Origin of the sequence: Exiguobacterium sp. s168, assembly GCF_018619035.1 — a bacterium.
Taxonomy (GTDB): Bacteria; Bacillota; Bacilli; order Exiguobacteriales; family Exiguobacteriaceae; genus Exiguobacterium_A; species Exiguobacterium_A acetylicum.
Genome location: NZ_JACSNE010000027.1, coordinates 1 through 41,650, shown reverse-complemented (window position 1 = coordinate 41,650; position 41,650 = coordinate 1). Strand labels below are relative to the sequence as shown.

The following is a 41,650-nucleotide window of genomic DNA, read 5'->3' as shown; positions in this document are numbered from 1 at the left end:
AAATAACGATAGATATTGGTGACGAAAAATATTTTTTCGGGCACTTGAGATGGTGAAAACCATTGATATATCAACATTTATAGAGGGAGTGATGATGATGACGAATATCCACATGCACGTTGGATATGATAAGGAGGAAGCTGGATTTATCCGATATAATTTGGTCAGGCACAATAAATCGAAAGTCCCTTACAATGATGAGGAGAAAATAAACTTTGTATTAAAGGATGAAAAGGGCGAAATCGTCGGAGGGTTAGTCGGTCATATAGACTGGGAATGCTTTTTTGTAGATATCCTGTGGGTGGACGATTCACTGCGCGGTATGGGAAAAGGCCAAGAGCTAATGGAAACAGCTGAAGCATATGCGCGAGCTCAACAATGCCGGTTGTTAAGATTGGATACCTTCAGCTTTCAAGCGCCTGTTTTTTATAAGAAATTAGGATTCGAGGTTTTTGGAGAATTAAAAGATTTCCCAAAGGGGTTCACGCATTACTATTTATACAAAAAAATTTAAAATAATATCGTTTTTAGTAGTTCTTAATCTAGTTCATGTATTCTGACTATAGTGGGAACTTACATAAAAGAAAGAGCAAGAAAGTTGGTTAAACATAACTTTTCTTGTTCTTTCTTTTGATTCCTTTTAGGGGAAAGTATATTTGAAAAAAGAGGATTTTTTCGAGAACAAATTTGCATACGCTCAATTCAACTTTCTTAGGCCGGCCCCTGTCATCAATGATTACGATTCGATGAAAAACAACTCGCAGTTTATTAACGCGGCAATATAAAGAACTGGCGCGCATTATGTACGAAAATAGTATGTGTTGACCATGAGCTGTTTGAAGAAGAGTCATCTATTGCGATTGCCCTATGAAGACTTCTCTTTCTTCAAAGTAAAAGTGTTCGTGGTGAACAAGTACGGCGAAATAATAATCGTTAAGAAAACTAAAGTCTTGATCCATTCTAGAGCTCGTATCTCGTCATCGGGTTCATGCGTTTGATGAGCGCGAGGGCATCATAGCAGATGATCACCGTGCGAAGGTGAAAGACAAAACGTTGATTGTTCAGTATAAAGATTCTGCATTTTGAAGCGAGAACACGATGGCCGAAAGTTATACTTTGGATTCGATTCGTTTATTGGAGGACCTCTATAAGAACAAGAACTTCGATTTATTCGCCTTTGAACGATCTACGGTCGTGACAGACGACAATGGCAACGAAGAACTCGAACCGGTCCTGAAATCGTATTACACTCGACAGACACTTGACCAGATGAATCTCGATAACTTCTCGGACATGGTCTTAGTCAATCGGGAGCGCTATTTCCAGAAGGCAGACGGTTACTGGATCCATCTCGGTATTTTCCGTAGCCTCAAGAAGAGCTTGAGCGACAAGATCAATGCGCCGATCAATTTCGAAAACATGGATGAGTCCCGTTACGACATGCACCCGGACGCGACGAATGATGTAGTCAAAAACCAGAGTCGATTGAAAAAGAAGAACCGATCTTCGCGGAGCCGGTAACGAAAGAGAGTAATACTAATTCTCAAACGGAAATAGCTTACTATACAGCTACAATTTTATCCAGTATCTACAACGTTTCACAAATGTACGACCAGCTCTCCTTCAAAATTGATGAGCTGAATCAAATGGTCGGAACAAACGGCAATAAGGTGACTGCTCCAGTTTCTTCATTGCTGTTCTCACTCAAAGAAATGATCGATCTCCTATCAGTGCAGAACTCGCCACGCTTCAAAAAATGAGCGCACCCGATGACGTGACGGCTACTACGCAACGGTTAGCTGCTAACCAGGATGAGATGAACCGGATTTACGAACAACTTCAGACGCAGTTTTATAGCGTCGACAAACAAGATTATTCTGACGCTATTCAACTATCACAAGAAATCAAAAAGAATTTCAGTACGATGAAACAACTCGTTCAAGCTGATATTTCCGCCTACAGTACGTTTTTGATGAAATACGCCGATGAAGAAGCATCTTGAACTTAGTACAGTTAAGGGCACTCAGATTCCTTTTCTTTTAGATTTAAAAAGAACATATTTATTAAGAGCAATTCACAACATGATCCTATCAATCAGTTCCAGGCATTATTAGACCTCAAAAAAAACCGCGCAACCGAGCGGCTCATGATATTTTTGCGAAAAAATAAAAAAGTGAGAAGTCAGTGGGAACTGACGCCCACTCACCTCTCACAAATCGCTTAAGCCTGCGGACGTTTCCGACGCAAACCATAATACTGATAAAACTGAACTTCAATATTCCCGTTGTACAGCTTCCGGCGCTTCGTCGCTGGACGACCGTACGCTTTTTCGAACTCGACATACGACGTGATCATGTAGACACTGTAGTATGGGAATTCTTTATACGCCGTTCCAATCTTGCGATATAGCTGATGGACTTCACGTGCGTCCTCGAGACGTTCCCCGTAAGGTGGGTTCCCGATGATGACACCGAAGTCTTCCTTCGGTTTGAAGTCTGCTGCGTCGCGTTGCATGACGTTGATCGCATCGCGGACGTCTGCGAGTTCTGCGTTTGTTTTCGCGAGCTTGACCATCTCTGGGTCGACATCACTTGCGTAAATCTTCAGTGGTTTGTCCCATTCGGCTTTGTCGTTTGCTTCGTTGATCGCATCGAACCACGCCTTCTTCGGAATGCATTTCCATTCCTGTGAGACGAACTCCCGGTTGATCCCTGGTGCGATATTACGCCCGATCATCGCCGCTTCGATCGCCAGTGTACCTGAACCAGTGAAGACGTCGTAGAGCGGCATGTCCGGCTTCCAGTTCGTCAGCATCAGCATCGCTGCTGCCATCGTCTCTTTGAGTGGAGCGGCCGAGTGGAACTCACGGTAGCCACGTTTGTGTAACGCGTCGCCAGACGTATCGATCGTTAATGTCGCGATGTCTTTTAACAAAGCAACTTCGATCGGATAGCTCGCGCCTGTCTTTGGTAACCATTCCGTTCCTTTGTTGTACTGTTCTTGCATGTGCGAGACGATCGCTTTCTCGGTGATCTTCTGACAGTCACGGATCGAGAACAGCTTCGACTTGACCGAACGACCGTTGACGATGAAGTTCGCATCCCATGGCATCAATTCGTGCCACGGCAGTGCCTTGACTTGATCGAACAATTTTTCGAATGTCGTCGCGCGGAACTCAGCGACGACGAGTTTGATCCGGTCCGCTGTCCGAAGCCACATGTTCAAACGGGGAATGTCCTCCATCTCACAATCGATGTAGACCTTTCCGTCTTCGACCGTACACTCGTATCCTAACGCACGGACTTCTTTTGCGACGAGCGCTTCGATTCCCATCGCCGCTGTCGCGATGACTAAGCGTTTTGCCATATCGCGTTCACTCCTTTATCGTTTCTTCCACTGAATCGTTTCATTGCAATAAAAAAAGAGCCCAGGGTGGACCTGGACTCTCGTTCAACTTAAAAATAACAGCCTATGTGGTCCTGTAAGCCATGTTCTGTTCCTTAGTGTTTCAAACGGTTTGACCCTCACACGCAGGCGACAATCATCTATCTCCGTATTTGCATACGCTCTCCTTCGCGTTCAGTTCCGCTCCGGAAATTCCCCTACCAAATTTGGGTTTCTCGCTCGTGGGGTTTACCTCGTTCCACCTTCATGGTTTCCCATGAAGCTCCGTCACTGTGGCACCTTCAAGAAGTTTCGGCCATATCCGAAGACTTAGGCGTTCCTTCTGCCGTCAGCTTGACGCTGCCTACACTTATCTTTTTGTGTAGCACGATCACTACAGCCATCGCAGGCTGTGCGAGCATGGACTTTCCTCAAAGCACCGAAATGCCCCGCGATTGTCCGAACCAACATAGTCACTGCTTATGAGTGTAGCGTAGATGCCGCTTTCCTGCAAGAGGCAATTCTCGTTTTATAAACGAAAAAGTTGCGTCCCTGCCTCATTTCACGGTATAGTACAAGAGTTCAGAAGGGGGCATGCAGTATGAAAAAACGACGCTCTGGTACGAACCGGCGAACGGTTCGCAAGTTGACATTCCTGATCGAGATCGATGAGATCAAGGCACTTCATCTGCGAAACGGCATCTTCGCCTTCTATCGTCAAGGAGAGCTCATCCACGCGTTCGAGCCGTTCAACGTCAAGGCGCCCGATGCACTCTCAAAACGTAGCTATCATTTCGATCAACACGATATCTTGCTTATGAATGAACGTTTCCCTGAGCAAATCCCGTTGTATGATGAAGCAATGACGTTACGCTCTTGGGCCGACCAGGTCGCTTATGGTTTATACCAATTGATCGATTCCAGTCGCTTGTCGTTCGTCCATGAGGATGACACAGGATACAAGATGGAAGCGATGATCACGTGGACTGGAGAGGCATTAACGCCTCCGACGCCCGTCTATAAAAAAGGAAAAGACCCGAAGTAACCTTCAGGTCTCGTACGGCGCTTCTCACTCAGTGGGAGGCGCTTTTTTATTTCACTGTCAGGAGTCGTTCAACGGTCCGCGTATGGCGTCCGCCGGTCGTCGTAAAGACGAGCTTATAGGATCCCTTGTCTTTTAACTTATACGTAAACTTATGCGTCCCGTTCGTTAAATTCGATTGCGTGAACGTCTTGACGACCTTTCCGTCCTTATAGAGACGTGTCGTCGTCTTCGCACTCGCGTACTCATCGAAATAGAATGAAAACAGTTGATTTGGCTTGACCGTTGACGGCAACGAGATCTTCGAGATCGGTGCCGGTAACGTCGCCAAGATTCCGGCGTTCAAGCGACCCGTCCCGTAATGCAACTTCGTATCGCCTGATTTTTTCGTCGCTGCGGCATATAACTTACTGCGCATCGTCGTGTTCGAGACGAACGGATTCTTCGATTTTGCGAGTGCCAGTACACCGCTGACGACTGGTGTCGCCATCGACGTTCCGTCCAAGTAGCCGTATTTATTCCCGACGATCGTCGAGTAAATCCCTTCACCCGGCGCCATGATGTTGAGTCCTTTGCCGTAGTTCGAGAACGTCGAGGCACGACCGAGCGTCCCGACTGATCCGACGGCAACGACTTGACTCATCGAGCCTGGGAAAAGAACTTTCCCCTTCCCGTCGTTCCCGGCTGCGCCGACGACGAGGATGTTTTTCGCTTCTGCTTTTTTGATCGCGGACTCCATATACGGATCGTATTCATATTGTCCGAGCGACAGATTGATGACATCTGCCCCCTGCTCGATGGCATACAAAATACCGTCGCCGATATCGATCGACCCGGCATATTCTCCGTCAAAGACGTCCGCCCCGATCAGTTTGACACCAGAAGCGACACCGACGATCCCTTGACCGTCTTCACGCGCCCCGACAATCCCCGCGACATGTGTCCCGTGATCATCTGGTTTTCGAATCCCGGAAATCGTCGTCGTTTTATAGATGACATCCTTGAACTCACGATGTTTCGTATCGATCGCGTCATCGATGATTGCAACACGAACATCCGATTTCCCGCGGCTGTACTTCCAGTAAGCCGGAATCCGTGACTGATCGAGGTACGTTTGCTGGAACTGGGCAGAATCCGTCGCTTTTTTGACATCCGTGATCGGAATCAAATCGGCGTCGATATCCTCTTCCTCGAGATGTGCAAGTGGCTCGACGAGAGAAAATCCTTTTTGTTTCAAGGCACGAATCTCGGTCAGCCCCTGATTTGCCAACCATTCTTGTTTTTGTTGTTCTGTAAAGGTTGGGTCGTATTGTACATATTGAGACTGCGCGAAAGCAGACGTTGGCATGGCGACGATTGTCGCTAGCGTGAGTAGTGCAAGTTGCTTTTTCATGGGAACCCTGCCCTTCTCTGTTTACACGCCGACCGAAGAATCGTCTGGACTAAAGCGGAACCGTACCGTCCGGTTCTTCGCTGACTTCAAAAGGAATGATCTTTCCGATCGTCACGTAAGCATAATAGCGTGCAAGGACCGCACGCCAACGCGTTGCATCGATACCCGTCAGGTCTTCACCTAACGGGGAACCGTCGAACGTCTCGAACTGTTGGCAAAAGAACGCTTCCTCTTCTTCATGCCACGTTACTTCTTCGCCGATGAACCCGGTCGAAAAGCGGACGAAGTCCGCAATCGAGGGTCCGATCACTTCTGCCGGCAAGCGTTCGCTCATCCGTCCGACCAGTTCATACCGGTCACGTTGTGCTTGTTCCGCTTCTTCAATCGAATGACACAGCAGCACTTCACGATTTATTTCTACTAACACGACATAGTCACCACTCGGTAAATTGACGTGAATCATCCCTACACCCCTTGGATTGGATTCGTGCGGCTTCTAGGTGTCATTTTTTCTTCGATAATTTATAATGTCCATTTTCGATCAAATGTTAATTCAATCGGCTCGTTATCTTTCGACTTTAACATAACGACCCGTGTCGTTTCAATTTGATCGACGAGATCCGCTTGACGAAGAGACTGGATTTCCTTCGACGAACCGGCTTCAATCCGGTCTCTGTACGGGGCAAGCAACTCTTGTTGATTGCTTGCGAGTGCGTACCAGGCAAGACGGGCGAACGGTTCATCCTTTGCTGTCTCAAGTGCGTAGCTCTCAAAGATATCTGGAAGATAACTGCTAAATTGATCGAGCGCGTCGATGCGTTCTGCAACGTCGAGAATCGTTAACCAACTCGGGAGTGACAGCAACGATTCGCTTGACCACCAGTCGAGTAAATCGACATGTTCCTTAAGTAATTGCTGCGCTTCTGGTCGATCAATCATATGTTGTAGGGTCTGGATGAGTTCGTTCCAAGCAAGTGACCAGTATTCCTCTGACGGATTCGCTGAGAGGAAGAATTGACGATAGACCGTCAGTAGTTCCGAAACGTCCGTTAATGGTTCGACTTCCAATCGTTGATTAAAACGACTAACTGCTTTTGTAAAATAACTTGGTTCAAGCGTCAATGCCATATAGAGTAATTTCGGTGCATTTTTAATTTCACCTTGATCGACCGTCTCGAATAATTCTTGGATCCATTCTGGTTGTGGTTGTGTCATAATCCTTTTCCTCCGTTTAGTAAATTTGTTTACTATACCCGAAAAAAGATTAGTTGAATCATGCCCACCTTAAATTGCTCCGATTCGTTGGGCGGTTTCCTCCGAACATAAGACGATCAGCGTTCCGTTTTTCGGAATCGTTTCGTCGAGACGTTGGTTCAAATCGAGCCGCTTCCCGTCGGATAGAATCGTCACCCCTTCTTCTAGCAAGGCATGAAACGCATCACGATATGTTGCCCATTCCGGTCGCGTCGGAATTGAGAACATCCCTTCCCCATCCTTCGTCAACAAATTCGTCACGACCTTCGTCACGCCAGGATGATGGGACGCGAGGATCGCCATCCGGGCAATCGTCTCATCACCAAGTAACACTTCATCAACCTTAACCTGTTCGAAGCTGTCGAGGTGTTCTTCAAGCATCATCTCGACGATCGTGTAGATGTTCGGGTTCGCCCGTTCGATGCTTGAAGCAATCAACAATGTCCGTCCGTCAGCATGGACCGGTGGAATCGAATGATCGGCGAGGACGATCGCGCGAACTGCCTTTTCGATGTGTGCCCGTTCGAGCGTCGAGGTCAGTGCCGGATCACCACAGACGTAATGAAATCGTGGATGACTGAATGGCTCGCGCTCTAAATCATCGACGAGGACGACGTCCGTATGTTCGAGTAATGAATCGATGACGTGCTTCGAACGCCGACTGTAACCGAAAACGACGGTATGCCCTGTTTCTTTCACTTGTAATAACCCTCTTTCCTTTTGATTGCGAATCAACTGGACACCGTCGACCAGTTTTGAGATTAGTCCCCCGACGATCCCGATTCCAAAGATGAAGACGAAAATCGTCAGAATCCGACCGGTATCAGAATTCGGGAAGAAGTCGCCGTACCCGACCGTGACGACGGTCGTCATCGTCCAGTAGACGGCCCGGAAGTAGGATCCGAACGTCTCTGGCTCAAGAGCATACATGATGCCCGCGACACCAAAGACAAAGATCAAAGACGCATATCCGAGCGTCCGCATGCGTAAAAACGATGCTTTTCGTAAAAAACGTAACCAGACCATCTTTTTTTCATTCCTTTCGAACAATCCGGTCTCTTCCCCTGTCAATAAGGGCGAAGGAGGTGATACACATGACACAAGCAGAAGAAATCAAGACGAGTCTCGTCATTGTCTTCGAGCGGAAGGACAAGGTGACAGCAAACGGTGATGCCGTCGTCGCTCGCCGCCGCTACAACGGCTTACGTTCGAATCTTCCAGCAGACGTCGTCGCTTCGATCGGGCAATCGATCGGCAGCTTACTCGACGGACGCTACGCGCTGACGGAAATCAGCCGTGACTACGCTCTACTGAAGGCATGACCCATCCTCTACATTTCATGAAAGGAGTGACCATTGATGGAACATACGATCGTCCTGACATTTGATACGGTGACAAAAAAACCGTATCGCTTACGGATCGCTGGTGCGAAGGAGAATGCGACCGTTGCTGAGATCAAAGCAATCGGTGACTTGTTCGTCGCCCATGACCCATTCATGAACGGTGTCACACGTCTCGCGTCCGCTGAATTGCAAAATAGTTCGGAATCGCCATTCGTCTTGTAAGCTTTTTTAGTCCATCGTCACGGGATTACGTGACGATGGCTTTTTTTTGGTATACTAGAAACATCAACCAGCTGAAAGGAAGTCAATTTATGGCCAAACGCCCACTCACTCCTCGCGAATGCGAACTCGTCGTCTGCAGTCTCTACGTAATGGAACTCATCCCGTTCGAAGGCATCATGGAACGTCTCGAATCCATTACGCTCCGAGACATCATCGGCCCCGTCGCACGTGGTGAATCGACGCGGGAGCAAGCTGCTGACGCGCTTGACCAGTACATCAAGGTCCGACGTCGCCGGTTCCGCAACGTCCCACCGGAACATCTGTGGTCGCTTGACGACCGGATTGAACAAGAAGCACTGCGGATGATCCGCAAGCGTTCGCCGCTCTCGGCAGGAGAAAAGCTCCAGCCGAAAGCCATTCCTCATGAAATGGGTGATACAGTCGAGTTGAAAGTGACCGAAATTCAGGATCGCAACAACAAAGTGACCTTGATCGGGAAAGTCGGAAACGTCACGGCGAAGCTCCCGGTCGCGAACCGTCAAGCCTATAAAGGCAATAAGACGATCTCTGCCTGGATCACGGGTGTCGAGAAAAAACCTGCCTTACTTCATCTGTCGACATCCGACTACGGTAAGCATCAGCCGTCAGACGACGTCAAAGTAGCGTACGCAACTGCTGTTGCCGCGTTACGTCGTTATTTCGAGACGAACGAACTCCCGACGACCGAAGAAGTCGATCTCGCGAAATCACTGTTCCAACGGATGATCCGTCGCGATCAGAATGATTGGTTCACGGTGTACGTCGCGATGGGTCGTCCGCAACTTGATCACGTCCGGCGCTGGGTCAAGGTCATTCAGATGCTCGCCCGCTCACTGCGCGGAGACGAGGAAGCGACACAACAACTCGCTTCGCAGGAAGATCGTTTCTTCAAGGACGCCTTATTGCGTGCCTGTAAAGCAGCAGAGAAAAACTTCACGTCTTGATGCTTTCGCCCTAGAACGTATCGATTCCTAGTCAAAACGAAAAAAACGCTTCGTCCCGGATAAGTTTTTCCGGGACGAAGCGTTTTTTCGTGGATCATTGAACCGCAAAATCATAGATACGCGTTCCTTTTTTACGATTCGCATCTTTGATTTCTCCTTGATACATCAGTTGCTCATTCTTCAGATCGATCACGGACACTTGGAATCCATCGTTTGTCTCGGAAGAGAGATAAAGCTGCATCTCGTCCTTCGAATCCAACCAATCAATCTTTTTCAAAACGAGCGGACTGCTTACGCTATGCTCGGATAATCGTTTCGTTTCCAAGTCGAACATCGACCATTCGATTCGTTTCGTCTCCCCTTCCGGCAGGCGGAAGCCGATGAGATAACGACCGTTCGCATAGGGCGTATAACCGATTTGCTGCTGATTCAACTCCTTGATGGAACGAACGCTCTTCCCGTCATCGAGGAAATAAGATAGTTTAGTGTTCTCCTCATCGCTGTCAGACGGTTGTTCCGTGTAGACGACCTCATTTTGATGAATCGCTAAAAATTGACGAGCGTGTTTAGGCGCTACTGGCTTTTGAAGAACGATCTCTTCAACCCGGTCGCTTGTTAAATCGAGCACAAGCAGTTTCGTTTCCCTTGGCTGATCGACTCGATCGAGTTGAATGTAGACCTTCATCGCCTGTTTATCGACGACAGTGGCTTGTATGTCCATCCCCGTCTCAAGTTTTGTATCATACTGAAATGTTTTCTCGAACATCTCCTCCGTCTTAAACGTAAACATCTTAAATTGCAGTTTATTGTGTTTGATCTGAATCGCATACTCTGATTGTCCATCTCCACTTACATTCGTTTCCATATGCGTCGTGAATTCGTAATATTTATCTGGCAAATCCGTCATGCTATCTTCACGGAATAGTTGTCCGACGTAAGAATTTGACTGTTTTTTGATGTCTCCCTTAGCGTTGACATCATAAATCGTCGAACGCATGCCTTTCGTCTGAAGACGTAAATTAAAATTTTCGATTTGCGAAGGTTTTCCACTGACGGTCTCGAGCGAAAAGTCTGCTCCTTTGATCGACAGCGTGTAGCCGATGTAGCTTCCGATTGTTATGAGAATGATCACTCCATAGATCAGAAGTTGACGATATCGTTTCATGAGATTTCTCCTTTAGACGGATAGACGCGTCTGGACTAACCGCAGATTTTTGTACGACACATATAACGTTAAGAGCACGATGTACCCGAGATAAAATTGCATGTGCAGTTGACTCAAATCGTTCGAAATAGCTGACAATGCTAAGCCCAAAATGATATAACCGCCAATCAACGCAATTCCATGTAATCCGACGAGCAAGAACGCTTTTCCCTTTCGGAACGATCGTTCAAGTAATACTGTCATGCAGACGAACGAGATGACGATGAATGTCAGCAGTAAGATGAATAAAATATCACTCGGATACATCGTATAGAACAACTTCATATAGATGGAGTATTCATTGATGCTGGCTGTGACCTGTTGAGCATCTGGTAACAACCATAAGTAGAGATTACGACTAAGCAACAACAGCCCCCACTGAATTCCGATCAAACTAGTCACGACAAGTAAGAGTGCCGTCATTTTCGACCCAAAAATCGCCCGGCGTGATCCCGGTAACAATAGCAATCTGTAGATGTACTTCGTCTCACCTATCCAGTCGCGGTACCAAATCCAAAACGCAAACAGGATGATCATCCCCATTGCTAATACAATGATGGAATCGTAAAAATCCGTTGCCTGTGCGAATGTCAACGCACCACCTGCTCGCGCAATTGCGTCCATTTCTGATATCTGTTCAATCCGCATCGTTTTCTCGATCGTGCTTTGATAATCGTAAATTTGATAGAGTAGAGACGCGATTTCCGCGACGATCAAGCCTGAAATCAACAACACCAGTAATTTCGTACTTCGTTTCAGTTCTTCATTCGTTAATAACAACCAACGTTTCATCCTTGATATACCTCCCGCATCCGGTCCTGGACCGATTGATGATGACTGCCGCGCAGCTCATCCGTCTCTTTGACTTCAACGATCTTTCCGTCCCGTAAGAACAACACTCGGTCGATCACCTGCTCGACTTCAGCGATTTCGTGAGTCGTCATCAGGATGCTTCGTCCTTCCATGAACTCACTTGAGAAAATCCAGGCAATCTGTTCCTTCATGAACAAATCGATTCCCGCGAGCGGTTCGTCGAGTAATATGTACGGTCGATCGAGGGCAAATCCTAAGACGAGATTGAACTTCGCTTTGTTCCCTTTTGATAAGTTCGCCATTTTATCCGTCGTAAACAGCTGGAACGTCTGCAGTAACCGTTCCGCTGTCTCTTGATTCCAGTCCGGATAATGATCTGCCATATATGCGAGCGCTTGTCCGATCGTCATGTAGCTCGGCATCGTCTGGAGATCAGGCACGAACGCGATCTGGTCGCGCGACGCTTTACCGTCGACTGTCACTGTCCCGGCATCCACCGGAATCAGACCGAGAATTGCTTTTAAAATCGTTGACTTTCCTTCCCCGTTTAAACCGATCAGACATGTCACTTCGTTTAGACCGACAGAGAACGTCACGTCACGTAAGACGTGCTTTTTTCGTCCGTATCGCTTTTGTAGCCCCTTCACTTCAAGCATTAGACTTCCTCCCTCAATTCCCACCATTGTATTAAGACAATAGTACATCTATTAACTGTATGGTACATGCCATACAGTCTAGCGTCAACCTGTTTTTTCCTGCTATCATCCAGAAAATGAAAAGGAGCCGAACAATCATGTCCGACTCCGCGAGTATTCGACTTCGTTTTTGCTTTTTAATTTATGAAAGAAGAGAGACGTTTTGTTCACTCGAAATCGCTTTTTAAGGAAAAACAAGCAGGAGCGACCCTGCAACGAAGTGAAGCGGCGCGATGCTTGTCCCAGGAAAACGATTCGAGATGAACAAAAAAGTGCACGCTGTTTTCACGACGTCGAATTCTCTCGATTCGTTGATTAAAAAAAGAGAGGACGCCCTGATAGACGTCCCCTCTGAACACGTGACTGGTGTTTCAATAAATATCAATCGTCGACTCCAGTGCCCGGCATGTCCGACGCACGGTCGGTAAGAAGTCAGTCCGTTTTGCGACACCGCCTTCAATCTGGACATGCTGAATGCCTTTCGTCCGCTGCATCGCTGTTAAGACCGTGACCAGTTCGATGAACCAATTGGAGATCAGTTCGACAACCTGTTCGTCAAAAGCGGCAGCGCCATACACATCATACCCGTTCTCGCAGAGATGGTTCGGGAAGCGGGCTTTGAACCGATGAATCAAAGTGTCCGTCGTCGGAATCAAAAATTCGTCGTAGACGACACGTTGTTCGGCATCAAGCGTTTGTTCTGTCACACCATCCATCATCAAATGTGGCTGATTGCCGATATTCAATGTCCAACTCGTCTTCTTTCGCTCGCCAGTGGAAGTGATCGTTCGCATGGTTTCATCCATCTCCTTTTGATGTGTAAGCGTTTACCTTCTCATTTTACCTGTCATTTGACCTGTTCTGCAACCGTCAACTTGACCATTTTATAATGATGACTTCGCTTGACATTCAGTCTAACAAATTCAACGCTTTTTGACGATGTCAGGAATTAACATCGTCCTTGTAAATGTAGACAGCAACGAGATCGATCAAGACATGGATGATGATCAGCGGCCAGAGTGTCTCAAGTGCTAGATACAAGTAACCGAATCCCGCCCCGATCAGTCCCGTGACGAGGATCGCAAACCATCCTTGATAACGATGGGCGACACCAAACAAGATGGCACCGATCCAGACGAAACTGATGTTAGAAAACGGTAAAAATAATCCGAGAGCATGAAAGAGAAAACCGCGATAGATCAACTCTTCCGTCACCCCTGCCATCAGCGCGACCATCTGAAACCCGGTCCGCTCCTCTTTCGTTCGCGGCAGAATCAGTCGCTCCGCCTCACTTTGATAAAGCGGCAACAAACGTTTGCGAAACGCTGGAACAGTCGCCGTCAAAAGTAAGACGAAGCAGAGAAGGACGATCAGTCCGATCGTCGCGTACCAGACCGGACCACTTGGGACAAAAAACGTCAAGCCGATTTCTGGCAACCGTGTACCGCTGATCAGCGTTCCGCCGACGAGCAACAGACATAAGATACCACTCGACTGGACCATCGAGGGATAAAATTCCTTGCGTGGGACGATCGTCAAATCGACCGGTCGGACCGCTGCGATGATCGAAAGGACGACGAGCAATCCGAGTAAAAATCCATTTACGAAGAGATACATGACTTCGACTCCTTTTTTGATTCCACACTCCCGTCACAGAAAGTGCTATTAGACCCTACTAAAATATGATACCATTCAGTGGAATCCTAAACAGAGGAGAGAACAATATGCGAAAAGTTTTTCGAATCAGCATCTTGTTCGTACTGTTCGCCCTCATCGTCAGTAGCTTCATCTACTGGCAAAATCGGGAACGTGTTCAAAATGAAATGTATCGTACGTATTATGGACAGCATGGCGTACCTGCCGAGAACATCGACATCTACGAACAAGCCGCGGCACGTTACGGCATCGACTGGAAGCTGCTCGCCTCCATTCATCGCGTCGAGACGATCTTCTCCAACTCGTCAGCGATGCAATCGTCCGTCGGCGCTATCGGTCCATTCCAATTCATGCCGAAAACATGGGTCGGTTGGGGATACGAAGGTGGCACGTCGCTCGGTGACATCGAGCATGACGGCATCGACGTGACGGATCCGGAAGCCATCGAGAAATATGGTGGTCTCGGAGTGGACGCGGACGGCGACGGGAAAGCTGACCCGACGAGTCTCGTCGACAGCGCCCACACGGCAGCGAAATACCTGAAACAACACGATGTCACGAAGACATCCGACCGAGACACGCTCGCAACAGCACTGTTTGAATACAATCGCAGTGAACAATATGTTTCTGACGTGCTCGCCCAATACGATCGTTACCAGCAACACGTCGAGGCGATCGATGCGAACGACCTCGACCTCAAGAAGAAGACACTCGCATTCTTCCTTCGCATCAGCTCACGTTTGACCAATTAAAAGGAGGCACCACCCATGACACCAGCCGATTCTTCCGAACTCTTGATTGAGGAATCGTCGATCCGCGTCCAGACGACGTTTGATCGAGACAAGACGAAACGCTACTTACGCAGCTATATCTTTGACGACATCGCAGAAGGAACGCACGTCGCCGCTTTAATCTACACACCACGGACGACGGACGCCTTTCTCTCCGGAACGACGACACAACGTGCGTACAATTTGATGAAGAAGTATGTCAGTGATCCCGTTAAACAATATGACATCATCAGTTTGATGCCGGACCTGCTCGTCAGCGAGGATCTGCCATTCGCTCAAGCGAGTTTCGATGAGACGAACTATGCGTTCGTCGCGAAGACACTTGCCGATGTCAAAGCGAAAAATGGCGTCGTCCTCTGTGGCTGGGGATCGCCTGGTCGACTGATGCACCATTTACCGGCTTACGAGGATCTATTCAATGAATATGCCGACATCTTGTACTGCTCTGGCATCACGAACAAAGGTGAACCGAACCATCTGCGCTTGACGATGGACGATAGCCCGATGATCACGTATAACGACATGAAACAAAAAGCGAAAAAGTTGCGTCGTAAATGACACAATGGACCCTTCCATAACGGATAGGGTCTTTTTTTGAAACATTTTCCATCAGCTTCGCGTATAATCTAGGTCTACATACTACATAGCAAGGAAGGTCATACGATGCCATTTTGGGATAAAGAGTTACAAGAAGAAACGATGATTTCAGTCAAAGAAACAGACATTCAACGAATCGAGCAAGCCGTCAACGGTTCACTCCCCGTCCGTTACCTCGAACAAATCCGGGAACAAAACGGTGGTGCCCCAGAAGCTATGGCCGTGATGGTCGAGTTCAAGAATACATGGTCGGACGAAGAAAGCGGATTGCACCTCCCACTCCGCTCCATGACGTCATTGACATTCGAAAGGTATCTGGACGAATTGTCGGTCCTCAGGGAATGGGATGTCGAAGGAAACGTCATGATGTTCGCGGAAGGAGAAGGGAGCTATTTTTGGTACTTCCACTTCATGGAGGCTGCTGAGCCGACTGTCTGGTGCCTCGATATTTCGGATGAAACGACCTATTTTGTCGCGGCGACCTATGACGAGTGGTTAACGAAGCTGAGTACCGATGTTCCGGAAGTCGTCATGCCGGATGTCGTATTTCTGACGTTACCTGAAATCAAGGACATTCTCCGTGGAGATGACGAAAACGAAAAACTTCTCGCATACTCCCACTGGATGATTCTCGATGAAGAACAGGAAGAACTCATCGAAGCGTTCATGACACTGATCGAACGAAACGACCAGCCTGATTTCCTCGACTCTTATGCGTATTACCTCATGGAAGTCTTGACGAACAACCCGGAGTTGTTAGAACAGAAACGAGATGACGTCACGACCTTGATCCTCAGTAAAGGTGACGATCTCGATGCAGAAGACTTGCTATCTTGGATGGATGAAGAGATAGACGAAGAGTTCTGACCTCAACCAGAAAGCCAGTATTCCTCGTCCATATGGATGACGAATACTGGCTTTTTCGCATGCCTATCCAATCGTTTAAGACAACATCAACTCAAGCAGACAATCGACGAGATCCTTCTCGAGTTCGAGTGCTTGCAACTGGTGCATCATGTTGACCGGGTCGAGCTTTTGTGACAGCAGGCGGTACAAACGGTCCTTCAAATCATAGCTGATTTCCGCTTGATCGAGGAATGCATACAACCGGTCCATCTTGTTCTCGTTCGTCGAGATCTCGACTTGAAGCGACAATGTGATCGTATCGGTCACTTCACCCAGTTCGACACGAAGGGACTGTGTCGCATGATCATAGACACCGGTGACACTCTCTCCGTCGCGCTGGACGTAACCTTCGCGGACCCCGCGTAAAATCAATGTGATCGACCGATTTTCCGGTAGCAAGTCACGATGTCCAGTCGGTGCAGCGATCGTCAGTTCACGCGCTTCCCAATCGAGCGCGAATGTCGTCTCAACATTGACGCCGTCGCGGTGTGCGACCCCTGTGCTGTCGTCTTCAAACAACGTAAACCGGTTCGATGCTCCCGGGAAGACGACGACTTCGAGATCGTCCGGATTATGCAGGGCATTTGACTGTTCGAGATGACGACCAAGTGGAACGATCGCACCGGCTTTTGCGAGTACGCCTTGATCTTCGAGGTAACGGAACAGGCGGATCTGTTTGCCGCCACGGTACCGGTGACCATTGAAGAAATCAAACCATTCCCCTTCCGGCAACCAAGCGGTCGTCGCCGTCATGTGCAGTTTCCGGTGCATTGGTGTGACCATCGGCGCGACGATCAGTTCTGTTCCGAAGTAGAACTGGTTCGGGACATTGTATGCCTGATCGTCTTCCGGATGCTCATAATACATCGGTGAGACGAGTGGCAAGCCGTCAAAGTGATTGCGGGCATTCATCGTGTAGATGTACGGCACGAGTTGGTGTCGGAGTCGTAAATAGTTCTTCATGACGTTCGCCGCATCGGTCGAATAACGCCATGGTTCTTTCCCGTTGAAGATGCTCATCGTACTATGCAGGCGCATGATCGGACTAAAGACACCGTACTGGAGCCAACGTGTCGATAACTCGTCATCCTTCTCCCCGCGTTGGTGACCCCCGATGTCATGGCTCCACCATCCATAACCGATGTTCGACGCCGTCGCCGTGAAGTACGGCTGGAATTGAAGTGATGCCCACGAGATGATCGTATCGCCTGAGAAACCAACCGGATAACGATGACTTCCGGGTCCCGCATAACGCGAGAAGATCAACGGTCGATTGCCGTCGCGGGCGATATCGAGCGCATGATAATGATTGAGCATCCAGAGCGGATCAAGCCCCTTCATCTTCGAATTCGCGCCCTGCTGCCAGTCGATCCACCAGAAGTCGACGCCATCTGCCTCGTGCGGATGATGCAGCTTCGTGAAGTAGTTCTCGATGAACGTCCGGTCCGAGAAATCAAACGGGATCCGGACATCCGATTCGGGATCGACGCCCATCGCGACCGCCATCGCCTCGTAGGCTTCTTCAAACCCACGCACACCGTCCGCCGGGTGCAAGTTGAGCGTGACCATCCGGTCGTCGTCCTTTAACCATTGCAAGAAGCCGCGTGGATCCGGGAATAGATCACGGTTCCACGTATAACCCGTCCAACCGCTCCCGTATCGTTCCGGAATATCGGTAACGTGCCAGTCCATGTCGATAACGCTGACCGAGAACGGAATATCTTCCGTCTTGAAGCGTGTCATCAAGTCCTTATATTCTTTCTCACTATATCGCCAGTAGCGACTCCACCAGTTGCCAAGTACCTGACGCGGTAACATCGGTGTCGGTCCTGTCAGGTGGTAGAAGTCACGCAGTGCCTGTTTGTAGTCGTGACCGTATCCGAAATAATAGATGTCATGCGTACCAGAGCGACGCGGTTCGACGAAGTGGTCTTCCGTCAGTACGAAGGCGTTCGAATCGTCGATCGCCGCGTATCCTTGCCGTGAGACAATTCCTTCCTCGAGAGGAATGACACCGTCCGCGTGGTCAAGCGTCCGTGCCGTTCCTTTTAATGTCCGGAGCGGTCCGCCGAACGTATAACGGCTGTAATAGGTACTGAAGTTCCCTAAAACATCGATATAAAGTGTGTTCGCAGCGAACGGTCCCTTTGTATAATGCAGATGGACGTGCTCGGTGATGATTTGCAATTCTTCCTCGTTTTCGACGATGCGGTAAGCAGGTACCGGGAAATCACGATTGAAGACCGTTTGGGTCGGTCGATCCTCGAATTGTCCATCCGCCGCGTATTCGAGTCGAATCATCCGACTCGTCAAGACCGTGAAACGGTAGACATCTCCTTGGATGATAGCGTCTGGTCGTGCTTGTGGTTTCATGTCGCGCGTGTAGAAATGGGATTCATCAATTGTTCGCATACGGGTTCGGGACTTCCGTCCCTTTCACTTCCTTCCAGGCTAAGTAGTGTGCAACCGATTACACATCTAGTGTATAAGAGTTCATGTTCCCACTTCAAGGAAGAATCAACCTAAAAATGTCCCGCACCTGAAAATAGATGCGGGACGTTACGTCATAATAAGGGTGAAATCAAGCGCGAAAGTGACTCGAAAATCCGGAAACGGAGCGGGCGTTTGACGTAATCATTCGATGATAACTGAATCGAGACATCGAAATCAGCAATGAAGTCACGCTCGAGCTGCTCGGCACTTTTCGTATCGTACAGGAACGCCATTAGTTCATAGTTGAGGACAAAACTGCGAATGTCCATGTTTGCCGTTCCGACAGCCCCAATCTTGCCGTCGACGAGAAACAGTTTGGCATGGATGAAGTGACGGTTGTACGTGTAAATCTTGACCCCATCTTTCAGGAGTGGTCCAAAGTAGGAACGGGTGCCGTAGTAAGACGTAAAACTATCGCCTTTCCCCGGTGTCAGGATGCGGACGTCAAGCCCGGCACGTGCAGCAAGTCGAAGTAGCGTCATCGTCTCATTGTCCGGAATCAAATACGGTGTCGCAATCCAGATCGAGCGTTGCGCCGAGATGATGGCCGCAATCAAGGCATTGCGAATCGCGGGATCCTTTGAGGTCGGTCCGCTCGTGACAATTTGAATCGCTCCGTCGGACGCAACATCATGTTTCGGGAAGTACTGGTGGATTGTCTCTTCCCCCGCAAACGTCTCCCATGTGTCGTCCGATTCGATTTGGGCATAGATCCAGTCGTCGAGGAACGTCGCTTGTAATTCCTTGACGGCGCGTCCTTCAAGCCGCAAATGCGTATCACGCCAAAAACCGAACTTCTTACTCTTACCGTCGTACTCATCCCCGACGTTCAATCCACCGGTGAATCCGACTTTTCCATCAACGACGACGATTTTCCGGTGATTGCGGAAGTTCGCCGTGAAGATGAACAAGGGACTTGAGATTGGGTCATAGGCTGCGATATGCGCTCCCGCGTCGCGTAGCGGGCGCAAGAAGTTTTCACCGAGCATATAACTTCCGAGTCCGTCATACATGAATCGCACTTCGACTCCCGCTTCGAGTCGCTCGATCAATGCTTCCCGGATCGACTTACCTGTCTCATCGTTGCGATAGATGTAGTACTGGATGTGGACGTGATGTTTCGCTTGACGAATTGCGTCAAGAATCGCCGGGAACGTCTCTTCCCCGTTCGTCAGAATCTCACTTGCTGTATGAACGTCCACCCCGCCGCCACCGAAGTTACGAATCGTGTTCGCAAGCTTCAAGTGATTCGGTGGTAACTCACTGACAGCAAGCGACCGAACTGGACGAATCGCTTGCTTGAGCAATTTCCTTTCATCATGCGAACGACGATTCCGGCGCCGACGCCGTGGATTCCGACCGAACATCAACCAGATGATGACTCCGAGAATCGGTAAGAAAATTAGAACGAGAAACCAAGCGATCGTTGATTCTGCGGTCCGGTTCTCGATGAAGATGATCATGATGACAGCAAGCGGCACGACCGTCGCTGAAATCGTTAAGACATAAAATAAATAGCCGAGTTGATATAGTCCCCAAATGATGCCACCGGCGACTAAAAATACGAGTGCGAATTGTAAAATCCGGTTACGCACAGACCTTCCTCCTTCAATTTACATACCTTCACTAGTATTCTTTCCCCATTCACTATGAAAATATAACAAAAAAGAGAAACCGCAGATACGGTTTCTCGAAAGATTGACCTCTTATAGAAAGTTTTCTTCGTACATCTCGCGACCAGGGATTGGATCATTCAGTGACGCCCAATCCGTTTCGTGTTCCTGGACGAGACACGCATCGAATAGCGCTTCGAGCTTCTCTTTCTCCAGTCCGATGCCGATCAAGACGAGTTCGGTCCGTCGATCCTCATCTGATGCAAAACGACCAGCGTATTCCATGTTCGACGCATATCCTGCCTGATGGAACAACAATGCCATCTCAGGACGTGTCGCAAGGAACAAAAAGCCTTTTGCCCGGACGACTTCTTGCGGCCAGTCTTCAATCAAGGCTAGCAAGCGCTCCGGGTGGAACGGCACGTCGCGCTTGTAGACGAACGAACTGATTCCGTACTCTTCCGTTTCCGGAATATGTTCTTCCGCATTCAACTCGCGAATCCAACCGGCACTCGCTGCCGCTTGTTCAAAATCAAATAGATCAACGTCTAAGATGTCTGCCGGATCGACTTGACCATATGTCGTCTCAATCAAGCGGGCAACTGGATTTAATGCCTTTAGATAGCCGATGACGGTATGGCGTTCTTCTGGAGTCAGACGATCTACTTTATTCAAGACGATGATATCCGCGAACTCGACTTGATCGACGAGTAGATCGACGACTTCACGCACGTCTGTCTCATCGACGGCCTGTTTCCGCTCAATCAACGATTCACCGGATTCGAAGTCCTTCAGGAAACGGTACCCATCGATGACCGTGACCATCGCATTGATTTTCGTGACTTGTGATAAGTCGATGGCACTGTCCGGATCTTCGTACGTAAAAGTCTGTGCAACTGGAATCGGTTCCGAGATACCACTCGATTCGATGACGATACCGTCAATATCGCCTTGGTCGACGAGGCGTTTGACTTCAAGTAATAAATCGTCACGTAACGTGCAGCAAATGCACCCGTTCGAAAGTGTGACGAACGACTCTTCCGTTCGCGAGAATCCGCCTTGCTCAATCAATGCCGCGTCAATGTTGACCTCACTCATATCGTTGACGATGATCGCGAGGCGGCGCCCTTCGCGATTATGTAGTAAATGGTTCAATAGTGTCGTTTTACCGGATCCAAGATATCCAGATAAAACGGTGATCGATATCGGTTGCATCATCATTCATCTCCTAAAACGTAATCGTTACGTTTTATAGAGTAACCGACTTTTCACCTGACGTCAATCGTAATGATTTCGATTTATTTTGTTCCCTAAAAAAAGCCGATAAGCATCGACTCAAGGAGTAGACCGGGCTGACTCCAAAAAAATGACGCATCTTCTCACGCCCTTTCCTCAGGCGAGACACAAGCCAGTTATCCTGCTTCCTTCAAGCAGGAAAGCGGGTCTTGTTCGTCTCTGACAGCGCATAATGCGCTTTTTCCTGTAGGAGTGGCGTGTGACGCGTCATTCGTCATTCTTTGTAGATACTAGCTTTAGAGTCAGCTCCGTCAGATATTCCGAAGCACAAGAAAAGAAACTTTTTTCCGCTCGGAATTTCTTTTTAGGGAAATACAAGCAGGAGCGACCTTGCAACGAAATGTACCGGCGCGATGCTTGTCCCAGGAAAACGATTCGAGCGAAACGAAAAAGCGTAACCTTACTACTGACTTTGAATCGGTAAATCCCATGTCGAGCCAATCAAATCCGTGATCCGCTCCGCTGCCTCGTGTGAAAATCCGGCGATCGTGTAATGATTCGTATCTGCAATCACATGATACATTCCGTTCGGTAAACTGTCAGCGAACGCAGCGTGAGCCGCATTGATTTGTTCGGTCAATGCCGGGTTCAACCAACTTTCTGGCATACCACCCGCCCAGTTCGAAGCGGACAGGACGAGGACCGGCTGCGTCACGTCTTCGATCAACGAAAGAATCATCTGATTGTTCTCCTCGACCGTTCGCCATTCATCGAGCGTTCCCTGCCAATGCCCAGGTGCCGCAAAATGCTGCCACATCGGTAATTGATCGGCTTCCGGTAAGACACTGAACATCTTTTTGCCGAGACGATCAGGAATCATCCAGGCGATCGGTCGGACGTGACTAAGGAAATAGAGGAATCGATTCCACTCCTCTTGTGTTCGTTCGTACCAGTTCGGCAATGCCGCATCGACATCCGGGTGCGACGGATCGAGCAAGACGATGCCGCGTGTCTCGTCTGCAAACAGGCGTCCACTTGCAAGGGAGATATAAGCTCCGAGCGAGTGACCGATGAAGACATAGGGTCCTTCGACTTGAAGTATCCGTAAAACATCTGCCAACTCATCCGCTTGATGTGTAAAGAGTCGTTTGTTTTTGCCACGACTCGACCGCCCATAACCGAGACGCGAATATTCAAAGACCCGCCCCCGTTTCAATAATTCAGTTCGGAGCCAGCCCCACTGATGCCGATTCGACATCATCCCGTGATCGAGGACGAATGTGACGTCCCCACTTCCCGTCAACCGGGTATCAAATCGACCGGCTGATGTTTCGACGATATATTCCATACACTATCCCTACTTCCATTCATTCAAATAACGAGATCTCTAGTTCGTACCCAAGGATGTTCAAGTAATCAAATAACTGGGATCGATGATGATAGAGATGCACGGCTGCTTCGATCGCCCAGCCGTTCATCGAGTCGGTAACCTCCCAGTACGTCGGACGCGTCAAAAATCCGATTGTGACTTTTTCTTGATAGACCCGAAAGGCTTGATTGATTCGCTCTGATAACTGATTGCACATGACCGGTTCCGCATAAAATGCCTGCATCGCTTCTGCCGTTGCTCCTTCTGCGAGCATTAAATCGGCTTCAAGCAATACAGCAAGATGGACGGCGACTTCACCGACGGTCCGCTTCCCGGGGATCGGTTGCGCGTTCCAGTCCTTTGCTTCGATCTTCTCAAACAAGACTTTCGACGTCTTTACACCAACACTGACATGGCGAATGAGAGCACGTTCCCAGTCAGTCATGCGCGTTCCCCCAAGCAATTGCGCGGAGTTCGAGTTCCTTGACGAACGCATCCTTGCCGGCGATATAGGCTTCGATATCGAACGGATATGTTGTCGCTAATTGTTCCTTTAATGCTCCGTAAGCAGCGGCTTCTTCTGGATGGGTACGTAAGTAATCCCGGAAGACGAGATGACGCATGATTTCTGGATTTCCCGCCGCATAGAGATGGATGTGATGCGTCCGTTCGTCGCCGCCTTTTCGGTAATAGCGGCGTCCCGGCATGCCGAATTCACCCTTCGCTTCGTAACCGAGTGCTTTCATCGGTTCATCAAACTGCTCGATTCCCTCGAGCGCATCGACGACAGGCAGGATATCGATGATCGGTTTTGCCGCGAGTCCTGGAACTGATGTACTTCCCATATGATGGATTTGCTTAAGACGTACTCCGAACACCTCCCGTAATCGGTCCGCTTCTCGCTCGTATTCACTCGCCCATTCTGATTGATACGGTAACACAATGACTTGTCGCATGATCGTCTCCCCCTCTCATCTCAGTATGCCAGTTTTTAGGGTAAAACAAAACGACCATCCGTTTTGGAGGTCGTTTTGCTACATATGATGTTAGAGAAGTGTTAGTCCTTTAGATAATCAAACAGTTTCGCAGGTCCACCGAGTCGGAGATCAGCGATGATATGCTGAGCATCGACGACCTTTCGAACAGGGAAGTCAGCGAGTGGTGCCATGACATGTTCAAACAATTGAAGCCGAGCCGGTCCACGATATGCTTCTTTAATCTCAAGATCCGTGATTTGACTGCGTGTCAGTTCAGAGATGATCAACTCCCCTTGATAACCGCGATGCTGTTTGAGCATGAACTGCGGCGCACCGATGATCGATTGTGCTTCTTCGACTGCCATCGGAACATACTTGTATCCCATCGTCGCTTGGGCGACACGGAGTGAATGGTAGTCAAGCGTTCCAACGAGTACATCATTGTCGAGATAAAGCCGGGGTGAACCATACTTCTTCGGAAACGCAGCCACTTCACGACCAGAGGCGATCGCCGGCTGATTGTTGACATACATCGAGAGGTAAAACTCACCGACCTCTCCTTGATACCGAACCGGAATGACTTGCCCGCACTCGAGATAACTCCCAAGACCTGTGCTATCCGGCATGTTGATGATCTCAAACTTGATCTGATTACTCAGCACCTCGAGCGGTTCCGGAACGACTGCTTGTAACGCTTCGATGTCCGTCTCATAGATGATGTTCAAGTATTCCCGATTCCGAAAGAAGATATCGACCGCCGGAAAGACCGGTGCATTGATCGGTGTCGCGACGATATTTTTTACATCTTCCTGTCTCATCTGAATCCCTCCTTTATGCGTTTAACAATGCGGCAAAGCGTGCGACACTTGTTTCAAAATTAGGAACTGTCTTCGCTGCTTGCGCTTCTTCGACGATTTCTTGAATGAGTGAGTTGAACGGCGTTTTGATATCGTACATGTTGCCATACATCGTGACGATCCCATTAATGAAACGAATTTCGGTCGGTTGCCCTTTTTGTAAGTCCTGCAACATGCTCGCTTCTAAGTCACGCGACCCGTGCATCAATTGTGGCACGGTGATCAGTTTTTCATCGATATCGTCTAGTGTTGCGTAGGCTGCCGGCTCAAACGTACTCATCGGCGCGAATGTGATGCCGTGGGCGTGACCGACTTCAACGACTTCCTGCATCGTATGGATCGCTGCCCGTAGCAAGACCGGATGATCGAGAACGTCGCCATACGTACCGTTACACGCAGCGGATAACCCACTGAACGTACTATTGATGACGAGTTTTGACCATTTCGTCCCCGGTAGATTATCAGAGATCTCCGTCCCACCGATGTGGTCAAGGATGCCCTTCAGTTGGACGATCCGGTCCGTCTTCTTGCCGTTCAGTTCACCGATTTGCATCGCATACGTCTTGAAATGCTCGTAATCCGATGTCAGACGTGACTCACCTGGTCCGACGTACGTCGCTCCGAACTCGACGGATCCCGCGATGATGCGTTCGCGTGGAATCTGTTGTTGAATGAATTCTTCCGGTACACCGTTTTGCAAGGAGACGAGAATACCGTCTTCCTTCAAAATCGTCCGGACTTTCGCCAGGACCGGTTCATTGTAGACCTGCTTCGTTAGCAACAATACGATATCGTACATCTCCGTGACGTCATCCGGATGCATCGCATGGACGGCTTGCATCAAATCTGGTCCAATGACATGCGCGCCTGTTGTATTCAGCGCTTCGATATGTGCGCGATTCGTATCAATCAAATCGACATCCTCATACTGTTGACTTAAATAAGCTCCCATGATGGTTCCTAGTGATCCTGCTCCGTAAATTCCGATTTTCATTTCTATCACCTCTGGTATTTACGATATACTGGTTTCATCATAAACAAAAATATATATATTTATATATTTTAATAACCTATAGGTTATGTCAGGAGGATATCATGGAACTCTTACATTTGAATTATTTTCGTCACGTCGCGGAGGAATTGAACGTGACGCGTTCTGCCGAACGATTATTCATCAGTCAGCCTGCCCTTAGTACGACGATCAAAAAACTGGAGCGTGAATTAAACACGACGTTGTTTCATCGAAAAGGCAGAACGATCAGCTTGACCGACAATGGACGACTTCTACTGCAGTCGGTCGAAAAAATCGAACACGAGCTAACACGGGTCCAGGAACGCATGGCGCGAAATGATGCCTCTACCGAAACGCCACTCAGTCTTGCCAGTTCGCATGGTCGCTTCATCCAATTGATTCTACGAGAATTTCTCTTGCCTCAGACGGCGCCCTTGTTCAATTCGGACATCCTCTCGAACCGCGACATTTTAAGCGGTCTGCTTCATCAAGAATTCCATTTCTCGATTAGCTTTATGGAACTCAAGCATCCGCTCATTACGAGCGAACCGATCGTGGAAGAGGATATCGTCATCACCTATCCTGCTTCTTATTCAGAGAAAGAAGCGATTACGACGCTCTATACGGATGCAACGGAGACTGCCTTTTTGTTTCCCTCCCACAATAAGGACTACAACCGCTTCATCCAATTGAAGATGGCGGAACTAAACATCTATGCCGATACCTCGCACTATATTGATGACGTCTCACTGCAACTCGCCTTACGCCAGCAACGGTATTTCAGCTTCGTTCCCGTCTCCGTCTGTCGCGAGATGGGACTTCCTTTCATCACAGACGATGTGTTTACCATTACGTCACGACTTTACATGTCGCACGCGACGAATCAATTAACAGTCGAGCAAGCAACCATCTACGAACGCATTAAACGATTTCTGCTCTCACAACGCACATATCTAACCACATGAAAACGGATGCCTGCATATGCAGACATCCGTGTGACATATTACTTCGTGATGAAGTAGCGTGACTGATCGAGATGATCTTTCGCTGTATAGATGTTGAGTTTGTACGAGCCGTTCTTCAATGCCTTACGCATCTTCAAGACATAGTTCCCGTGCTGATCCGCCACGTCTTGAGCGATCAATTGATAACCAGATTCTGTTTTTTGGTAGAGGCGGACGATTTGTCGTTTTTCGACTTTACCTGTCAACGTCTTTTTGCCTGACCATTTTTTGACCGGATACGTGTTCTTGATCGTGAACGACGCTTTTTTCGTGATCTTGTTCGAGATGTCTGTCGACTTGACCGTGTACGTACCTGTCGTTAGACCGTTCTTGACCGCAATCTTGAAGCCGCTTGCCGTCGTTTTCGCTTTCGCGATCTTCGTTGATCCTTTATAGAGCGTCACGTCAAGGCCTTCCGTTGCTTTACCGCGGAGGACCGTTGAACCGTAGACTGCTGACTTTTTATCGATCGCTGGTGTCGAAACGACACCTGTTCCGACTGTGACGTTCGTTTCTGTCTTCATAAAGCTGAGTTCCGAGACGATCGTCAACTTGTCACGTAATTTGAGCGGACGTGTCACGACTTCGTATTGACCCGCTTCGTTTGCTGTTGCTGTTCCAAGGACTTTTTCGCCAAGTTTGACTGTGACTTTCGCACCTGGAACGGCTTGACCAGTAACGACTTTTGCACCCGGTTTAACTGCTTTTGCCGAGACCGTGAAGTCTTTCATCGGAACGTTCATATTGAATTTAAGGAACGTACCTGTCTCACCTGGACGTGTTTCACCTGTGTTCGTGATGCCTTCATACCGCTTGACGTACGGTGCAGCTGCAGCCGCTGAATCAAAGCTGACCGTCGTCGGTTTGCTTGCGACGAGTGACCAGTTGTCATCGGCTTTATAATCAACCGGTTGTTTCGCTTTGATGAAGTCCGAGATGACATTACGTGTTTCGTAGGCTGATTTGTAGACGATATTCTTTCCGCCACCAAGACCTGGGAACGTCGCACTGCCTGCGCGGTAGTTGTTCGTCGCGACAAGGAATTCTTGATCGTCTGCGATCGCTTTACCTTGATACTTGATATTTTGGACGCGATTTGCGTCTTTATTGACAACGACACCGTTAAAGTCGAACTTCGCTGGTTTCGTGATGTCGATTTCATACGTCAATCCATCGAGGATATCAAAGTTATAACTACGGAATTCTTTGTTCAACAAGTTCGTTTGCTCACCGCCGACTTGGTTGAACTGACCAGCTGACATTTCGAGCCAGTCTTTGACGTCAGCCCCTGTTACTTTGACGACTTCGAGTGTATTCGGATAAACATAGAGATCGGCGACGTTCTTGAGTGCGATTGGTCCTTTTTTGATCAAGGTGTAATCAGATGCGTTGACCTGGTTACGACCACCTGTCTTGAATGGTGCACCAGCAGACAACAACGGGAGATCTTTATATTTCGCAAGATCGGCATTTTCTTTGAGTTGTTTCTCGACATACCATTTCTGAGCGTTCGTTACGAACTGAACTGAATCATCGTCTTGCGCGAGAGCGAAGAAGCTCTGGATATCATCATTGATCGTCCCGACTTCTTGACGAATGTAAGCGAGCGTTCCTTCATGTGCTTTTTCGATCAACTTGACAGCACCGGCATCTGCTGTCGTGTCTTTCGTCACGTCCGCTAGTTTCGCACCAGACGTATCAACGACCCATTTCCCGTCGACTTGCTTCAACTGAAGATCGATGACTCCGACGTTTTTCCCTTGTGTGTTTGCCATGACGACCGGTTTGCCATTGATTAGACCGTTCGTCGCGTCAACGTTCGGCAGCTTGTTGAACGCTGAATCGGCTGCTGGGAACTTCCCGTGCTGATGACCTGTCATCAAGACATCGATGTCTGCGACTTTCGTCAACGCGTAGCCAACGTTCTCATCGCCATCTTTTTGATCCGTCGTATCTCCGATCCCTGTGTGTGCGAGTGCTACGACGACGTCTGCGCCAGCATCTTTTAATTTTTTCGCTGTTGCTTTAGCAGTCGGGATGATATCTTCAGCCGTGACTTTCCCCGTCAGGTTCCCCGCATCCCATGCCATGATTTGTGGCGTGACGACTCCGAACACACCCACCTTGACTGTTTTCATGTCACCGTTCTGGTCCTTGACTTGACGTTCGATGATTTGATAGTCTTTTCCATCTTTGTTGTAGTCCGCGACGATCGGCTTTTTCGTGACTGCATCCAATACGTTCGAGTTGACGAACTTGATTGAACCGCTCGAAGCACTCATCGCTGACTTGAGGAAATCAAGACCGAAGTTGAATTCATGGTTTCCGAGCGTGACCGCATCATAACCGAGGTATTCCATCAATTCATACATCGGATGTTTGCCTTTGTTTCCTTTGTCATACTGATTCTTGACGTAATCACCGAATGGCGTTCCTTGAAGTGTATCTCCGTTATCGAACAAGAAGCTATTCGTAACGCCCACTTCAGCTTGTTGCTTTTTGATGACTGTAGCCGCTTTGACGAGACCAATCGTTTCGTCCTGCGCATCCTTGAAGTAATCGTAGTTCATTGAGTTCGTATGTAAATCCGTTGTTTCTAAGAAGCGTAACTTGACGACACTGTTGTCGGCAGCAAGTGTCTTGACTTGAACGACTGGTACGAGCATCGGTGCGATCAATGTCGACGCGATGACGAGTTTCGTTGCTTTTTTCATATGGATTTCCCCCCAGGATGTTTTGACTGCTTCATTAATTTAGCATGGTTCGATTATAGCTAATAGTCCTTTCAAATAGGTCGGACATCCGTCTTATTTAACCTACTTAACCAATTCCAAATACTGGCTTAACATTGTTGATTTTCCCTTTACAAATCAAGTTTAAATGGTAAAAAAAGGTGTTTTACATCGTTGTATGATTCATACAAAAAAAACGATACTTTATCAAGATTTAGTCCTGAAAAAGTATCGTTTCAATTAATGTAAAACGTATCTGTTCATTCTCGACTCCTATAGGAAAAGAAAGCACGCGCTTCGCTTTCGTCAGGGTCAGGTTCGGCCCGTGAAATGAAGCTTAAGATTCCATGGCTTATCTCTCGACTGTAGAAAGCAAGAATGAGTTACAGCAACGTTCGTCGTCTGGATTCATGGTGCATGAGCTTCATCACTCCACGTCCCTTAAACCGTTTTCTCTGGTTTCCGTCGGACGACATAACCAAGAATTCCGACAAGTAACGCAAGACCTGCAGCGTAGAGTACCGTCCAGCCTGCCGTCTGTTGAGCGAACTCGAATAAGACGTCACTGCGCCATTTCATCGCGAACTGAACGTATGAAGCTTGACTGACGATGAAGCTGATGACACCGATCGCGATCGCAAAGACGAACGGATCGATGATCGACTTGAAGCTTCGGATACTACAGACAAAGTAGATCGCGAACGTTACGAGCAACAGCACCCAGTACGCACTCTCACTCGAGACATTCGGTGGCGTCGCTCCTGCCGATTCCGCATCAATTACTTGGATCGTCTGCCGTGCGACACCGTAATCAACCGGATCGAGCTTCAATTGTGTTGCTGACAAATCCGGACGTTCTCCACCGAGTAACGTCAACAATTGTTCTGTCACCCGGTCCGTGTCGATTCCATCGACGACTTTTTGGATCGAGTCATTGAGCTGATCCGTTGAGGTCTCCCCGTTCAACATCGAGACCGGGATTTCCGCATTCGCTCCAAGGACGTCTGCTTGATACACGACCTGACCGCCGTGGATCCAGTCGTACATCCCGCCACTTCCGGCGTTCAGACTCGCGACGGTGAGTGCCGTCCGTAGTGAGGAATCGCCGTCATATTCCGCTTCGTCCTGTACCGTAAAGACGAGTTGAAGTGTACTTGCGAGCATCAAAATCAGCAAGCTGGCACGACCGGCAGCTGTCAGACCAGATAACTTTTGCGGGAAGAACGCCATCCAACCAAGCAAACTGACGACGAGAAGCGGTAGGATCCCACTCATCGCATAGCCGTCTTGTAACGAGAGGAACGGCACGTCGTTTCCGCGTCCGGCAAGGACGAACCAGATGATTCCGACCGTTAAGAAGAAACTGATCGATCGAATCGTCCACCCGAGACGACTTGCCTTAATCCGTAACACCAAAAATAACAGGACGATCAAACCGATGCCAAAAACGGAATAGAGTAACGTGCCGTAAGAGACATCAAACGTAAGTGGTGCAAGGACTTGCTTTAAGTCAATCCCAAACAACGATAAGACATCGCCGGCAGAACTCGCATCGAGCACCTGATTGATGATTCCTTCCCGGACCGCGCTCGGCATCGTGATCGATAGCCCACCGACGAACAGTAGCATCAATGACACCGTGATGTCTGCATCTTTCCAGGAGACGTCCGCCTGTTGCATCTGCGTCACGAGATCCTGATAGTCTGAGGATGAGGTGATTTGTGAAGTCAAAAATGCCATCACACCATAGATGACACCGAAAAAGATGAGACCGATGAGGACGCCAAACAGGACATCCCAGACGGAAAACCGTCGTTGTTTCCTTTCTTGCCTTGACTCCATCCCATTTCCTCCTTTTTATGTCTGATGTTTGAATATTCCTGCTACAGCGAAACCAAAAACATCAAATTCATTCAACAGCCATTATATCCCACTTTTTCTCTGACTGTCTCCACTGATTCCCAAAACAAAAACCGGCTTCTCACAGTGAGAAGCCGGTTGAACGATCAGGTGCCATGGTATTTTTCTCTATTTAGATGCCTTCGTATGCTTGTTCCATGATCGTCCGTAACTCAGCGACAAGCGGCATCTTCGGATTCGCTGTCGTACATTGATCCTCGAAAGCATCGACTGCCATCTTGTCGAGTTTTGCCTCGAAGTCTGCTTTTTGAATGCCTTGCGCCTTGAATGACATCTTGATGTTGAGACGTTGTCCAAGATCAGCAACGGCTTGGATGAGGGATTCGACCCCTTGCTCCGTCGTTGCTGCCGGAAGACCGAGGTAGCGTGCGATGTCGGCATACCGCTCATCCGCAACGAATGATTCATATTTCGGGAATGCTGCTAGTTTTGTTGGACGTGACGCGTTATAGCGAATGACGTGTGGCATCAGGATCGCATTCGTCCGTCCGTGTGGCGTGTGGAACTCGCCACCGATTTTGTGTGCGATCGAGTGGTTGATGCCGAGGAAGGCGTTCGCGAATGCCATCCCTGCCATTGTTGACGCATTGTGCACTTTTTCGCGTGCTTCGGCGTCTGATCCGTTAGCATATGCTCGTGGCAAGTAGTCGAAGATCATCTTGATTGCTTTGAGTGCCAGTCCATCCGTGTAGTCGTTCGCAAGCACCGAGACGTATGCTTCTGTCGCATGCGTCAAGACATCCATTCCGGTATCAGCAGTGATTGAAGCTGGGACGGTCATGACGAATTCTGGATCAACGATTGCGACGTCTGGTGTCAACGCATAGTCAGCAATCGGGTATTTGACGTTTTTCTCTTTATCCGTGATGACGGTGAACGGTGTTACTTCTGAACCCGTACCAGAAGTCGTTGGAATCGCGACGAACTTCGCTTGACGACCGAGTGTCGGGAATTGATACGCCCGTTTGCGGATATCGAGGAATTTTTGACGTAAGTTTGAGAACGTTTCGTTCGGTTGTTCATAGAAGAGCCACATTCCTTTTGCAGCATCCATCGCTGAACCACCACCGAGAGCGATGATCAAGTCAGGTTTGAAGTCACGCATCGCTTGAGCACCCGTCTGAACAGTCGTCACCGATGGATCTGGTTCGACTTGGTCAAAGATCCGGTAACTGACGGACTGTGGCAAGTTTTGAATCACTTTATCGGCATACCCGAACTGTACCATCGTTGGATCCGTGACTATCATGACGCGTGAGACGTCAGTCATCGACCGCAAGTACTGAACAGAGTTCTTTTCGAAGTAGATTTTTTCAGGAACCTTGAACCATTGCATGTTCACGCGTCGTCTCGCCACCTTCTTGACGTTGAGTAAGTGCTTCGCTGTCACGTTTTCAGATACAGAGTTTTTCCCGTATGATCCGCAACCGAGTGTCAATGATGGTGTCAACTCGTTGTACAGATCACCGATCCCACCGTGAGCAGATGGACTGTTGACAAGGATCCGGCAGGCTTTCATGCGGAGTCCGAACGCTGTCATCAAATCATCGTTCGTCGTATGAATGACAGCTGTATGACCGAGACCACCAATTTCAAGCATCTGTTCGGCAATCGTGAACGCTTCTTCAGTTGATGCAACGCGGTACGCACCGAGGACCGGACTGAGTTTTTCATGAGACAATGGTTCTGCTGCTCCGACGTGCTCGAGTTCCGCGACGAGCATGACCGTTGTTTCCGGAACGTCGATGCCGGCTTTCTCCGCGATCCATGTCGCTGGTTTCCCGACGATGTCCGCATTGACGGCACATGTATCGGTTTTGATGACGAGTGATTCGAGACGTTGTTTTTCTTCCGGTGTACAGAAGTAACAACCGAGTGCTTCCATTTCCGCACGAACCGTCGCATAAATCTCTTGGTCGACGATGACAGCTTGCTCAGACGCACAAATCATTCCGTTATCAAACGTTTTTGAGAGAACGAGATCGCTGACTGCCCGTTTGACTTTCGCTGACTGTTCGATGTAACACGGAACGTTCCCTGGTCCAACACCGAGTGCCGGTTTACCTGTTGAATACGCTGATTTGACCATTCCTGCTCCACCTGTCGCAAGGACCATGGCGATTTTTTCATGGTTCATCAAGACTTTCGTTGCTTCAAGTGATGGTTCTTCCACCCATTGAATACAGTCTTTTGGTGCCCCGGCTTTGATGGCTGCGTCGCGGAGTGTTTTCGCTGCTTCAACGGAACAACGTTGTGCCGATGGGTGGAACGCGAAGACGATCGGGTTGCGTGTCTTGATCGCAATCAATGCTTTGAACATCGTCGTTGATGTCGGGTTCGTGACCGGTGTGACACCACAGACGACACCAACCGGTTCAGCGATATAGGTGATGCCGTTTTGGACATCTTCTTCGAGAATCCCGACCGTTTTTTCATGACGTAGACTATTGTAGATGTATTCTGTCGCAAAAATGTTTTTAATCATCTTATCTTCAAAGACACCGCGTCCCGTCTCTTCTGCTGCGAGACGAGCGAGTTCGACGTGCCGTTCAAGTCCGGCAAGTGCCATATCCCGGACGATCGTGTCGATTTTTTCTTGATCGAATGTCAGTAATTCTTGTAATGCACGTTGCCCTTTTTCAACGATTTGCCCAACTGCTTGTTCGACCGGCGTTGCCGTCGATTTTGTTTTTTCTTTCACAGCCATGAGTGGTTTCCTCCCTGTCGTGGAACGAATCTGAGTTTGATTTGCCAACCATTATGTCAGGAATGCCAAGCTGTTTTTCAATAGTTTGTGCTTTCCTTCACAAATCAATCATAACCCCTTTTTCTTGTTTTGTGCATGACCATCCTGTGAATTCCCTCACACCTTTGATAGCGTTTACAACTGTTTTAAATTCTTCTTTTTTATCGTTTTGCTTCATGTACATGGATGTGTGCGATTTGTCACACCTTGCATTTTCGTGACTTGATAGCCGTTTCATCATCTTGTATTCTGATATGGGGTACATATTAAGAGCTACCACTAAAGGAGGACACTTGAATGTCAGTTGTACAGGAAATGCTAGCCTTCAACGAGCGATTCGTCGCCGAAAAACAGTATGAACAGTTCGTCTCGGATAAGTTCCCAGACAAAAAGGTCGTCATCCTGACGTGTATGGATGCCCGCTTGACGGAGCTCCTCCCACACGCACTTGGTCTTAAGAACGGGGATGCGAAGATCATCAAAAATGCCGGTGCTATCCTATCGCACCCATTCGGCTCCGTTATGCGCTCGATTCTCGTTGCGTTGTATGCTCTTGGCGCTGAAGAAGTCGTCGTCATCGGTCACCACGACTGTGGCATGAGCACGATTGATCCTAACCACATGATCAACGAGATGAAGGATCGGGGAATCGACCAACAGATTCTTCATACACTCGAAGTATCCGGGGTTGATTTGAATCAATGGTTGCGTGGCTTCACGTCAGTTCAAGAAAGCGTCGCTCACTCAGTCAGCCTCGTGAAGAACCACCCATTACTGCCACCTGGGACGAACGTCCACGGACTCGTCATCGATCCAGGTACTGGTAAGCTTGACGTCGTCGATTGCTGATCACTCTCTATAGAAGAAACGCAAATAGAATTGGATGATTTACTCCGCTTTAAACTAAAGATAACGTGCCATTTTCTCTTACCGGAGAAGGATGGCACGTTTTTTCGTATGAGTCATTTTCAGTGATCAAAACGCTTCTCACTTCATGCTTCGGGGTATAACAGAATGTATCATCTTGTGGAGAGCTAATAAGCGTATCATTCATCTTTTGATTACGAGGTCAGACTTTTACTCTTGACAGCATTCCAACATGGCTGTAAGATACTTTAGTATAGTACAGTGATAACAAAAGAAAGTGTGGTTTTACTGAATGATAAACGCCGTATTGTTTGCCGTCTTTTTACTATTTATATTAGCGATCTTTCGCGTCCACATCGTGGTCGCGATGGTCATCAGTGCGTTTGCCGGTGGTCTCGTCGGTGGTCTTGATTTAACGAAAACAACCGAAGCGTTTGCCGGTGGTCTTGGTGACGGGGCAGAAATCGCCCTGAGCTACGCGTTGCTCGGTGCATTTGCCGTTGCCCTCTCGAAAACGGGCTTACCGGATGCACTCGCTCACTCTTTGATTGCACGCTCGCGTGGTAACGCAAGTGCCGCTTCCGTCAAAAAATTAAAAGGATTCATCTTGTTTGCGATTCTCTTGCTTGCGATCAGTTCACAAAACGTGTTGCCGATCCACATCGCGTTCATTCCAATCATCATTCCGCCGCTTCTTGGTCTCTTCAATCAATTGAAGATGGATCGACGCCGGATTGCGATCATCATGACGTTTGGTCTTGTGACACCATACATGTTCCTACCAGTTGGTTTCGGAGACATTTACCTCAACCAGATTCTATTAAAGAACTTGAAGGCAAATGGTCTCGATACAGCAGGAGCATCCGTCATCGAAGCGATGGCGATTCCAGCACTCGGGATGGTCGTCGGTCTCTTGATCGGTCTATACTCATATCGTAAAGAACGGACATATGAGATGCGTGACATCGCACCGGACGATTATGAAATCCCAGTCATCACGAAAACGAAGCTTGCCTTAAGCGGTATCGTCGTCATTGCGACTTTGATCGTTCAACTGCAGACCGGATCAATGATTCTCGCTGCAACAACTGGTTTAATCCTCTTCTTGTTGCTTCGTCTTGTTCGCTTCAGCGAAGCAGATGACGTCATTACACGCGGTATGCGCATGATGTCATTCATCGGTTTCGTCATGATTTCAGCGAACGGATTCTCGAACGTCTTGCGTAAGACGGGCGATATCGAGCCACTCGTCGAGAACTCAAAAGCATTGATGGGCGATTCCCAACTCGTTGCCGCCTTCGTCATGCTCTTGATCGGTCTTCTCGTCACGATGGGGATTGGTTCAAGTTTCTCAACCGTTCCAATCATTGCTGCCATCTTCGTTCCACTCTGTATCCAGTACGGATTCAGCTTAGAAGCGACGATTGCGATCATCGGTACAGCCGGTGCGCTCGGTGACGCGGGTAGTCCCGCATCAGACTCGACACTCGGACCAACAAGTGGTCTAAATGCGGATGGTCAGCACGATCACATGCGTGAAACGGTCATTCCGACGTTCTTGCACTACAACATTCCATTACTCATCTTCGGTACGATCGCCGCGGTCGTATTATAAAAAGAAGACGGATTCGCCGTAATCGCGAATCCGTTTTTTGAATTGTCTCCGTTTTTTTCCTTTTCATTTCGCCGCTTGTTCTCTAAAATAAAGAAATGAACTGATACAAAGGAGTTGTCTAACGTGTTATCTCAAGTCGTCAACCAGATTTTACTTTCGCTTGCCGATCTCGGATATTTCGGCATCGCCCTCGGGTTGATGATTGAAATCATACCGAGTGAAATCGTCCTCTCTTATGGAGGATTCATGATTTCTCAAGGAACGATCGGCTGGCCGCTCGCCATCGTCGCTGCCGTCATCGGTGGATTATTCTCGCAATTATTCTTATATTGGTTCGCTCGCTACGGCGGTCGTCCCCTTATCCTGAAATACGGAAAGTATGTTTTAATCTCAGAGCATCACCTGGATTTAGCTGAGCGTTGGTTCTTGAAATATGGACAAGGTGTCATCTTTGGCGCTCGTTTTATTCCTGTCGTTCGTCATGCCATCTCGATTCCGGCTGGTCTTGCGAAGATGGACCAAACGAAGTTCTCTCTCTATACGGTGCTTGCCATCATCCCATGGTCGATCTTGTTCCTGTATCTTGGTGAAACGCTCGGAACGAACTGGCGCTCGATCAAAGAAGTAGCAGCACCTTATACGAACGGTGTTCTGATTGCTGCCGTTGTCTTGATCATCTTCTACGTCATCTACAAACGCCGTCAACGAACGGTTTGAACAACTAGCAGTCTGTCTGACGACGGACTGCTTTTTTAAACAAACAGGAGGTCCTGCCATGCTAACATCCCCGCTTGCTCATTTTACATTACGTCGTTTGACTGCATCCTATCGGACGGGTCGTCCTGTCGCGACTGGGATCACCGTCGATGGACGTATTTTAATCGTCGAAGAAACCCTCGATGAATCTCGGAATGAACACGTTCTCTCCATTCATCAATTGAAAGATGACTGGCGAAAAACGACAATGATTAAAAGAAGCGAGGTGGACTTTTCACTCATCGACCGCTTTCCGGACGGTCGTCTGTTACTCGTCGCTTCCCGTTGTGACGACGATGTAGATGGAACGTGGTTACCAAATGCCTTTGTCTATGATCCTCAAGGGAATTTACTAGACAGCTTTTGTTTAGACGATGGGATTCAGAATATGCAAATCGATGAAAAAGGATGGATTTGGGTCAGTTATTTCGACGAAGGAATCTACGCTGATGCTGCAACTAGTTCGAATGGCGCATTTGGTCTCGTCGCTTTTGACGATACAGGTGTAGTCCAGTATAAGAATCGTCAATATCCAATCGATGATTGCTACGCCTTAAATGTCTGTTCGTCGAAGGAAGTCTGGTTTTTCTATTATTCCGATTTTCGCTTCATTCGTATCAATCAAGAGGACGATCTCGTTTGTGAGGCACCTACGATTGCCTTTTCTCAGTTCGCTCGGTACGACGATTTTCTGCTTGCTGCAAATTCTGATGAAGCACATTTACTTGAACGTAAAGGAACGCTTTTTGAGAGTATTCGTTCGATTCGATTCATGACAGAACAGGGAAATACCCTGTCAGGTGACCTTACAATGCGTAACGACTTGATCGTCTTAGCGACTTCAGAACACCTGTATTTCGGGAGACTCGGTCAGCGACTCGTCTCTCTCATAGCAGGCAAATGAAAACAGTTACAAAGTTGTTTCATAATCTTTTCACTTTTGAAAACCTTCAACCCAAATTTTCAAAAAGACTAGCCGAGTTCTATCTGAGGATAGTATACTCAGCGTTATAGTTATTTGGACAAGTTGTCTGAACATTATGACGTCACAGAATTTTTTTGGGGGAAATGATGAGTTCGAATTTGAAACGAGATTTAACAGCACGACAGGTACAAATGATTGCACTCGGAGGAACGATCGGGGTCGGTCTTTTCCTTGGAGCATCGAGTACGATTGCTTGGACGGGACCATCTGTCTTACTCGCGTACATGCTAGCAGGAGTCTTTATCTTTTTTATCATGCGGGCACTTGGTGAGATGGTCTACACCCATCCTCACAGTGGTTCGTACGCAAAGTTCGCAAACGACTATATCCATCCAGCAGCTGGCTTCTTGACAGCAAGCAGTAATATCTTCAACTGGGTCGTCGTCGGGATGAGTGAAGTCATCGCTGTCGGAACTTATTTACGCTTCTGGTGGCCGGAACTACCGACTTGGATTCCAGGCGTCGTCGTCATCATTCTCTTGACGCTTGCGAACCTTGCTTCCGTCAAGATGTTCGGCGAACTCGAGTTTTGGTTCGCCTCAATCAAGGTAATAACGATTCTTCTCATGATCGTCGCTGGACTTGGAATCATCTTCTTTGGTCTAGGAAATGACGGAAATCCGGTCGGCTTCTCGAATCTTTGGGCGAATGGTGGATTCTTCACGAATGGTTTCACCGGCTTCTTCTTTGCGCTCTCGATCGTCTTCGCCTCTTATATCGGTGTTGAGTTGATCGGCGTGACAGCTGGAGAAACGAAAGATCCAGAGAAGAACATTACAAAGGCGATCAATGGTGTCGTCTGGCGAATCTTGATTTTCTACGTCGGCTCTATCTTCATCATCGTCACGGTGTATCCGTGGAATGAGTTGTCGGATCTCGGCAGTCCGTTCGTTGCGACATTCGCTAAGGTCGGTGTCACGATTGCTGCCGGTATCATCAACTTCGTCGTCATCACGGCCGCTTTATCCGGTTGTAACTCCGGGATCTTCAGTGCAAGCCGGATGATCTATGCATTGGCTGAAAAAGGACAAGTACCGTCCTTCTTCTTGAAAGTCAATAAACGTGGCATTCCATTCTACACGGTCTTCGCGATTTCAATCGGGATTTTCTTCGGAGTCATTCTCGATATCACCTTGCCACTCGTTCTCGGGAAGGATACGAATATCTTCGTGTATGTCTACAGTGCTTCGGTACTGCCAGGGATGGTGCCATGGTTCGCGATTTTAATCAGTCATATTCGGTATCGTAAACTTGAAAGCGAACGGACAGCCTCACATCCGTTCAAGATGCCAGGTGCGCCGTTGACGAACTATCTGTCGATCGTCGCGCTGGTGACAGTGCTCGTCGGGATGTTGTTCAACGATGAGACACGCGTCTCGATCTTAATCGGAGTCGCTTTCTTGATTTTAAGTACGGTCTATTACATCGTAAAAGTACCGAAGATCGAAAAATAATGATATTTTATCTTCCTCTCATGACATCATGGGAGGATTTTTCGTGTTTTCCATTTTTATATTGACATTACACTTTTCCCATGATAGATAATCAAATGCGAACTAATATGCCTTAGAACGCTAAATCATTCATAATTTTTTAATAAATATCGTATTTCATCTACTATTTTTCTAATAAACAGACTAATTTTCAGAATAAATAGTCTTTTTATTTTAAGTGTATTTTCATGTTTTGAGTTCGTTTGAACAGGAATATTCTCACCATACACATAATATTTCATGTGTAGAACAATCACGTTAAAACATTTTAACGACAGAAAGGAGAGGTGTAACATGAACGGATTCAATCGTTTCCTACTCGTCCTGATCGGCATTCTCGGTTTAGTCAGCGTCGGTCTTCTAGTACTCGGCGTCTATGATGTTCCACGACTCAGTCCTTTGATTGAACAGTGGCAAGATCAACAATGGTATAGCTACACGATTTTATCACTTGGTGGCTTCCTAGCATTCGTATTTGTCATTCTATTATTCACTGGACTATTCAGTCGTTCAAAAGGACAACGTCTCCTGATTCAAACCGGTGACGGGAATATCACAATCTCTAAGCAAACGATCGAACGAACGGCACTCGAGTCAATTCGCGGTATCAACGGCGTACGTTCGCCACGCGTCAACGCGGACATTCACTCGAAAAAAGAAACGGTCGCGCTTGAAGTCGACTGTTCTGTCTTCGGTCAAGAAGGTTTGCCGACAATCGGAAAAGACATTCAAGAACGTGCCAAACATGCGGTCGAATCGTTGCTTGAATTACCTGTCACAAAAATACGTGTCCGGATCAGTGACACGAAAACAAAAACGTCTGAACGTGTCGTTTAAGGCACGAGAGGAGGAAGATCATGAAAACGAGCGAAGCACTTCGTCCGTATCGCTACCGTCTACTCGGCGGGCTAGTCGGACTGATCCTCGCCATCTTGTTCTTGACGATCGGTTTTGGACCGACGTTGTTGATCATCGTATTCGCAACAATCGGTTACTTGATTGGTCAGTGGCGGGATAATGCGCTTGATGTCGAAGGATGGATTCAGTTCTTTAAACGGGATTGAGCATACAAAAAATAAAAAATCATTCAACTCACACTAACATTAAAAGGAGAGATTTCTCATGGCTAACGAAATCAACACGAAACAAAACGAAAACGAAGTAGTACGCGAAAACAAACTCACATTCGAAGATCAAGTCATTAAAAAAATCGCTGGTATCGCATCAAATGATGTCAAAGGCATCCTCTCAATGAGCGGTGGCTTCATGAGTGGTTTGACAGATCGTTTCCGGAGCACGGAAGATATCACAAAAGGCATCAACGCGGAAGTCGGCGAACGACAAGTCGCACTCGACTTAAAAGTCATCGTCGAGTATGGCAAAAACATCCCGTCGATCTTCCAAGATGCTGTAACGAAAATCAAAAAATCAGTCCATGATATGACAGGACTCGATGTCATTGAAATCAATATGCATGTCGAAGATGTCATGACACGTTCTGAGTTCGACGCAAAAAGTAAATCGTCGAAAGAAGAGGAAGAAAAACGCGATTTGAAATAAGACAATCAACTAGATAACCGCATGAAATGGACCCGTCTAAAAACGAGGCCACTGAAAAACCTCTAGATAAAGTGGTCTAAAACAGAAAAGGTGCTCCATCCACATATATTTTTGTGGATGGAGCACCTTTTC

The 41,650-nt window shown here is 48.0% G+C and carries 40 protein-coding genes and 1 other RNA gene; 19 read left to right on the top strand and 22 right to left on the bottom strand.

What is annotated here, in order from left to right; genetic code table 11:
• Positions 1-94 precede the first annotated feature (94 nt).
• The 3 genes from KNQ15_RS13905 (at position 95) to KNQ15_RS13895 (ending at position 2,002) form a co-directional block, all read left to right on the top strand.
• The gene (locus KNQ15_RS13905) at positions 95-514 is read left to right on the top strand and encodes a GNAT family N-acetyltransferase (RefSeq protein WP_251137697.1); all 420 of its coding nucleotides are present in this window, start codon (positions 95-97) and stop codon (positions 512-514) included.
• A gap of 584 nt (positions 515-1,098) precedes the next feature.
• Complete coding sequence (locus KNQ15_RS13900; protein ID WP_214729812.1) at positions 1,099-1,521, top strand: hypothetical protein; 423 nt, start codon at positions 1,099-1,101, stop codon at positions 1,519-1,521.
• A 253-nt stretch (positions 1,522-1,774) separates the two neighbouring features.
• The gene (locus KNQ15_RS13895) at positions 1,775-2,002 is read left to right on the top strand and encodes a hypothetical protein (protein WP_214729811.1); all 228 of its coding nucleotides are present in this window, start codon (positions 1,775-1,777) and stop codon (positions 2,000-2,002) included.
• A 218-nt stretch (positions 2,003-2,220) separates the two neighbouring features.
• Here KNQ15_RS13895 and KNQ15_RS13890 read toward each other — a convergent pair whose 3' ends face one another.
• A complete protein-coding gene (locus KNQ15_RS13890) occupies positions 2,221-3,366 on the bottom strand; it encodes a THUMP domain-containing class I SAM-dependent RNA methyltransferase (RefSeq protein WP_214729810.1) in 1,146 nt (381 codons plus the stop codon).
• A gap of 111 nt (positions 3,367-3,477) precedes the next feature.
• Positions 3,478-3,851, bottom strand: an RNA gene (rnpB, locus tag KNQ15_RS13885) — RNase P RNA component class B.
• Positions 3,852-3,985: 134 nt separating this feature from the next.
• Between rnpB and KNQ15_RS13880 the strand changes: the two genes are divergently transcribed.
• Entirely contained in the window at positions 3,986-4,429 is a 444-nt protein-coding gene (locus KNQ15_RS13880; protein ID WP_029341396.1) for a hypothetical protein, read from the top strand.
• 46 nt (positions 4,430-4,475) lie between these two features.
• Here the strand turns inward: KNQ15_RS13880 and KNQ15_RS13875 are convergent, their stop codons facing one another.
• The 4 genes from KNQ15_RS13875 to KNQ15_RS13860 form a co-directional block, all read right to left on the bottom strand.
• A complete protein-coding gene (locus KNQ15_RS13875) occupies positions 4,476-5,819 on the bottom strand; it encodes a S8 family peptidase (protein ID WP_214729809.1) in 1,344 nt (447 codons plus the stop codon).
• Positions 5,820-5,868: 49 nt separating this feature from the next.
• A complete protein-coding gene (locus KNQ15_RS13870; RefSeq protein ID WP_023467922.1) occupies positions 5,869-6,282 on the bottom strand; it encodes a hypothetical protein in 414 nt (137 codons plus the stop codon).
• 59 nt (positions 6,283-6,341) lie between these two features.
• A complete protein-coding gene (locus tag KNQ15_RS13865) occupies positions 6,342-7,034 on the bottom strand; it encodes a hypothetical protein (protein ID WP_029341394.1) in 693 nt (230 codons plus the stop codon).
• Between the two features lie 69 nt (positions 7,035-7,103).
• Positions 7,104-8,099, bottom strand: coding sequence for a potassium channel family protein (locus KNQ15_RS13860; RefSeq protein ID WP_251137696.1), 996 nt, complete (start codon positions 8,097-8,099; stop codon positions 7,104-7,106).
• A gap of 68 nt (positions 8,100-8,167) precedes the next feature.
• On the opposite strand from KNQ15_RS13860, the gene KNQ15_RS13855 reads away from it, so the two are divergent.
• The 3 genes from KNQ15_RS13855 to KNQ15_RS13845 all read left to right on the top strand — a co-directional run bounded on the left by KNQ15_RS13855 (position 8,168) and on the right by KNQ15_RS13845 (position 9,621).
• The gene (locus tag KNQ15_RS13855) at positions 8,168-8,395 is read left to right on the top strand and encodes a DUF1659 domain-containing protein (RefSeq protein WP_023467919.1); all 228 of its coding nucleotides are present in this window, start codon (positions 8,168-8,170) and stop codon (positions 8,393-8,395) included.
• A 36-nt stretch (positions 8,396-8,431) separates the two neighbouring features.
• Positions 8,432-8,638 carry a DUF2922 family protein gene (locus KNQ15_RS13850; RefSeq protein WP_035408457.1) on the top strand — a complete coding sequence of 69 codons (207 nt, stop codon included), beginning with the start codon at positions 8,432-8,434 and terminating at the stop codon, positions 8,636-8,638.
• A gap of 89 nt (positions 8,639-8,727) precedes the next feature.
• Positions 8,728-9,621: a hypothetical protein gene (locus KNQ15_RS13845; protein WP_214729807.1), complete on the top strand. Its 894-nt coding sequence runs from the start codon at positions 8,728-8,730 to the stop codon at positions 9,619-9,621.
• Between the two features lie 94 nt (positions 9,622-9,715).
• Here KNQ15_RS13845 and KNQ15_RS13840 read toward each other — a convergent pair whose 3' ends face one another.
• From KNQ15_RS13840 to KNQ15_RS13820, 5 genes are all read right to left on the bottom strand, one after another.
• Positions 9,716-10,786: a hypothetical protein gene (locus KNQ15_RS13840; protein ID WP_214729806.1), complete on the bottom strand. Its 1,071-nt coding sequence runs from the start codon at positions 10,784-10,786 to the stop codon at positions 9,716-9,718.
• A gap of 12 nt (positions 10,787-10,798) precedes the next feature.
• On the bottom strand, positions 10,799-11,617 hold the full coding sequence (locus KNQ15_RS13835; protein ID WP_214729805.1) for a hypothetical protein: 819 nt from the start codon (positions 11,615-11,617) through the stop codon (positions 10,799-10,801).
• A complete protein-coding gene (locus tag KNQ15_RS13830; RefSeq protein WP_214729804.1) occupies positions 11,614-12,294 on the bottom strand; it encodes an ABC transporter ATP-binding protein in 681 nt (226 codons plus the stop codon). The genes KNQ15_RS13835 and KNQ15_RS13830 overlap by 4 nt, the downstream gene beginning before the upstream one ends.
• A 410-nt stretch (positions 12,295-12,704) precedes the next feature.
• Positions 12,705-13,127: a hypothetical protein gene (locus KNQ15_RS13825; RefSeq protein ID WP_050677057.1), complete on the bottom strand. Its 423-nt coding sequence runs from the start codon at positions 13,125-13,127 to the stop codon at positions 12,705-12,707.
• Positions 13,128-13,275: 148 nt separating this feature from the next.
• A complete protein-coding gene (locus tag KNQ15_RS13820) occupies positions 13,276-13,950 on the bottom strand; it encodes a CPBP family intramembrane glutamic endopeptidase (RefSeq protein WP_214729803.1) in 675 nt (224 codons plus the stop codon).
• Positions 13,951-14,057: 107 nt separating this feature from the next.
• Here KNQ15_RS13820 and KNQ15_RS13815 point away from each other — a divergent pair, with 107 nt between their 5' ends.
• The 3 genes from KNQ15_RS13815 (at position 14,058) to KNQ15_RS13805 (ending at position 16,244) form a co-directional block, all read left to right on the top strand.
• Complete coding sequence (locus KNQ15_RS13815) at positions 14,058-14,741, top strand: lytic transglycosylase domain-containing protein (protein ID WP_058704753.1); 684 nt, start codon at positions 14,058-14,060, stop codon at positions 14,739-14,741.
• Between the two features lie 15 nt (positions 14,742-14,756).
• Positions 14,757-15,338 carry a DUF1643 domain-containing protein gene (locus KNQ15_RS13810; RefSeq protein WP_214729802.1) on the top strand — a complete coding sequence of 194 codons (582 nt, stop codon included), beginning with the start codon at positions 14,757-14,759 and terminating at the stop codon, positions 15,336-15,338.
• Between the two features lie 105 nt (positions 15,339-15,443).
• Positions 15,444-16,244, top strand: coding sequence for an SMI1/KNR4 family protein (locus KNQ15_RS13805; RefSeq protein ID WP_214729801.1), 801 nt, complete (start codon positions 15,444-15,446; stop codon positions 16,242-16,244).
• 75 nt (positions 16,245-16,319) lie between these two features.
• Here KNQ15_RS13805 and KNQ15_RS13800 read toward each other — a convergent pair whose 3' ends face one another.
• From KNQ15_RS13800 to KNQ15_RS13765, 8 genes are all read right to left on the bottom strand, one after another.
• The gene (locus KNQ15_RS13800; RefSeq protein WP_214729800.1) at positions 16,320-18,695 is read right to left on the bottom strand and encodes a glycoside hydrolase family 31 protein; all 2,376 of its coding nucleotides are present in this window, start codon (positions 18,693-18,695) and stop codon (positions 16,320-16,322) included.
• A 152-nt stretch (positions 18,696-18,847) separates the two neighbouring features.
• Positions 18,848-20,371, bottom strand: coding sequence for a cardiolipin synthase (locus KNQ15_RS13795; RefSeq protein ID WP_214729799.1), 1,524 nt, complete (start codon positions 20,369-20,371; stop codon positions 18,848-18,850).
• 111 nt (positions 20,372-20,482) lie between these two features.
• Positions 20,483-21,604, bottom strand: a complete 1,122-nt coding sequence (locus KNQ15_RS13790) for a GTP-binding protein (RefSeq protein ID WP_214729814.1) — start codon at positions 21,602-21,604, stop codon at positions 20,483-20,485.
• Between the two features lie 484 nt (positions 21,605-22,088).
• Complete coding sequence (locus KNQ15_RS13785; RefSeq protein ID WP_214729798.1) at positions 22,089-22,973, bottom strand: alpha/beta fold hydrolase; 885 nt, start codon at positions 22,971-22,973, stop codon at positions 22,089-22,091.
• 19 nt (positions 22,974-22,992) lie between these two features.
• Positions 22,993-23,439 carry a DinB family protein gene (locus tag KNQ15_RS13780; protein WP_214729797.1) on the bottom strand — a complete coding sequence of 149 codons (447 nt, stop codon included), beginning with the start codon at positions 23,437-23,439 and terminating at the stop codon, positions 22,993-22,995.
• On the bottom strand, positions 23,432-23,950 hold the full coding sequence (locus KNQ15_RS13775) for a GrpB family protein (RefSeq protein WP_214729796.1): 519 nt from the start codon (positions 23,948-23,950) through the stop codon (positions 23,432-23,434). Before KNQ15_RS13775 ends, KNQ15_RS13780 begins: the two co-directional genes overlap by 8 nt.
• A 101-nt stretch (positions 23,951-24,051) precedes the next feature.
• Complete coding sequence (locus KNQ15_RS13770) at positions 24,052-24,789, bottom strand: acetoacetate decarboxylase (protein ID WP_214729795.1); 738 nt, start codon at positions 24,787-24,789, stop codon at positions 24,052-24,054.
• Positions 24,790-24,802: 13 nt separating this feature from the next.
• The gene (locus tag KNQ15_RS13765; RefSeq protein ID WP_214729794.1) at positions 24,803-25,822 is read right to left on the bottom strand and encodes a ketopantoate reductase family protein; all 1,020 of its coding nucleotides are present in this window, start codon (positions 25,820-25,822) and stop codon (positions 24,803-24,805) included.
• 101 nt (positions 25,823-25,923) lie between these two features.
• Between KNQ15_RS13765 and KNQ15_RS13760 the strand changes: the two genes are divergently transcribed.
• A complete protein-coding gene (locus KNQ15_RS13760) occupies positions 25,924-26,805 on the top strand; it encodes a LysR family transcriptional regulator (RefSeq protein WP_214729793.1) in 882 nt (293 codons plus the stop codon).
• A 38-nt stretch (positions 26,806-26,843) separates the two neighbouring features.
• On the opposite strand, the gene KNQ15_RS13755 is transcribed toward KNQ15_RS13760, so the two are convergent.
• The 3 genes from KNQ15_RS13755 to adhE all read right to left on the bottom strand — a co-directional run bounded on the left by KNQ15_RS13755 (position 26,844) and on the right by adhE (position 34,203).
• A complete protein-coding gene (locus tag KNQ15_RS13755) occupies positions 26,844-29,558 on the bottom strand; it encodes a bifunctional 2',3'-cyclic-nucleotide 2'-phosphodiesterase/3'-nucleotidase (protein ID WP_214729792.1) in 2,715 nt (904 codons plus the stop codon).
• 459 nt (positions 29,559-30,017) lie between these two features.
• Positions 30,018-31,418, bottom strand: a complete 1,401-nt coding sequence (locus KNQ15_RS13750; RefSeq protein WP_214729791.1) for a hypothetical protein — start codon at positions 31,416-31,418, stop codon at positions 30,018-30,020.
• A gap of 190 nt (positions 31,419-31,608) precedes the next feature.
• The gene (gene adhE, locus KNQ15_RS13745) at positions 31,609-34,203 is read right to left on the bottom strand and encodes a bifunctional acetaldehyde-CoA/alcohol dehydrogenase (protein ID WP_214729790.1); all 2,595 of its coding nucleotides are present in this window, start codon (positions 34,201-34,203) and stop codon (positions 31,609-31,611) included.
• A gap of 336 nt (positions 34,204-34,539) precedes the next feature.
• Here adhE and KNQ15_RS13740 point away from each other — a divergent pair, with 336 nt between their 5' ends.
• The 8 genes from KNQ15_RS13740 to KNQ15_RS13705 all read left to right on the top strand — a co-directional run bounded on the left by KNQ15_RS13740 (position 34,540) and on the right by KNQ15_RS13705 (position 41,518).
• Positions 34,540-35,091, top strand: coding sequence for a beta-class carbonic anhydrase (locus tag KNQ15_RS13740; RefSeq protein ID WP_035397969.1), 552 nt, complete (start codon positions 34,540-34,542; stop codon positions 35,089-35,091).
• Between the two features lie 313 nt (positions 35,092-35,404).
• Positions 35,405-36,724 (top strand): Na+/H+ antiporter family protein, encoded by a 1,320-nt coding sequence (locus KNQ15_RS13735; RefSeq protein WP_214729813.1) that lies wholly within the window; start codon positions 35,405-35,407, stop codon positions 36,722-36,724.
• A gap of 123 nt (positions 36,725-36,847) precedes the next feature.
• On the top strand, positions 36,848-37,441 hold the full coding sequence (gene uptA / locus KNQ15_RS13730; RefSeq protein ID WP_023467894.1) for an undecaprenyl phosphate transporter UptA: 594 nt from the start codon (positions 36,848-36,850) through the stop codon (positions 37,439-37,441).
• Between the two features lie 58 nt (positions 37,442-37,499).
• On the top strand, positions 37,500-38,384 hold the full coding sequence (locus tag KNQ15_RS13725; RefSeq protein WP_214729789.1) for a hypothetical protein: 885 nt from the start codon (positions 37,500-37,502) through the stop codon (positions 38,382-38,384).
• 164 nt (positions 38,385-38,548) lie between these two features.
• A complete protein-coding gene (locus KNQ15_RS13720) occupies positions 38,549-39,919 on the top strand; it encodes an amino acid permease (protein ID WP_214729788.1) in 1,371 nt (456 codons plus the stop codon).
• A 333-nt stretch (positions 39,920-40,252) separates the two neighbouring features.
• Positions 40,253-40,795 (top strand): alkaline shock response membrane anchor protein AmaP, encoded by a 543-nt coding sequence (gene amaP, locus KNQ15_RS13715; protein ID WP_214729787.1) that lies wholly within the window; start codon positions 40,253-40,255, stop codon positions 40,793-40,795.
• A 20-nt stretch (positions 40,796-40,815) separates the two neighbouring features.
• Entirely contained in the window at positions 40,816-41,022 is a 207-nt protein-coding gene (locus tag KNQ15_RS13710; protein ID WP_214729786.1) for a DUF2273 domain-containing protein, read from the top strand.
• A gap of 58 nt (positions 41,023-41,080) precedes the next feature.
• The gene (locus KNQ15_RS13705; RefSeq protein ID WP_214729785.1) at positions 41,081-41,518 is read left to right on the top strand and encodes an Asp23/Gls24 family envelope stress response protein; all 438 of its coding nucleotides are present in this window, start codon (positions 41,081-41,083) and stop codon (positions 41,516-41,518) included.
• The last annotated feature ends 132 nt before the right edge of the window (positions 41,519-41,650 follow it).

Excerpts from the sequence above, each read along its gene's own strand:
- KNQ15_RS13870 (WP_023467922.1), bottom strand. The coding sequence starts at position 6,282 with ATGATTCACGTCAATTTACCGAGTGGTGACTATGTCGTGTTAGTAGAA.
- KNQ15_RS13725 (WP_214729789.1), top strand. The coding sequence starts at position 37,500 with ATGCTAACATCCCCGCTTGCTCATTTTACATTACGTCGTTTGACTGCA.
- KNQ15_RS13785 (WP_214729798.1), bottom strand. The coding sequence starts at position 22,973 with ATGGAATATATCGTCGAAACATCAGCCGGTCGATTTGATACCCGGTTG.
- KNQ15_RS13820 (WP_214729803.1), bottom strand. The coding sequence starts at position 13,950 with ATGTATCTCTTCGTAAATGGATTTTTACTCGGATTGCTCGTCGTCCTT.
- KNQ15_RS13720 (WP_214729788.1), top strand. The coding sequence starts at position 38,549 with ATGATGAGTTCGAATTTGAAACGAGATTTAACAGCACGACAGGTACAA.
- amaP (WP_214729787.1), top strand. The coding sequence starts at position 40,253 with ATGAACGGATTCAATCGTTTCCTACTCGTCCTGATCGGCATTCTCGGT.
- KNQ15_RS13830 (WP_214729804.1), bottom strand. The coding sequence starts at position 12,294 with ATGCTTGAAGTGAAGGGGCTACAAAAGCGATACGGACGAAAAAAGCAC.
- KNQ15_RS13875 (WP_214729809.1), bottom strand. The coding sequence starts at position 5,819 with ATGAAAAAGCAACTTGCACTACTCACGCTAGCGACAATCGTCGCCATG.
- KNQ15_RS13800 (WP_214729800.1), bottom strand. The coding sequence starts at position 18,695 with ATGCGAACAATTGATGAATCCCATTTCTACACGCGCGACATGAAACCA.
- KNQ15_RS13765 (WP_214729794.1), bottom strand. The coding sequence starts at position 25,822 with ATGAAAATCGGAATTTACGGAGCAGGATCACTAGGAACCATCATGGGA.
- KNQ15_RS13835 (WP_214729805.1), bottom strand. The coding sequence starts at position 11,617 with ATGAAACGTTGGTTGTTATTAACGAATGAAGAACTGAAACGAAGTACG.
- KNQ15_RS13805 (WP_214729801.1), top strand. The coding sequence starts at position 15,444 with ATGCCATTTTGGGATAAAGAGTTACAAGAAGAAACGATGATTTCAGTC.
- KNQ15_RS13850 (WP_035408457.1), top strand. The coding sequence starts at position 8,432 with ATGGAACATACGATCGTCCTGACATTTGATACGGTGACAAAAAAACCG.
- KNQ15_RS13905 (WP_251137697.1), top strand. The coding sequence starts at position 95 with ATGATGACGAATATCCACATGCACGTTGGATATGATAAGGAGGAAGCT.
- KNQ15_RS13775 (WP_214729796.1), bottom strand. The coding sequence starts at position 23,950 with ATGCGACAAGTCATTGTGTTACCGTATCAATCAGAATGGGCGAGTGAA.
- KNQ15_RS13810 (WP_214729802.1), top strand. The coding sequence starts at position 14,757 with ATGACACCAGCCGATTCTTCCGAACTCTTGATTGAGGAATCGTCGATC.
- KNQ15_RS13780 (WP_214729797.1), bottom strand. The coding sequence starts at position 23,439 with ATGACTGACTGGGAACGTGCTCTCATTCGCCATGTCAGTGTTGGTGTA.
- KNQ15_RS13855 (WP_023467919.1), top strand. The coding sequence starts at position 8,168 with ATGACACAAGCAGAAGAAATCAAGACGAGTCTCGTCATTGTCTTCGAG.
- KNQ15_RS13710 (WP_214729786.1), top strand. The coding sequence starts at position 40,816 with ATGAAAACGAGCGAAGCACTTCGTCCGTATCGCTACCGTCTACTCGGC.
- KNQ15_RS13790 (WP_214729814.1), bottom strand. The coding sequence starts at position 21,604 with ATGCAACCGATATCGATCACCGTTTTATCTGGATATCTTGGATCCGGT.
- KNQ15_RS13740 (WP_035397969.1), top strand. The coding sequence starts at position 34,540 with ATGTCAGTTGTACAGGAAATGCTAGCCTTCAACGAGCGATTCGTCGCC.
- KNQ15_RS13750 (WP_214729791.1), bottom strand. The coding sequence starts at position 31,418 with ATGGAGTCAAGGCAAGAAAGGAAACAACGACGGTTTTCCGTCTGGGAT.
- KNQ15_RS13865 (WP_029341394.1), bottom strand. The coding sequence starts at position 7,034 with ATGACACAACCACAACCAGAATGGATCCAAGAATTATTCGAGACGGTC.
- KNQ15_RS13815 (WP_058704753.1), top strand. The coding sequence starts at position 14,058 with ATGCGAAAAGTTTTTCGAATCAGCATCTTGTTCGTACTGTTCGCCCTC.
- KNQ15_RS13900 (WP_214729812.1), top strand. The coding sequence starts at position 1,099 with ATGGCCGAAAGTTATACTTTGGATTCGATTCGTTTATTGGAGGACCTC.
- KNQ15_RS13705 (WP_214729785.1), top strand. The coding sequence starts at position 41,081 with ATGGCTAACGAAATCAACACGAAACAAAACGAAAACGAAGTAGTACGC.
- KNQ15_RS13880 (WP_029341396.1), top strand. The coding sequence starts at position 3,986 with ATGAAAAAACGACGCTCTGGTACGAACCGGCGAACGGTTCGCAAGTTG.
- adhE (WP_214729790.1), bottom strand. The coding sequence starts at position 34,203 with ATGGCTGTGAAAGAAAAAACAAAATCGACGGCAACGCCGGTCGAACAA.
- KNQ15_RS13860 (WP_251137696.1), bottom strand. The coding sequence starts at position 8,099 with ATGGTCTGGTTACGTTTTTTACGAAAAGCATCGTTTTTACGCATGCGG.
- KNQ15_RS13755 (WP_214729792.1), bottom strand. The coding sequence starts at position 29,558 with ATGAAAAAAGCAACGAAACTCGTCATCGCGTCGACATTGATCGCACCG.
- KNQ15_RS13840 (WP_214729806.1), bottom strand. The coding sequence starts at position 10,786 with ATGAAACGATATCGTCAACTTCTGATCTATGGAGTGATCATTCTCATA.
- KNQ15_RS13825 (WP_050677057.1), bottom strand. The coding sequence starts at position 13,127 with ATGCGAACGATCACTTCCACTGGCGAGCGAAAGAAGACGAGTTGGACA.
- KNQ15_RS13890 (WP_214729810.1), bottom strand. The coding sequence starts at position 3,366 with ATGGCAAAACGCTTAGTCATCGCGACAGCGGCGATGGGAATCGAAGCG.
- KNQ15_RS13760 (WP_214729793.1), top strand. The coding sequence starts at position 25,924 with ATGGAACTCTTACATTTGAATTATTTTCGTCACGTCGCGGAGGAATTG.
- KNQ15_RS13845 (WP_214729807.1), top strand. The coding sequence starts at position 8,728 with ATGGCCAAACGCCCACTCACTCCTCGCGAATGCGAACTCGTCGTCTGC.
- KNQ15_RS13770 (WP_214729795.1), bottom strand. The coding sequence starts at position 24,789 with ATGAGACAGGAAGATGTAAAAAATATCGTCGCGACACCGATCAATGCA.